A 56,310-nucleotide genomic window follows, 5' to 3' on the forward strand; every position below is an offset into this window, starting at 1 on the left:
TCATAATCGAGTCGGCGGTTCGAATTCCGGCAAGCCGAAATTGTTCCCGTTCGGGAGTCGTGCAGTAGTGGTTGTGCCGCCGGTGCGGCGCGAGGGGTTGTCGCGGTGCCTGTCGGCGCCGTGGCAACTCGGAGAACACTACACGAGGGGTCGGAGCGCTTCAAACCCGTGCGCGGGGGCGGCTCGGGGCGTAGCGTGGGCCGCATGACCTCGCATGCGCTCGTACAGCAGTGGTGGCCCGCCTGACGGCGGCCGCCCCACAGTGCATGCAGACGACGGCCGCCGCTTTCGGCGGCCGTTTCGCGTATCTCCTCGCAGCCGGCCGGCGGGTGCGGCGGTCCCGGGACCAGTAGTTCGGGAGACGAGAGATGACGCGGATCTTCAGTGGTGTGAAGCCGACGGGGCACCTGACCCTGGGCAACTACCTGGGGGCCCTGCGCCGCTGGGCGGACGAGGACCAGCACCGGGCCGAGGCCCTGTTCTGCGTCGTGGACCTGCACGCGCTGACCGTGGACCACGATCCGGCGCGGGTGCGCAGGCTCAGTCGGCAGGCCGCCACGCTGCTGCTCGCCGCGGGCCTGGATCCGCGGCTGTGCACGTTGTTCGTGCAGAGCCAGGTCGACGAGCACACGCGGCTGGCGTACCTGATGGAGTGCACGGCCTCCGACGGCGAGATGCGGCGCATGATCCAGTACAAGGAGAAGGCGGAGCGCGAGCGGGCGCGGGGCGGGAGCGTACGGCTGTCGCTGCTGACGTACCCGGCGCTGATGGCCGCCGACATCCTCGCGTACGGGACGCACGAGGTGCCGGTGGGTGAGGACCAGACGCAGCACGTGGAGCTGACGCGGGACCTGGCGGTGCGGTTCAACCAGCGGTACGGGCAGACGTTCGTCATTCCGCGGACGACGAGTCCGAAGGTGGCCGCGCGGGTGATGGATCTGCAGGACCCGACTTCGAAGATGGGGAAGTCGCACGCCCGTACCGCGGGCATCGTCTATTTGCTGGACGAGGCGGAGGTGGTGCGGAAGAAGGTGATGCGGGCCGTCACGGACGCCGGGACGGACATGGTGTACGACCGTGCGGAACGGCCGGGGGTCGCGAATCTGCTGGATGTGCTCGCGGCGTGCGTCGGGGGTGATCCGGCGGGGCTGGCCGAGGAGTACGACTCGTACGGCGCGCTGAAGAAGGACACGGCCGAGGCGGTCGTGGAATTGCTGCGTCCGGTGCGGGAGCGGCACGCCGAGCTGGTCGCGGACCCGGGATATGTGGACTCCGTCCTGCGGGACGGGGCCGAGCGGGCCCGTGCCATGGCGCGGCCGCGGGTGGACGCGGCGTACGAGGCGGTGGGGTTGCTGCCGGCGAATTGAAGGGCGGCCGAGGCCGGCCGAAGGCCGGTGGCCACCGGGGGGCGGGCGCGCCGGTGGCCACCGGGCCGGAGTGCGTGCGGCGTGGGTCAGCCGTTGCCGGAGGCCAGTTCGCGGCTGCGGTCGCGGGCCGCTTCGAGGGCGGCGATCAGGGCGGCCCGTACGCCGTGGTTCTCCAGCTCGCGGATGGCGTTGATGGTCGTGCCCGCCGGCGAGGTGACGTTCTCCCGGAGGGTGACCGGGTGCTCGCCGCTGTCGCGGAGCATGGTGGCGGCGCCGATGGCGGCCTGCACGATCAGGTCGTGGGCCTTGTCGCGCGGGAGTCCGAGCAGGATGCCGGCGTCGGTCATCGCCTCGACGAGGAAGTAGAAGTAGGCGGGTCCCGAGCCGGACAGGGCGGTGGCCGCGTCCTGCTGGGTCTCCGGGACGCGGAGGGTCTTGCCGACGGTGGCGAAGATCTCCTCGGCGCGGGTGACGTGGGCCGCGGTCGCGTGGGTGCCGGCCGAGATGACGGACATGGCCTCGTCGACGAGGGCGGGGGTGTTCGTCATGACGCGTACGACAGGGGTGGCGTCGGGCAGCCGCTCCTCGAAGAAGGCGGTGGGGATGCCGGCGGCGCCGCTGATGACGAGGCGGTCGGCGGGAGTGTGCGGGGCCAGCTCGGTCAGCAGCGCGCCCATGTCCTGCGGCTTGACGGTCAGGATGAGGGTGTCGGCGGACTTGGCCGCCTCCGGGTTGGTGACGGGGGTGACGCCGTAGCGGGTACGGAGCTGCTCGGCGCGTTCGGGGCGGCGGGCGGTGACCATCAGGTCGGAGGGGGCCCAGCCGCCTCGGATCATGCCGCTGAGGAGGGCCTCGCCGATTTTTCCGGTGCCGAGTACGGCGACCTTCTGGGTCATGTTGCGGTTCACCTCGCCGGTGGGGCTGCGGATACGGGACGGCCGGGCGGGCCGCTGGTTGCCTGGTCATCCTCGCATCGCGGGGTGGCGGAGGGCGGGGGCGTTCACGTTGTGGGCACGGCGGGCGGACGGGCCGGGGCGGGGTCCTGCGGGTGCGGCCCTACGGGGTGCGGCGGCGGAGGGTGGTGGTGCCGAGGGCGAGGACGAGGAGGGCGCAGGCGGTGACGACGAGGGGGGCGAGGTTCTGGCGGACGGTGAGGTCGTCGTGGACGGCGGGTGCCTGGGTGACGTAGCCGATGCGGGGGCGCAGGCGGGTGTGGCCTGCGGGCCGTCCGAGGACGTCGAGGGTGCCGGTGGCCCTGGCCTGGGTGCCGGCGACGGCGCGCATCAGGGTGGTCTTGCCACTGCCGGAGGGCCCGAGGAGGCCGGTGACGCAGCCGTGACGGACGTCAAAGGTGAGGCGGTTCAGGACGGTGCGGCGGCCGCGTACGACGGTGAGGGCGCGGGCCCGGACGGCGGCGTCCGGGGTGTCGGCCGGCCCCGTGGTGGCGGCCGGTTCCGCTGGTCCGGCCAGGCCGCGACCATAATTCATCACGCGTTGAAAATGGCGCCGCGCGCCTGGGCGCGTCAAGGCGTCCGGCGCGCTCCGGCGACCGCCGGGGTGACGGGAATCGACCACTCCCGTTCACTGACTCAGCGTTTACATGACGGTTACACAGAGACTCGCTCAATTCCATGCCCCTTTGGACAGAATGAAGTTGACTGCCCAACCACTGCCGGAGGGGGCCGACGTCATGCGCCGCGTGCTGCTGTTCGTCATGGCAGCGCTGCTGGCGTTCCCGGTCCGTTTCGACGGGGCCTACGGGCAGGCGGCCGGCGGCGGGGCCTCGGCACGGGCCGGCACACACACCGCGAGCGTCGTCGCGCCGTACGCGCACGACGACCGCGACTCCGCGGACACGGCGACCGAGCGCTGCCCGACCGGCCGCAGCGCGCGCTCCGCGACCGGCATACCGGCCTCCCACCCCGGCGGCGACCAGACCCGGTGCGCGACCGACCCCACCGTCCCGCCGGCCGCCGCCCCGCACCCGACGGCCCCGGTCACCGGGTGCCGCGCCGTACCTCTGACGCGTTCGGGCCAACTCCCCATAAGCCATCGCGTCTTCCGCTGCTGACCGGCACCGGCACCGGTGCCGACGCCGGCAGCCACACCGACGAGAGGTCTCCCGACGGCGCCTGACCACAGGCGCCCCCGGGCGGTCCCCCGTGCCCGCACGGCACACGGTGCACGGATCCCACGGATCGATCCAGGCATCCGCCCTTCCCGCCCGGCGCAGGTCAGCGCCGCGCGGTCCACCGCAACGCCCGGAGGCATTCCCATGCAGAAAATCACGGACATACGCGCGGATTTCACCGCGTCCCTCGTCGTCTTCCTCGTCGCCGTTCCCTTGTGCGTCGGCATCGCCGTCGCCTCCGGCGTACCGGCCGAACTCGGCCTCGTCACCGGGATCGTCGGCGGCCTGCTCACCGGGGTCCTGCCCGGGAGCAGCCTTCAGGTCAGCGGGCCCGCCGCCGGCCTGACCGTCCTCGTCTACGAGGCGGTGCAGGAGTTCGGGCTCGGCACCCTGGGCGCGCTGGTGCTCGTGGCCGGCGCGCTCCAGCTGGCCATGGGAGCGCTGCGGCTGGGGCGCTGGTTCCGCGCCATCTCGGTGGCGGTCGTCCAGGGCATGCTCTCGGGCATCGGACTCGTCCTGATCGCCGGGCAACTGTACGCCCTGGCCGACGCCAAGGCACCCGGCACCGGGCTCGCCAACCTCGCGGGGCTGCCGGAGCTGGCGGTCGACACGATCTGGTCGGACCAGGCGCTGACCGCGGCGGCCATCGGCGTCGGCACCATCGCCGTTCTGGTGCTGTGGCCCCGCTGGCGCCGCGCGGCCCGTGTACTGCCGGCTCCGCTGGCGGCCGTGGCCCTGGCGACCGCCACCGTGGCCCTCCTCGGCCTGCCGGTGGCCAGGGTCGAGGTCAAGGGGCTGGTGTCGGCCGTGCAGCCGCCGGGCGGCGCGGACTTCGCCCAGCTCCTGGGGGTCGGCGCGGTGGGCACCGTACTGGCCTTCACGCTGATCGCGTCGGCGGAGTCGCTGTTCAGCGCCGCGGCCGTGGACCGGCTGCACGCCGGGCCGCGCACGGACTACGACAAGGAGCTGATGGCGCAGGGCGCGGGCAACGCGGTGTGCGGGCTGCTGGGCGCGCTGCCGATGACCGCGGTGATCGTGCGCAGCGCGGCGAACGTCCGGGCCGGGGCCAGGACGAAGGCGTCACGGGTGCTGCACGGCGTGTGGCTGCTGCTGTTCGCGGCGGCGTTCCCCGCGGCGCTCGGCGTCGTGCCGCTGGCCGCGCTGGCGGGGGTGCTCGTGCACGCGGGTTTCAAGCTCATTCCCGTACGGGAGTTCAGGCCGCTGTGGCGCGAGCACCGGGGCGAGGCCGTGGTGCTGGCGGGGACCGCGGTGGCGATCGTGGCGACGAACATGTTCGAAGGGGTCGTCATCGGCCTGCTGATGGCGGTGGCGAAGTCGGCGTGGGAGACCTCGCACGTGCACCTGGAGGTGTCGGGGCCGCAGGACGGGCCGCTGTACGTACGCGCTCTCGGCAACGCCACCTTCCTGCGGCTGCCCCGGCTGCTGGACCAGTTGGAGGCGCTGCCGCACGACCGCGACGTCGTTCTGGACCTCTCCGGGCTGCGGCATCTCGACCGCGCGTGCGCGGCGGCGCTCGGCAGCTGGGCGGAGCGGCGGCGGCCGGCGGGCGAGCCCGGAGCCGGGGCCGCGGCAGTCCGGACGTAAGGGTGGATAAGCGTCGTTAAGCGGAAGGGGGCGGCGTTGCGGGGCCAAAGGGCCGTAGGGTCGGGGAGCTTGATCAACCCGCCCTACGACCCTAGGAGCCCCGTGATCCGCCGGCCTCTCCGCTACTGCGGTGCGACCGCCGCGCTCTCCGTCGCCCTGCTGCTGTCCTCCTGCACGAGCGCGACCCGCCTGGACGGCACGCACGGCGCGGGCAGCGTGCAGGACCCGCTCTTCCGCGCCCTCGGCAATGGCGGCTACCAGGTCGGCCACTACGGACTCGACCTCGACTACGACGTACGCGGCGGCACGCTGGACGCCACCGCCGAGATCAGCGCCACGGCCCGGGCCGACCTCGCCTCCTTCAAGCTGGACCTCCAGGGCATGAAGGTGCGCGGCGTACGGGTGGACGGCAAGGACGCCGAGTTCACCCGCAAGGGCCACAAGCTGACGGTCCGCCCGCAGGAGACCGTGCGGAAGGGCGCCACGTTCCGTACGACGGTCGAGTACGGCGGCGAGCCCGAGGAGATGACGGACCCGGACGGCGCCACCGAGGGCTGGGTGCGCACGGCGGACGGGGCGTTCGTCGCGGGCCAGCCGGCCGGGTCCATGACGTGGTTCCCCGGCAACAACCACCCGGGCGACAAGGCCGCGTACGACTTCAAGATCACCGTGCCGGACGGGTACACCGCCGTCGCCAACGGCGAGCTGCGCGGCAAGAGGAGCGAGCGGGGCCGGACCACCTTCGAGTGGCACAACGGCGAGCCGATGGCCACCTACCTCGCCACCGCGACGATCGGGAAGTTCACCGTCGAGGAGTCGCACACGAAGGGCGGGCTGCCCGTCTACACCGCGGTGGACCCGGCGGAGGCCAAGGAGAGCGCCGGGCCGCTGGGCAAGCTGGACGAGATCCTCGACTGGTCGGTGAAACGGTTCGGCCCGTATCCGTTCTCCTCCGCCGGGGCGATCGTCGACCACACTCCCGAGCGCGTCGACTGGGGCGCCCTGGAGACGCAGACCAAGCCCGTCTACGCCGGCGCGCCGGACGAGGGCACGGTCGTGCACGAGACCGCCCACCAGTGGTTCGGCGACTCGGTGACACCGAAGACCTGGAAGGACATCTGGCTCAACGAGGGTTTCGCGCAGTACGCGGAGTGGCTGTGGGAGGAGGACAAGGGCGGCCGGACGGCGCAGCAGCAGTTCGACGCGCTGTACGCCACCGACGAGGACGACGAGGAGATCTGGGGCTTCCCGCCCGCCGACCCCGGCAAGCCGGAGAACGTGACCGGCGACCCCGTCTACAAGCGCGGCGGCATGGTCCTCCAGCAGCTCCGGAAGGCCGTCGGCGACGAGGTCTTCTTCGGCATCCTCAAGGACTGGCCGAAGGAACACCGCCACGGCAGCACCGACACGCAGGAGTTCGTCGACTTCTGCCAGGACCGCACGGACACCGACCTGGAGGACCTGTTCGACGACTGGCTGTTCGGGGACGGAAAGCCGGACTGGGAGTACTGACCGGACCGGAAGAACCGGGGCGGCCGGCCGCGGGTGCCCCGGGCCGGCCGCCCCGCCCCTCACAGCGCGCCGAAGTCCAGGTGCGCCAGCTTGTCGGGGTTGACGACCGCGTCCGCCTCCGTGATCCGGCCCTCGTGGACCGTGAAGGCGATCACCGCGGTCTGCTCCCCCACCGGGTCGACGAAGACCAGGCCCGGCGCGCCGTTGACGTCCCGTACGAACAGCCGCATGGTCGCCGGGTCGAAGTTCCTGCCGACCAGCCCGCACGTGTACCGGGCGACCTTGTCGCGGCCCAGGACGGGGCGGCGGGCCGCGGTGACCCGGCCGCCGCCGTCCGTGCGCCAGATGACGTCCGGGTCCAGTACGGACATCAGCGCGTCCAGATCGCCGGCGGTGACGGCGGCGAGGAACGCCTCGACGGTACGGCGGTGCTCCGCGCGGTCCACGGTGCGGCGCGGGGCCTCGGCCCGCACCCGCCTGCGGGCGCGCGAGGCGAGCTGCCGCACGGAGTCGGGGGTACGGCCCACCACCTCGGCGATCTCCGGGAACGGGACGGCGAAGACGTCGTGCAGGATGAACGCGGTGCGCTCGGCCGGGGTGAGCCGTTCCAGGACGGTGAGCAGCGCGAGGCCCACGGACTCGTCCAGGGTGACCCGGTCGCCGACCGCGTCGTGGGCGCCGCCGGCGACGACCGGCTCCGGCAGCCACGGGCCGACGTACGTCTCGCGGCGGGCCCGCGCCGAGCCCAGCAGGTCGTAGCAGACCCGGCTGACGACGGTCGTCAGGTAGCCCGCCGGGCTGGCCACTTCCGTGGTGCCGGGCAGTGCCTGCCAGCGCAGCCACGTCTCCTGTACGGCGTCGTCGGCGTCCGTGACCGTACCCGTGATCCGGTACGCCACCGCCCACAGCCGGCCCCGCTGCTCCTCGAACCGCGCGAGCCGCTCGTCCCTCGCCGCCTGCGTCACGTCGTCACTCCTTGTCCGTACGGGCCGCCGGGTACGGGCCCCCTGAGTGAGACGGTCCCGCGGGCCGGAGTGTGACAGTCGCTTCGCGGCTCCCGGGGAAGAGCGGCTGCTAGCCGCGCTTCTTCTTCGACGCCTTCGGTGTCTTCTTGGCTGCCGGGTTGCCCGTGCGGGTGCCGCGGCGGCGCTCGTGGCGTTCGCGTTCCGCCTCGTACTCGGCGCGCCGCACGCCCTCTCCCGGTGCCTCGACGAGGCTGCGGCAGAAGTAGGCGAGCAGCGAGCCGATGAAGCCGATGAGCAGCAGGCTCTGCGCGGACCGGTCGGCCGGGCGGTCGGCGGGCGCGTCGGCGGCGGCGCGGGTCAGACGTTCCCAGGTGCGGCGGAAGGCGACCGCGCTGCACACCGCGAAACAGGCCACGACCAGGGCGTTGAGGAACGAGCCGACCTCGGCGATCTCCAGGCCCTGGAAGGCGAAGCGCAGCACCACCGCGCCGGCGGCGGCGAGCGCCAGGGAGCCGGCGGCGACCCCGGCCCGGCGCAGGCCGTAGCCGCCGTCGTGGTGCACCCAGGTCGTCCCGAAGAAGCGGATCGGGGCCGGCTCGGGTCCGGTCCGGTCCGGCGCGGGCCGTGTCTCGTCGCTCATGGCGTCGATTATCCCCGGCGGGTCCTGGCGGGTCCCGGCGGCCGTACGGCGTGGCCGCCGTGCCGTTCAGTTCGCGCAGAGCGGGGCCACGAAGCCGTCGCTGCCGGTGCGGACGTAGCTGTCCGAGACGTACTGGCCGGGGGCGATGCAGTCCCAGATGTCGTTGGTGCCGTACGGTCCGCTGACCCGCTCGCCGTGGCGCTGGCAGCGGATGGCGATCCGCGCCCCGTACGGGAGCTGCCGGACGAGGGAGGAGCGGCTGCTCGGGCCGCTGCGGACGTTGAGGCGGTAGCCGGGCGCCACGGGATAGGTCACCGCGGCCGAGGCGGCGGTGACCTCCTCCGTGCCGGCGCCTTCGACCGTGCCGACGGCGTTCTCCTGCGTGCTGGTCATGGCGTGCTCCCCCGTGGTGTCGTCCGGTGGCCCGATGCGGCCGGTGCGCGGCCGCGGCCGTGCACCGCGCACGCTAGCAAGCCTCACCTGTCTCGTACGCACCATCGACTAGGCTCCGTGCGTCGCGTCTGCGGCCCATGACACGGGGGTGGGGAGATGCCGCCGCTGCGCGGTTCCGGGGCGGATCCGGAAGCGGAACGTCCGCAGTACGCGGGCCGGTACCGCCTTGACGCGCGCCTGGGATCCGGCGGGATGGGCGTCGTCCATCTGGCGCGGTCGTCGTCCGGGCTGCGCCTGGCGGTGAAGGTCGTGCACGCCGAGTTCGCCCAGGACCCCGAGTTCCGCGGCCGGTTCCGGCAGGAGGTGGCGGCGGCGCGGCGGGTGAGCGGCGCGTTCACCGCGCCCGTGGTGGACGCCGACCCGGACGCCGCCCTCCCCTGGATGGCCACCCTCTACATCCCGGGGCCGACCCTCGGCGACCACGTGAAGCGGAACGGTCCGCTGCCGCCCGGCGAGCTGCGGCGGCTGGCCGCGGGCCTCGCCGAGGCGCTGCGCGACATCCACCGGGCCGGCGTGGTGCACCGCGACCTGAAGCCGGGCAATGTGCTGCTCGCCGCCGACGGCCCGAAGGTCATCGATTTCGGTATCTCGCGGCCCGCGGACAGCGAGATGCGCACCGAGACCGGCAAGCTGATCGGCACGCCGCCGTTCATGGCGCCCGAGCAGTTCCAGCGGCCGCGCGAGGTGGGGCCCGCGGCGGACGTCTTCGCGCTGGGGTCGGTGCTGGTGCACGCGGCGACCGGGCGGGGCCCTTTCGATTCGGAGAGCCCGTACATCGTCGCGTACCAAGTGGTGCACGACGAGGCGGATCTGACGGGCGTTCCGGAGGACCTGGCGCCGCTGATCCGCACCTGTCTGGCGAAGCGGCCGGCCGACCGGCCGACGCCGGACATGCTGATGCGGCTGCTGAGCACCGAGATGCCGGCGGAGGCCCACGAGGAGGCGTACGCCGGTCCGCCGGCGGCCGCCGAGGCCGTCGTGCCCGCGCAGGTGGCCGCGCCCGGGCAGGCCGGGGCCACGCACGTACGGGACCGGTCGCCCGAGGTGGCGGAGCCCGCGCGGCAGGATGCCGAGGAGGCCGCTCCCGCGGAGGCGAAGGCCGCGTCGGCTCCCCGCCGCCGTTGGGCGGTCTGGTCGGCCGTGGCCGCCGTGCTGGCCGGCGCGGGGACCTTCGCGGGCGTACGGACCATGGGCTCCGAGGGCACCCCGGCGCTCCAGACGCGTACGCCCGGCGCCACGGCCGCCGCCTTCCGCCCCTGGCACACCCCGCTGGTCGAGCGGCCCGCGGGGCACCCCGCCGAGATGCCCTTCTGCACGTACGGCGCGTCCGCGCTGTTCTGTGTCGAGCGGGGCCTGAAGGCCGGGCGGGTCGATCCTGAGAACGGCACCGTGTCGTGGCGGAAACCAGGCGAGCCGGTGCGCAAGGGCGACACCCCGCCGGGCGCGCCGGTGTTCTCCGGCGGGCTGCTCTACGTGCGCTCCCCCGACGGCAAGCGGCTGGAGGCGCTCGACCCGTCGGCGGGCGGGCAGGGCGCGACGCGCTGGAGCAAGGACCTGACCGGGTACGACGCCGACATCCGGTTCGTGGGCGGCACCCTTTTGCTGACCGCGCGGGACGGCACGGTCACCGCCCTGGACAGCGCCACCCACCGGGAGCTGTGGCACCACCGCTATCCGGCCCAGCCGCTGGGGCAGTTCACCGCGTACGGGGACGGCCGTACCGCGTACGCGGCCACCGTCGCGGCGGACGGCGCCACCACCGTGGTCACCGCGATCGACCCGGCGCACGGCACGCTGCGCTGGGAGCGGCGGCTGCCGGGCTCGCTCACGCCGGCCGGTACGGGCGCGTCCGGCTCGGTCTACTTCACCGCCGCCGACCCGCTCGTCGTCACCCGTACCGCGGCCGTCGTCCGCTACGACCCCGGCACGCACCGGGTGCGGCGGCTGCCGCTGGGCGCGCCGGTGGACGACGCGGCGGCCGTGGCGCGCGGCGAGACGGTCTACCTGCTCGCCGCCGGCGGCACGCTCCAGGCGGTCGGCGACCGGCGCTGGAGCGTGGAGACGTCGGTGAGCCGGGCGTCGGCGCCGGTGCTCGACCCGAAGGGCGAGCGGCTGTACTTCACGGGCGCCGACGGCCGGCTGCTGGCCGTGGAGACCCGGCGCGGCGCGCTGCTCGGCCAGACCCCGCCCCGGCTGGCGACCGGCCGTACCGGCTACCTGGAGAAGCTGCCCGCGCCGCTGCCCGATCCGCGGCACGGCCGGGTGTACGCGGCGGCGCCGGACGGCACGGTCTTCGGCGCCGACGCGGAGAACCCCGCCCGCTGGTGACGGCGGACGGGGTTCGCGGGGCCGGGGCCCGGCTCAGCCCAGCTTGGTCACGTCGCGTACCGCGCCCTTGTCGGCGCTGGTCGCCATCGCCGCGTACGCGCGAAGGGCCTGCGACACCTTGCGCTCGCGCTTCTTCGGCGCGTACACGCCGCCCAGCGCCTCCCGGCGGGCCGTCAGCTCCGCCTCGGGCACCAGGAGTTCGATCGAACGGTTCGGGATGTCGATACGGATGCGGTCGCCGTCCTCGACCAGGGCGATGGTGCCGCCGGAGGCCGCCTCAGGGGAGGCGTGGCCGATGGACAGTCCCGAGGTGCCGCCGGAGAAGCGGCCGTCGGTGACCAGCGCGCACGTCTTGCCCAGGCCGCGGCCCTTGAGGAAGGACGTCGGGTAGAGCATCTCCTGCATGCCGGGGCCGCCCTTGGGGCCCTCGTAGCGGATGACGACGACGTCGCCCTCCCTGACCCGCTTGCCGAGAATCTTCTCGACGGCCTCCTCCTGCGACTCGCAGACCACGGCCGGGCCCTCGAACGTCCAGATCGACTCGTCGACGCCCGCGGTCTTCACCACGCAGCCGTCCTCGGCGAGGTTGCCCTTGAGGACGGCCAGGCCGCCGTCGGCGGAGTAGGCGTGGGCGAGGTCGCGGATGCAGCCGTTCGCGGCGTCCGTGTCGAGGCTGTCCCAGCGCTCGGACTGGGAGAAGGCGGTGGCGGAGCGCTTGCAGCCGGGGGCCGCGTGCCACAGCTCGACGGCCTCCGGGGACGGCGAGCCGCCGCGCACGTCCCAGGTCTTCAGCCAGTCCGCCATCGAGGAACTGTGCACGGTGTGCACGTCCTCGTTGAGCATCCCGGCCCGGTACAGCTCGCCCAGGATGGCGGGGATGCCGCCGGCCCGGTGCACGTCCTCCATGTAGTACGTGCCGCCGGGGGCGACGTTCGGCGCCACCTTGGCCAGGCAGGGCACCCGGCGCGAGACGGCGTTGATGTCGTCCAGGTCGAAACCGAGACCGGCTTCCTGGGCGGCGGCCAGCAGGTGCAGGATCGTGTTCGTGGAGCCGCCCATGGCGATGTCCAGGGCCATGGCGTTCTCGAAGGCGGCGCGGGAGCCGATGCTGCGCGGCAGCACGGTCGCGTCGTCCTGGTCGTAGTACCGCTTGGTGATCTCCACGACCGTACGGCCGGCGTTCTCGTACAGGGCGCGGCGGGCGGTGTGGGTGGCCAGCACCGAGCCGTTGCCGGGCAGCGACAGGCCGATGGCCTCGGTCAGGCAGTTCATCGAGTTGGCGGTGAACATGCCGGAACAGGAGCCGCAGGTCGGGCAGGCGTTGTCCTCGATACGCAGGATGTCCTCGTCCGAGATGCTCTCGTCGACCGCGTCGGAGATCGCGTTGACCAGGTCCAGCTTGCGGACCGTGCCGTCGACGAGGGTGGCGCGGCCGGCTTCCATGGGGCCGCCGGAGACGAAGACGGTGGGGATGTTCAGGCGCAGCGCGGCCATCAGCATGCCCGGGGTGATCTTGTCGCAGTTGGAGATGCAGATCAGCGCGTCCGCGCAGTGCGCCTCGGCCATGTACTCGACGGAGTCGGCGATCAGGTCGCGGGACGGCAGGGAGTACAGCATGCCGCCGTGGCCCATGGCGATGCCGTCGTCGACCGCGATGGTGTTGAACTCGCGGGCGATGCCGCCGGCTTCCTTGATCGCCTCGCTGACGATCCGGCCGACGGGCTGGAGGTGGGTGTGCCCCGGCACGAACTCGGTGAAGCTGTTCGCCACCGCGATGACGGGCTTGCCGAAGTCCTCGCGCGCTACGCCCGACGCCTGCATGAGCGCGCGGGCGCCGGCCATGTTGCGGCCATGGGTGACGGTGCGGGACCTCAGCTCGGGCACGTGGATCCACTCCCTCGGGTGCGTGTACGTCTTTCGTACGCCCAGTGCGCGTACGTACGTGAATCAGTCGAGACTACGCCCCGGCTCCAAGATCTGGACAGTTGCTCCGGCATGTGAGACGGATGACCGCTGGGCGGACACCTGCCGCGGGCGCGACCGCCGCCGGGTCAGGGGCCGGTCAGATGCTGCTGCACCACCGGCGTCACCCGGGCGACGATCCGTTCCGGGTCGGCCGACGCCAGCGGCTCCAGCTTGATCACGTACCGCAGCATCACCGTCCCCACCAGCTGCGCCGCCGCCAGCTCGGCCCGCAGGTCGGCGTCCGGGACCGCCAGCTCGGCGGCGATCCGGCGCAGCAGCTGGCGGGCGACCAGCTTGCGGAAGACCGCGGCGGCGGCGTCGTTGTTCAGGGCGCTGCGGGCGATCGCCAGCAGCGGCTCGCGGGTGACCGGGTTCTCCCACACACCGAGGACGAAGCGGGTGAGCCGCTCCCCCACGCCCTCCAGGCCGCCTTCGAGGACGATCTCGGGCGCGCTCAGTGCGGGCGCGAAGGACATTTCCACGGCGGCTTCGAAGACCTGTTCCTTCGTGCCGTAGTAGTGGTGGACCAGGGCCGGGTCCACCTCCGCCGCCTTGGCGATGCCGCGGATCGACGCCTGCTCGTACCCGCGCGCGGCGAACTCGGCGCGGGCCGCGGCCAGGATGCGCTCGCGGGCACCGGGGCCGTCCACGGCGTCCGTACGGGCCGGGCGGCCGCGCCTGCGGGCCGGGCCCGCGGGCCCGGCACCGGTACTGCCGCTCGTCACGACCCGGGCACCCACGTCGGCGACGCGAGGTGCAACCGCGTGAAGGCCAGCGCCTCCGCGAGGTCCGCCTCCCGCTCGGCCGCCGACAGCGCGCGCCGGGTGTTGACCTCCACGACGATGTGCCCGCCGAAGCCGGTGGCGGCCAGCCGCTCCAGCAGCTCGGCGCAGGGCTGCGAGCCGCGCCCCGGCACCAGGTGCTCGTCCTTGTTGGAGCCGTTGCCGTCGGCGAGGTGGATGTGGGCGAGGCGCTCGCCCATCCGGTCGACCATGTGCAGGGCGTCGCTGCGCGAGGTGGCGGTGTGCGAGAGGTCGACGGTGAAGTGCCGGTAGTCGTCCTTGGTCGGGTCCCAGTCCGGCGCGTACGCCAGCATCTCGCGGTCCCGGTAGCGCCACGGATACATGTTCTCGACGGCGAACCGTACGTCCGTCTCGCTCTCCATCCGCCACACTCCGCGCACGAACTCGCGGGCGTAGTTGCGCTGCCACCGGAAGGGCGGATGGACGACCACCGTCGAGGCGCCGAGCTTCTCCGCGGCGTTGCGTGCGCGCTGCAGCTTCACCCAGGGGTCCGTGGACCACACCCGCTGCGTGATCAGCAGGCACGGCGCGTGCACGGCCAGGATCGGCACCCCGTGGTAGTCGGAGAGCCGGCGCAGCGCCTCGATGTCCTGGCTGACCGGGTCGGTCCACACCATGACCTCGACGCCGTCGTAGCCCAGGCGCGCGGCGATCTCGAAGGCCGTCGCCGTCGACTCCGGATACACCGAGGCCGTGGACAGGGCGACCTTCGCATCCGGGATGCGCACCACTGGCTCCGTCACGAGGGACAGGGTACGGGCCGCCGCCGGAGGGCGTCGGCCGCGCCCCCTACCCCGGAGGCAGGTGGTCCAGGCGGCGCAGGATGACGCCCTCGCGCAGCGCCCACGGGCAGATCTCCAGCGTGCGCACGCCGAACAGGTCCATCGCGGCCTCCGCCACCAGCGCCCCCGCCAGCAGCTGGGGCGCGCGCCCCTCGGAGACGCCGGGCAGCTTGGCGCGCTCGGCGCCGGTCATTCCCGCCAGCCGCGGCACCCACTCCTCCAGCGCCTTGCGGTCCAGCTCACGCTGCGCGTAGAGGCCCTCGGCGGAGCGGGCGGAGCCGGCGATACGGGCCAGCTGCTTGAAGGTCTTGGACGTGCCGACGACGTGGTCGGGCGTGCCGAAGCGCGTGAAATCGCTCACCACCCGGGCGATTTCGGCCCGTACGCGCTTGCGCAGGGCCCGTATGTCCTCCGCCTCCGGCGGGTCGCCCGGCAGGTCGCCCGCGGTGAGCCGGCCCGCGCCCAGCGGCAGCGACACCGCCGCGTCCGGCTCCTCGTCCAGCCCGTACGCGATCTCCAGCGAGCCGCCGCCGATGTCCAGCACCAGCAGCCGCCCGGCCGACCAGCCGAACCAGCGGCGGACCGCGAGAAACGTCAGCCGGGCCTCGTCCTCGCCGGACAGCACCCGCAGCTCGACGCCGGTCTCCCGGGCGACCCGGCGCAGCACGTCCTCGCCGTTGGCCGCCTCCCGGATGGCGGAGGTGGCGAACGGCAGCACGTCCTCGACGCCCTTGTCCTCGGCGACCTCGACCGCCGCCCGTACCGTCGCCACGAGCCGCTCCACGCCCGCGTCGCCGATCGCGCCGTCCTCGTCGAGGAGTTCGGCCAGCCGCAGCTCCGCCTTGTGCGAGTAGGCGGGCAGCGGGCGCGCGCCCGGGTGCGCGTCCATCACCAGCAGGTGGACCGTGTTCGAACCCACATCGAGGACTCCGAGTCTCATACGTTGAACCTACTGCGATCCGGCCGGGACCCGGCGGCGGGCCCGCCGCTCTCGGAGAACTTCGGCAGGTGCCGGTCGCCTTAGGCTGGAGTAGTGGCTAAGACGAACAAGGCGAAGCAGGAAAAAGCCCTGAAGAAGGCAGAAAAGCAGCGCGCTCGGGAGGCGCGTGCGGCGCAGGAGGCGCAAGGGGCTCGGGCCGACGAGGTCGGCGGCCTGGACTTCGCCCGCGCCTGGGTCACCTTCCCCGACCCCGCCGACGACGAGCAGGTCTTCCGGTGCGACCTGACCTGGCTCACCTCCCGCTGGACGTGCATCTTCGGCAGCGGCTGCAAGGGCATCGAGGCGGGCCGCGCGGACGACGGCTGCTGCACGCTCGGCGCGCACTTCTCCGACGAGGAGGACGAGCAGCGGGTCGCGGAGCACGTGGCGCGGCTCACGCCCGACCTGTGGCAGTTCCACGACGTCGGCACCTCCACCGGCTGGACCCAGGAGGACGAGGACGGCGACCGCCAGACCCGGCGCTGGAAGGGCTCGTGCATCTTCCAGAACCGCCCCGGCTTCCCGGCCGGCGCCGGCTGCTCGCTGCACATCCTCGCGCTGCGCGAGGGCCGCGAACCGCTGGAGACCAAGCCGGACGTCTGCTGGCAGCTCCCGGTCCGGCGCACCTACGACTGGATCGACCGCCCCGACGACACCCGCGTCCTCCAGGTCACCATCGGCGAGTACGACCGCCGCGGCTGGGGCTCCGGCGGCCACGACCTGCACTGGTGGTGCACGTCGGCGACCTCGGCACACGGCGCCGGCGAGCCGGTCTACGTGTCCTACGGGCCCGAACTCACCGAGCTGATGGGCAAGGAAGGCTACGCCCGCCTGGTGGAGCTCTGCGAGGAGCGCCTGGCGGCCACCTTGCCGATGGCCCCGCACCCGGCGGACCCGGGGGCGGCGGGAGGCGCCTGCCGGTAGCCGGGGCACCGGCGCCGCCCGGCGGCGGACGGCGGGCCGAGGACGGTCATCCCGGCGGCTCCGGCGCACTCGGCGAGGGGCTCGGGCCCACCGTCGGCTCCCCGGCCGTGGGCTCGGCCGTCGGCGAGGCCGGGGGCGTGGACGGCTGCGGCGGCCCGCTCGTCGGCGGGGCCTCGGTCGGATCGGGCCGGGGGCCCGGCCCCGTCGGTCTCCCGGGGCCGGGACCGGGGTCCTCGCCTCCCTTGCCCCAGCCCTCCAGCGTCACCACGGTCCCTCCGGGCGCCAGGAGGATCCGCGCGTTCCAGTACCCGTCCGGCTCGCGCTCGTGGTCCACGGACACCACGACCGTGGCGGTCTGCCCCGGCCGCAGCACTCCGGCGGTGGCGCTGAGCCGCAGCCACGGCGCGCCGGGCCGCGCCGTCCAGTGGACCGGTGTCCCGCCGGACGCGGTGAGCGTGACGAGCGTGGTGCCGCCGCGCGGCTGCGCCGTGACGGTCAGCCGTCCGGGCCCGGTGCTGGAACGGTCCGTCTCGCCGGGGCGCAGGGGCGCGCCGTCCGCGCCGACGACCTGGACGGAGAGGTCGTGCCAGCCGCTCGCCGCGGCGAGGTACGGGGCGGGGGGTGTCCGGGCGCTGCGCGCGTTCTCGTACGGGTCGCCGTCGAGCGGGCCGCCGCCGTCCGCTTCGCGGGCCGTCACGGCCGGGCCTCCGCGACCCTCGCCGGTGAGGGGCGCGCCCCGGTAGGCGGCCCACAGGGCGAGCACCGGCGCGGCCAGCACGGTGGCGACCACGGTGGTGGTCACGGCGCGGGTGCGCAGCCGGTGCCTGCGGGCCGCGGGGTCCTTGGGCCCGACGGGGAATCCGCGCCGGTCGTAGCGAGGAGAACCGTTTACGCCGCCCGTGCGCCCCGTACGCCCGGAGCGCAGGAAGAGGCCCGCGCCCGCCCCGCGCTCGGCACGCCCGGAGCGCGCTTCCCGCGCCTCCTCCAGGGCGGCGCACACCGCGGCGTACGGGGCGGTGACCAGCGGCAACGCGTCGTGATCGGCGGGCGCGGTACCGGGCCAGGGCCCGTGCGCGGTGGCCCGCTCGGCCGTACGGCGGCACTCGGCGCAGTCGTCCACGTGCCGCACCAGCTCCCGGCGCAGCGCGACGCCCAGCAGCATCTGGGTGTCGCCCGCGAGCTGGGCGACGTCGGGGCAGCGGCCGAACTCGACGACGGCGAGCGCGGCGCGGGTGCGTTCGACCTCGCAGGCGGCGGCGGCCAGGAGGGTACGGGTGGCGACGAGGTCGCCACCGAGGACGGCGGCGACCTCGTGGGACGCCAGGCGGTGACGTACCGACAGCTCCAGCGCCTCGCGCTGCTCGGGCGTCGTACCGGCTGCTTCGGGCCAGGCCAGCGCGGCCAGCTCACGCTGGCGGCGGGTGCTCAGGGCGGCCGAGGAGCCCGTGCCGAACGACGTCTCCGCCGACGCCTCCGCGCCGGACGGGGGCGCGCCGGACGGCGTCCCCCCGCCCGCACCGGGGTACGCGCCGCTGCGCGGCGTCTTCTCCGCCAGCCACCGCAGACAGGCCCACCGGGCGAGCGCGTACAGCCAGGGCCGGTACAGCCCGTCGTCCGGCGGCCGACGGCCGTGGTGCCGCTCGGCGACGGCGAGCACCTCGCCGAGGACGGCGGTCGCCGCGTCGTGCTCGCACAAAACGGACAGGCAATAGGTGAACAGCCCGTCGAGGTGGGGCTCGTACCGCTCGGGGAGCCGCGGCCGGCCGGGCCGCGGGACGCCGTCGAGCGCCCGGTGCGCGCCGGTGTCGTGCGTGGGGTGATCGGACCTGCTGCTCATCACCCGGCGACGGTAGGCGGATGATGCAGGCTCTATCGCGCCGCACGGACACTTTTAATCCATACGGGTGACGTTCTCCCTCAAAAGGGGACAGTAAACCCTGCTTTCGCGTTCGGCTCCCCTCACCACACCCCGTTCCGGGCGCCGGCACACCGCGTATGCCCGCGTCCCGCACCCTTGCACACGGCGGCCTCCCGCCCGCGCTGTCACACCCCGCCACTACGGTGAACCCCATGGCGACTCGTAAATCCTCGGCCAAGGAGCGGCCCTCGTACCGCTGCACCGAATGCGGCTGGACCACCGCGAAGTGGCTCGGCCGCTGCCCGGAGTGCCAGGCGTGGGGCACGGTCGAGGAGTTCGGCGGCGCGCCCGCCGTGCGCACGACCGCGCCGGGGCGGGTCACCACCGCCGCGCTGCCCATCGGCCAGGTCGACGGCCGCCAGGCCACCGCCCGCTCCACCGGCGTCGACGAACTGGACCGCGTGCTGGGCGGCGGCCTGGTCCCCGGCGCCGTGGTGCTGCTGGCCGGCGAGCCGGGCGTCGGCAAGTCCACCCTGCTGCTGGACGTCGCGGCGAAGGCGGCGAGCGCCGACCACCGCACGCTGTACGTGACGGGCGAGGAGTCCGCGAGCCAGGTCAGGCTGCGCGCCGACCGCATCCACGCCATCGACGACCACCTCTACCTCGCCGCCGAGACGGACCTGTCCGCCGTCCTGGGCCACCTGGACTCGGTCAAGCCGTCCCTGCTGATCGTGGACTCCGTGCAGACCGTCGCCTCCCCCGAGATCGACGGCGCGCCCGGCGGCATGGCGCAGGTCCGCGAGGTCGCGGGCGCCCTCATCCGGGCCTCCAAGGACCGCGGCATGGCGACGCTGCTGGTCGGCCACGTCACCAAGGACGGCGCCATCGCCGGTCCCCGCCTCCTGGAGCACCTGGTCGACGTCGTACTGAATTTCGAAGGGGACCGGCACGCCCGGCTGCGCCTGGTGCGCGGCGTGAAGAACCGCTACGGCACCACCGACGAGGTCGGCTGCTTCGAGCTGCACGACGAGGGCATCACCGGCCTCGCCGACCCGTCCGGCCTCTTCCTGACCCGCCGCGACGAGCCGGTGCCCGGTACGTGCCTGACGGTCACCCTGGAGGGCCGCCGCCCCCTGGTCGCCGAGGTGCAGGCGCTGACGGTCGACACGCAGATCCCGTCGCCGCGGCGGACCACCTCGGGGCTGGAGACCTCCCGCGTCTCGATGATGCTGGCCGTCCTGGAGCAGCGCGGCCGGATCGCCGCCCTGGGCAAGCGCGACATCTACAGCGCCACGGTCGGCGGCGTGAAGCTGACCGAGCCGGCCGCCGACCTCGCCGTGGCGCTCGCGCTGGCCAGCGCCGCCAGCGACACCCCGCTGCCGAAGAACCTGGTCGCGATCGGCGAGGTGGGGCTGGCGGGCGAGGTCAGGCGGGTGACGGGCGTACAGCGCCGGCTGGCCGAGGCGGCGCGGCTCGGCTTCACCCACGCGCTGGTCCCGAACGACCCCGGCAAGATCCCGGCGGGCATGCGGGTGCTGGAGGTGGCCGACGTCGGCGAGGCGCTGCGCGTGCTGCCCAAGCGGCCGCGCCGCGAGGCGCGCAAGGAGGCCCCCGTCGAATAGCGCGGTCGCCGGTAGACTTTGCCCCGGTCTCGCCTGTCAACGAAAGTCATGCCGTCGGCCCGCGCAGCTCACGAGCTGCGTGACCAAGGCATCTGCCGGGCGGCCTGCGGCACCGACAGACCTTGCGACTAAGGAGTGCAGTGGCAGCCAACGACCGGGCATCGTCGTCTGGTGGCAGGTCCGGTTGGGGGCCGCCCACCCGGAGGTCGGGCGAGAGCGGCACAGAGGGCCTGATGCGGGCCTCGCTGAGCGCCGTGGCGCCCGGCACGGCCCTGCGGGACGGCCTGGAGCGCATTCTGCGCGGCAATACGGGCGGTCTGATCGTCCTGGGTTTCGACAAGACCGTCGAGTCGATGTGCACCGGCGGCTTCGTGCTGGACGTGGAGTTCTCGGCGACCCGGCTGCGCGAGCTGTGCAAGCTGGACGGGGCCCTGGTCCTGGACAAGGACATCACCAAGATCCTGCGGGCCGGTGTGCAGCTGGTCCCGGACGCCTCCATCCCCACCGAGGAGACCGGCACCCGCCACCGCACCGCACAGCGCGTCTCGATACAGGCCGGGTTCCCGGTCGTCTCGGTCAGCCAGTCGATGCGGCTGATCGCGCTGTACGTGGACGGTGAGCGCCGCGTCCTGGAGGAGTCGGCGGCGATCCTCTCCCGCGCCAACCAGGCCCTGGCGACCCTGGAGCGCTACAAACTCCGGCTGGACGAGGTCGCCGGCACCCTGTCGGCGCTGGAGATCGAGGACCTGGTCACGGTCCGGGACGTCACCGCGGTCGCCCAGCGGCTGGAGATGGTGCGCCGCATCGCGACCGAGATCGCCGAGTACGTGGTCGAGCTGGGCACGGACGGCCGGCTGCTCTCCCTCCAGCTGGACGAGCTGATCGCGGGCGTCGAGCCGGAGCGCGAGCTGGTCGTGCGCGACTACGTGCCCGAGCCGACGGCCAAGCGGTCCCGTACGGTCCAGGAGGCGCTGTCCGAGCTGGACGCCCTGAGCCACGCCGAGCTGCTGGAACTGCCCATCGTGGCCCGCGCGCTGGGCTACAGCGGTTCGCCCGAGACGCTGGACTCGGCGGTCTCGCCGCGCGGCTTCCGGCTGCTGGCGAAGGTGCCGCGGCTGCCGGGCGCCGTCATCGACCGGCTCGTCGAGCACTTCGGCGGGCTGCAGAAGCTGCTCGCGGCGAGCGTGGACGACCTCCAGGCGGTGGACGGCGTCGGCGAGGCCCGCGCCCGGTCCGTGCGCGAGGGCCTGTCCCGGCTCGCGGAGTCCTCCATCCTCGAACGGTACGTGTGAGACGGGCCGCGCGAGAGCCCGTGCCGTAGCCGTACGCGGCCCGCGCGAGCGGGGCCCGTTCCCCGGTCCCCGGCACGCCTCACAGATCCCGCAGGAACGCTTCCTCACGCTCCGGTGCCAGCCCGGTCGCCTTCCGGTCGGGGCGCAGCGGCGCCTCGCCGCCGAGCTCCCGTAGCCACTCCCAGGTGGCGGCCACCGTCTCCCCCACCGGCCGGCAGCGCAGCCCCGCGCCGTGGGCCTTGGCGGCGTTGCCGCGGTGGATGGCGTCGTACAGCTCGCCCGGCGGCAGCCAGACGGGCAGTTCCGTCCAGGGTGCGAGGCCGGCCGCGAGGATCTTCTCCGGCTCCGCCCAGCGCAGTTCGGCGTCGGACCCGGTGACCTTGACGCAGGCCTCCAGCAGTTCGCCCATCGTGGCGTGGCCCGGCTCGCTGATGAGGTTGTACGGGCCTGACAGCCCGGTCTCGGCGGCGTGCAGAATCCATTCGGCGAGGTCGCGGACGTCGATGTACTGAAGCCCCAGGTCGTGCGGGCCCGGCGCGAGCACGGGGCCGCCGCGGGCGATGCGCGTCAGCCACCAGGGCAGCCGGCCGATGTTCTCCCCCGGCCCGAGGATCAGCCCGGCGCGGGCCAGCAGCGTCCGGTCCTCGCCGAAGGCCGCCAGCGCACCCAGTTCGCCGCCGCGCTTGTCCTCGGCGTACGCCACCGCGTCCGCGTCCGGCGAGCCCTCCACCAGCCGGCTGTCCTCGGTGTGCCCGGGGCCGGCCGGAGGCGCGTACACCGACCCGGTGGAGACGTACACATACCGCCCGGCCCGGTCGGCCAGCAGCCGGGCCGCGTCGCGCACCGCGGTCGGCGCTCCCTTCCAGGTGTCCACGACGACGTCCCACGTGCCGTCGGCGAGGGCCCCGAGGGTGGCCGCGTCGGTGCGGTCGCCGTGCAAAACCGTCGTTCCCGGCGGCGCCGCGTGCCGCCCGCGGTGGAACACCGTCACCTGCCAACCGCGCGCCAGCGCCGCGTCGGTGACCGCACGACCCACGAACTCCGTTCCGCCCAGCATCAGTAGCCTCATACGGCCGACTGTGCCCGATCACCGGCGGACGGAAAACGGCTGCACGCTCACAGCGCAATCGCGACCCGTGTACCCGTCAGCTTTCGGCCAGCGTGAAGGGCGTGCGCACCGAAGCCAGGCCGCCCACCTTGGCCTCGGCGAGGTACGCGCCGGGCCCGACCGGAGCGGCGTTCGGCGTCGCGCACTCGGAGTCGCTGGGCCTGCGGTCCCATTCCACGGTCCGGGTGACCGAGCCGCCCGCCGGCACCTGCACCAGCGCGGTGGTGCCCGCGCCCGGCGGGCAGTCGCCGGAGGCCCACACCCGTTCGTCACCCGATTTCGCGGTGATCGTGAGCGCCGCCGACCCGCGCCCCAGGTCCACCTTGCAGGCCGCGCCGCCGGAGTTCTCGACCGTGACCTCGAACTTCGGCCGTTCGCCGGGTCCGTAAGAGCTCTTGAGGCTGCGCAGCTTCAACTCCGTGTCGGATTCGGCGCAGTTCGGGAGGGCCGCACCGGCCGGTACGGTGACGGCGCCGCCGCCCTCGCCCAGGGCGGAGCCGCCGCCGGAGCCCGTGGAACCGCCGCTGCCGCCGGTACCGGCGCCCGAGCCGCCGGAACCGCCCGAGCCGCCGGAGCCCGTGCCGGACCCGCCGCCGCTGCCCGACTCGTCCCGGCCGCCGGGTTTTTGGTCGATCCCGGAGTCCGTCGCGTTCGGTCCCGGGGTGATGGACGTCGCGGGGCCGGGGCCGCCGGGCCCCTTGCCCTCGGCGCCGGTCTTCCCGTCGCCGCCGCTCCAGTTGAGGGCCCAGACCACCAACAGGACCAGCAGGGCGAGGACGGCCAGCGCAACGGCCCTCCGCCGCCAGTAGATGGAGGAGGGAAGCGGCCCGATCGGATTGCGCAGAGATCCCACGCGGAAACTCTACGAGAGATCACCTGTCGCAACGGCCAGTACCCGCCGCACGAAGCCGCAACTTTTCGCATCATCAGCCCGGAGCGGGGCTCCGCGGGCCCGCGCTCTGTGATCACTTCGTGATCCACGGCGATTCCCGGCCGCGCGCGGGCCCCGACTTTCGTCGGGGGTGCCCCTTGTCGTCGGTCAGGTGCGGCTTTCCCGTAACAGTCCGTACCGTATGCGTTCATGTACAGCACCGATCTCTATCGCGACGTCACCGACTTCGCGCACGACACACCCGGCTGGATTCATTCGCTGGCCGCCGGCGGTACGGAGGGCGGCATCCTGCTGCTCATGGCAGTGGCCGTCCTGGGCTGGTGGCGCTCCCGCAAGGGGGAGGAGCGGCTGGTCGCGCTCGCGATCCTGGTGCCGGTGGCCACGGCGGTCGCCTACTTGGTGAGTGAGATCGTCAAAAGCTTCGTGGACGAGGAGCGGCCCTGCCGGGCCGTGGCCGGCGCCGCCGCCTCCATAGTCCAGTGCCCCCCGCAGGGCGACTGGTCCTTCCCGAGCAACCACTCCACGATCGCGGCGGCGCTGGCCGTCGGCATCGTGTTCGCGTGGCGCGCGGCGGCCTGGCTGGCGCTGCCGGTCGCGCTGCTGACGGGCTTCTCGCGGGTCTTCGTCGGCGTGCACTACCCGCACGACGTGGTGGCGGGCCTGGCGCTGGGCACGCTGACCGCCACGCTGTGCGTCACGCTGCTCGCCCGGCCGCTGACCACCGTGGTGGAGCGCATGAGTACGGGGCGCTGGAAGATCCTGGTGCGCGCATAAACGTTTCTTCAGGGGATCTGCGGCAGCTCCGGCAAATCCCCGGCAGGCTGGGGGCGTCCCACGGGATGCCCCCGTACCGTTTCCCCCCGTATTGCTGATCCCCGCACCACTCCCCCGGTCACCGCCGCCCCTCGCACCCCTCCGGCGCGTGCCACTCCTCCTTGTGCCCGAACCCGCGGCCGTTGTCGATCAACCTGAGCCAGTCCGGGCGCACTTCCCACAGCGCGGTGCGCTCCAGCGCCGCGCCGAGCCGTTCGTCGGCCGCGACGAACGGGAAGCGCTCCAGGTACGTACGCCACCCCGCCGCGCGGTCCGCGCCCGCCAGCCGGCGGACGACACCCCGGCCCTGCACCCCGGTCAGCCCGGTCCACTCCTGCCCGTCGCGCTGCGCCGTGAAGGCGACGCGGGCGCCGGGGCCCGTCTCCGCCGCGCGGGCGAACGCCCGGCCGTGCCGGGTCGACTCCGCGGTGACCAGGGCGAGCGCGGGCACCGGCCCGTCCGCTGTGGCGTAGAGCACGGCGCACGCCTGCGGCCCTTCGGCGTCGGTGTACGCGAGCGTCAGCGTCGTGTGCGCCACCAGGGCCCGGCGGATCGTGTCAGGACAGTCGCTCGCCGTGGTCATCGCCGCTCTCCCGCAGGTCCCGTCGTCATCCACACCATGGGGACATCCTCGCCCCCGCCGCCGAGCGGGACGCGGACGCCCCCTTCCGCGCCCCTGGTCCCCACGCCGGAACATTCCCGCGAGCGGGTGGGCGCATCGTGGCGCGGGCCCGGCGCGTTTCACGGCGGAGCGCCGCCGTGCCAGGATCGGCCATGCCATGACTTCCACTCCTGCCGCCTCCGCCGCTGCCACCACCGCCGCCGCCAACGAAGCCACCGAAGGGGCCCGGTTGCACGGCCCCGTCACCGACTGGTTCGACGAGCACGCCCGCGACCTGCCCTGGCGCCGCCCCGAGGCGGGCGCCTGGGGCGTGATGGTGAGCGAGTTCATGCTGCAGCAGACACCGGTCAGCAGAGTGCTGCCGGTGTACGAACAGTGGCTTCAGCGCTGGCCGCGCCCCGCGGACCTGGCCGCCGAGCCGCCGGGAGAGGCGGTGCGCGCCTGGGGCCGCCTCGGCTACCCGCGGCGCGCACTGCGCCTGCACGCCGCCGCCTCCGCCATACAAGAGCGCCACGGCGGTGACGTGCCGCGCGAGCACGGCCAGCTCCTCGCGCTGCCCGGTGTCGGCGAGTACACGGCCGCGGCCGTCGCGTCCTTCGCGTACGGGCAGCGGCACGCGGTTCTGGACACCAATGTGCGCCGGGTGTTCGCGCGCGCTGTCGAAGGCCGGCAGTACCCGCCGAACGCCACCACGGCCGCCGAACGCAAGCTGGCCCGCGCGCTGCTGCCGCAGGACGAGGAGACCGCGGCGAAGTGGGCCGCCGCCACGATGGAGCTGGGCGCGCTGGTGTGCACCGCCCGCGGCCCCGAGTGTGTGCGCTGCCCGATCTCCGCGCAGTGCGCCTGGCGGCTGGCGGGCTCGCCCGCGCACGACGGCCCGCCGCGCCGCGGCCAGACGTACGCCGGCACGGACCGCCAGGTGCGCGGCAAGCTGCTCGCCGTGCTGCGGGAGGCCGTCGGTGCCGTGCCGCAGGCCGTGCTGGACGCGGTCTGGGACGAGCCGGTGCAGCGGGCGCGGGCGCTGGACGGCCTGGTCGCGGACGGCCTGGTGGAGCCGCTGCCGGGCGGCTCGTACCGCCTGCCGCTCGGCCGGAGCACGTCCTGATGACGGCACCGTGACGGCGGGGCCGGCGCCGAACGTCCTGCACAGGGGCCCTAGCCCTTCCGGCCGCCCCCCGCTGTCCCCCGGGAGGATGACCCCCGTACGGCCCCTGTCCGTCCGAGGTATGACCCCCGGCGGGCTGTTACACAACCGACGGTTTTCCGTGCACTCCCTGTGGGGCCCACGCACACTACGCCGCAACACCCCCTCCGTAGCGTCTTCCCCGTGCTGGAGATGACTGCCAGCGCGGTCAACGTGGGGAACGCAAGCGGATCGGAGGCGTCGGGATGGCGACCAGCGGCGGCAAGGTACTGGACTTCGAAGAGTACGTGCGGACGCGGCAGGAGGCCCTGCTGCGCAGCGCCCGGCGCCTGGTACCCGACCCGGTCGACGCCCAGGACCTCCTCCAGACGGCCCTGGTCCGCACCTACGGGCGCTGGGACGGCATCGCGGACAAGTCCCTCGCCGACGCCTACCTCCGCCGCGTCATGATCAACACCCGTACGGAGTGGTGGCGCGCCCGCAAGCTGGAGGAGGTGCCCACCGAGCAGCTCCCGGACGCGAGCGTCGACGACGGCACCGAGCAGCGCGCCGACCGCGCCCTGCTGATGGACATCCTCGGCGTGCTCGCGCCCAAGCAGCGCAGCGTCGTCGTGCTGCGACACTGGGAGCAGATGAGCACGGAGGAGACCGCGGCGGCGCTCGGCATGTCCACCGGTACGGTCAAGAGCACGCTGCACCGGGCCCTGGCCCGGCTGCGCCAGGAACTGGAGAATCGCGACGTCGACGCGCGCATGCTGGAGCGCGGCGAGCAGGAGCGGGAGCGGTGCGCGGCCTGACCGGCTGCGGTACCGGCGGCTTAGCCAGAGGGACTGTGAGCGGGAGCGGTTTGACCAGGAACAGGTTGGCCGGGGACAGCACGGCACGGTTCCGGTCCGCACGGGCCGGAACCGGACACGTGAAGAGCGGAGCGGCCATCGCCGGGGTGGCCGCCGTCTCGCTGTTGCTGGCCGGCTGCAACCCGGGCGGCGAGGGCGTACGGACCGAGGGCACGGCGAGCAGCGCCCCCGCGCCCACGGGCCGGTCGGCCCACGCGCCGTCCCCGTCGCCCTCGGCGTCGGTCGCGTACGAGAAGGTCGACGCGGTCGAGCTGATGAAGCACGACCCGAAGGTCGGCGCGGACGTCAAGAAGTCCCTGGCGAAGCCGTGCGCCGCGGAGGAGTACCCGGTCGAGGTCACGTACGCGCCGCTCACCCACGGCAAGGACCCCGACGTCGTCGTCAACGTGATGACCTGCGCGGATTCCGTCGGCATCGGCTCGTACGTCTACCGCAAGAACGGCTCTTCGTACGACAATGTCTTCACCAACGAACAGCCTTCGGTGTACGCGGGCGTCAACAAGGGCGAACTGGAGGTCTCCAAGCAGACCTACGACTCCGGCGACAAGGTGTGCTGCGCTTCCGGCGAGGATGTGATGACCTACCGCTGGACGGGTAGCCGCTTCGTGGAGTACGCCCGGTACCACACCGACTACAGCAAGACCGGGGCCACCGAGTCCGCGACCCCCGACAGCACGGCACCGGAGGATTGAGAACACCGCATGGCCGATACCCATGTGCTCTTCGTCGAGGACGACGACGTCATCCGCGAGGCCACGCAGCTCGCCCTGGAGCGGGACGGCTTCGTGGTCACCGCCATGCCCGACGGGCTGGCGGGCCTGGAGGCGTTCCGGGCCGACCGTCCCGACATCGCCCTGCTCGACGTGATGGTGCCGGGCCTGGACGGCGTCAGCCTGTGCCGCCGCATCCGTGACGAGTCGACCGTGCCGGTGATCATGCTGTCGGCGCGCGCCGACTCCATCGACGTGGTGCTGGGCCTGGAGGCGGGCGCCGACGACTACGTGACCAAGCCCTTCGACGGCGCCGTGCTGGTGGCCCGGATCCGCGCGGTGCTGCGCCGCTTCGGGCACGCCTCGGGCCCCGACGGCGCGGGCGCCGCGGCCTCGGACGCCCCGGAGCCGGCCGAGGCCGTGCTGCGCTTCGGCGACCTGGAGGTCGACACCGAGGGCATGGAGGTGCGCAAAGGCGGTCAGCCGGTCGCGCTGACACCGACCGAGATGCGCCTGCTGCTGGAGTTCTCCAACTCGCCCGGCACGGTCCTCTCCCGCGACCGGCTGCTGGAGCGGGTCTGGGACTACGGCTGGGGCGGTGACACCAGGGTCGTGGACGTCCACGTCCAGCGGCTGCGCGGCAAGATCGGCCAGGACCGGATCGAGACCGTCCGCGGCTTCGGTTACAAGCTGAGAGGCTGACTCCTGCGGTGGTCAGGCTCGCCCTGCGTACCGGGCTGCGGTGGAAGCTCAGCGCCGCGATCGCGCTCGTCGGAGCGCTGGTCGCGATCGCGCTGAGCCTCGTCGTGCACAACGCGGCCCGCGGCTCGATGCTGGACAACAGCCGCGACGTGCAGACCGAACGGCTCAACTTCACGCAGAAGATCTACGAGTCCACGCACCAGCTGCGCTTCGGCGCGAAGCTGGACGACCCGGCGCTGCCCAAGGAGTTGCGGGACGAGGTCACCAAGGGCAAGCGGGCGACCTACCTGGAGGACACCGGCCAGACCACGCCCAAGGTGTGGGCCGCCGCGCCGGTCGCGGGCGGCCGGGTGCTGTCCATCCAGGGCTACTTCCCCGACCGGTTCGCCGTCCTGGACGACCTCGACCAGGCGCTGCTGATCGGCTCCACGGCGGTCGTGGTCGGCGGCTGCGCGCTCGGCGTGCTGATCGGCGGGCGGCTGTCCCAGCGGCTGCGCAAGGCGGCGGCCGCGGCCGGCAAGCTGGCCGACGGCGACACCTCCGTACGCATCCGCGACGAGGTCGGCGGCCGGATCCGGGACGAGACGGACGACCTGGCCTGGGCGGTGGACGCGATGTCCGACGCGCTCCAGAAGCGCATCGAGGCGGAGCGCCGGGTGACCGCCGACATCGCCCACGAGCTGCGCACCCCGGTCACCGGGCTGCTCACCGCGGCCGAACTGCTGCCGCCCGGACGTCCGTCGGAGCTGGTGCGGGACCGGGCGCAGGCGATGCGCACGCTCGTCGAGGACGTCCTGGAAGTGGCCCGGCTGGACGGCTACGCGGAGCGTGCCGAGCTGCAGGACGTGGCGCTCGGCGAGTTCGTCACCCGGCGGGTGCGGGCCCTGAACCCCGACATCAAGATCGAGATCCTGCGGGACGCCGAGGTCTCCACCGATCCGCGGCGCCTGGAACGCATCCTGGGCAACCTCATCGCGAACGCGGCCCGGCACGGCAAGCCGCCGATCGAGGTGACCGTGGAGGGGCGGGTCGTGCGCGTGCGCGACCACGGCACGGGCTTCCCCGAGGCCCTGCTGCGCGAGGGCCCCAGCCGCTTCCGTACGGGCAGCAGCGACCGGGCAGGGCGTGGGCACGGGCTCGGGCTGACCATCGCGGCCGGCCAGGCCCGGGTCCTGGGCGCCCGGCTCACCTTCCGCAACGCCGACGAGCTGACGGACGGGTCCACGGGCGCGGTGTCCGTGCTGTGGCTGCCGGAGAACGCCCCCACGAACACGGGCAGCTTCCCGGTCATCCAGCTGCCGGACCGGTGACGGGCGGCGGCCGCCCGGCCGCCCCGGCCCGCCGTCCTCGGTGCGGCGGCTACTCCACGCACTCCCCCCAGTCCTTGCCCAGGTCGAGCTGCTCGTTCCGCTGGGTCAGCGAGAACCAGTTGCCGGAGTCGTCACGGAAAATCGCCTCGGTGCCGTACGGGCGCTCCTGCGGCTCCTGGAGGAACTCCACGCCCTTGGCTTTCAGCGCGGCGTAGTCGGCCATGACGTCGTCCGTGGCCAGCACGCCGGCGCCCATCAGCCCCTTGCCGACCAGCTGTCTGAGCGCCGCGCCGGACTCCGGGTCCATGCCGGGCGGGCCGGGGACCATCAGGGTCAGCTGCACGTCCGGCTGGTCCTTGGCGCCGACGGTCAGCCAGCGCATCCCGTCCTCGCCGCCCATCCGCATGTCCGTGCGGACCTCCAGCCCGAGCTTTTGCGTGTAGAACTCCTTCGCCCGGTCCTGGTCGAGGACCCAGACGGTGGTGATGGCGAGTCCCTTGATCATGACGTGCCTTTCGTTGTCGTGCGCGGTCCTCTTCACCGTAGGCAGGCCGCCCGCTACCCGCCTTCTTGAGAATTGCGGTCCTCCCGGCCCGCCTCGCCCCGGTCCTCGAAGGACTTGAAGCCGCCGGACCACAGCAGGGCGTAGCAGCCCGGTATCAGCCCGGCGCCCTGTCCCACATGCCGCCGGCGGTACTCGCTCGGCGTCAGCCCCGTCCGCTCCTTGAAGCGGGCCGAGAAGGTGCCCAGGCTGCCGAAGCCGACCAGCCAGCAGATCTCCGTGACGGAGAGATCGGCCGTACGCAGCAGCTCCTCGGCCCGCTCGATCCGGCGCCGGCTCAGGTACTGGCCGGGGGTCAGGCCGTACACCTGCTTGAAGGCCCGGATGAAGTGGAAGCGCGAATACCCGGCGTGGGCCGCCACCGCGCCCAGGTCCAGCGGCGAGGCCCAGTCGCGGTCCATGGCGTCCTTCGCCAGCCGCAGCTGCCGCAGCCGCGCGGGCGGCACCGGGGCCGTGGCGCCGCCCGCGCGCCCGCCCTCCCACTCGTCCCCCGCCCCGTCACCGTTCACATTCCGATGCTGGCACGCACCACTGACAACGGCCCGGCGGCAGCCTGCCCCCGGACGCGGCAGCGGCCCCCAGCGCGTACGCCGGGGGCCGCTGACCAGGGAATTCAGTACCGGATCAGACCGTCTCCGCCACGGGAGCCTTGTTCGCCGGGGCCCCGCCGTCGTCCTGCGGCCCATCGGCCGGCTTGGCCGGGCCGCCGCGCAGCGGCACCTCCTTGAGGAACCAGGCCGCGGCGAAGCCGATGACGCTGATCACCGCGCCCCACACGAAGACCTGGTGGGTACCGCCGGAGACCGCGTGCATGTACGCGTCCTTGACCGCGGCCGGCAGCTTCTCCAGGGCCTTCAGGTCCATCTGGCCGCCACCGGCGGTCGCGCCCGCACCCGCGGCGCCGAGCCGCTCGGTCATCACGTCCGTCACCCGGTTGTTGAAGATCGCTCCGAAGATCGCGACACCGAAGGAGCCGCCGATCGTACGGAACAGGGTGGCGGACGAGGAGCCGACGCCCATGTCCTTCATCTCGACGCTGTTCTGCGCGATCAGCATCGTGGTCTGCATCAGGAAGCCCATGCCGGCACCGAGCACCGCCATGTACACGCCCGAGGTGAACCGGGTGGTCCCGGTGTCCATCAGGGACAGCAGCGCGAGCCCGGCGGTGATCAGCGCGCCGCCGCCCACCACGAAGATCTTGTACTTGCCGGTGTTGGTGGTGACCCGGCCCGCGACCAGCGAGACGGCCATCATCGCGAGCAGCATCGGCAGGAGCAGCAGGCCCGAGTTGGTGGCCGAGGCGCCCTGCACGGTCTGCTGGAACAGCGGCAGGAAGGTCATCGACCCGAACATCACGAAGCCGACCAGGAAGCCGATGACCGTGACGAGGCTGAAGTTGCCGTTGCGGAAGATGTGCAGCGGCAGCACCGGCTCGCGGACCTTGGTCTCGGTGAAGACGAAGGCCAGCAGGGCGACGACGCCGACCGCGCCGAGCCCGATGATCTGGGCCGACAGCCAGGCGTACTCGGTACCGCCCCAGGTGGTGATCAGGACCAGCGAGGTGATGCCGATGGTGAGCAGGATGGCGCCGACGTAGTCGATGCGGGCCTGCGCCCGCTTCTTGGGCAGGTGCAGCACCGCGGTCACCATGACCAGGGCGATCGCGCCCAGCGGCAGGTTGATGTAGAAGCTCCAGCGCCAGCCGAGGTGGTCGGTGATGGTGCCGCCGACCAGCGGCCCGCCGATCATCGCGACGGCCATGACACCGGCCATCATGCCCTGGTACTTGCCGCGCTCCCGCGGCGGGATCAGGTCGCCGATGATCGCCATGACGCCGACCATCAGACCGCCGGCGCCCAGGCCCTGTACGGCGCGGAAGCCGATCAGCTGGCCCATGTCCTGGGCCATGCCGGACAGCGCGGAGCCGATCAGGAAGATCACGATGGACGTCAGGAAGACGCCCTTACGGCCGTACAGGTCGCCCAGTTTGCCCCAGATCGGGGTGGAGGCGGCGGTCGCGAGCGTATACGCGGTCACCACCCAGGACAGGTGGCTCAGCCCGCCCAGTTCGCCGACGATCGTCGGCATCGCGGTGCCCACGATCATGTTGTCCAGCATCGCGAGCAACATCGCGATCATCAGCGCGAACAGCACCACGCGGACGCTGGCCGGCTGCTTCCCCCCGGCGTTCACCGGTTCGGTTATGTCCCCCGCTGGGGTCGCTTTCTGTTGCGACATCCCCATCTCTGCTTCTCCCACTTACTTGCCGCCCGGCTAGTTGAGTACAGTGAAGAAGGTAAGCAACCAACTAGCCGGGCGTCAAGTAAGTTATTGGCGTCCGCCGGCCGGGACGACCGACGCAGGAGAACAGCAGCATGGGCACACCGCACGCGCGCAGGGGCAACACCCGCCAGCGCATCCAGGACGTCGCCCTGGAGCTGTTCGCCGAGCAGGGGTACGAGAAGACCTCGCTCCGCGAGATCGCCGAGCGGCTGGACGTCACCAAGGCGGCGCTCTACTACCACTTCAAGACCAAGGAAGACATCGTCATCAGCCTGTTCCAGGACCTGGCGCGGCCGATCGACGAGCTGACCGAGTGGGCCGAGCGGCAGCCGCGCACCCTGGAGACCAAGCGCGAGATCCTGCGCCGCTACAGCGAGGCCCTGCGCACCGCCGAGCCCCTCTTCCGCTTCATGCAGGAGAACCAGGCGACCGTGCGGGACCTGAGCATCGGGGAGACCTTCAAGCAGCGCATGGTCCGGCTCACCGGGCTGCTCAGGGAGCCGGAAGCACAGCTGACGGACCAGGTGCGCTGCATCACCGCGATCTTCTCGTTGCACGCGGGCATGTTCGCCATGCAGACACTCGAAGGCGACCCCGAGGACAAGCGCAAGGCCATCCTGGAGGTCGCCACCGAACTGGTCACCGCGGCCCAGCCGGGCCACGGCTGACGGCACCGACGGCGGGGATCACACGCCGTCGCCGCGCGCCTTCAGGAAGCCGGTCGGCTCGACGCCGGAGCCGTAGTCCGGGCCGGTACGGACCTCGAAGTGCAGGTGCGGGCCGGTCGAGTTGCCGGTGCTGCCGGACTTGGCGATCTCCTGGCCGGTCTCCACCCGCTGGCCCGGTTTCACCTCGGCGCTCGTCAGGTGCGCGTACTGGGTGTACGTACCGCTGTCGTGCTTGATCACGACCGCGTTGCCGTACGCGGGACCGTCACCGCCGCCGTTCGGGCCCGCCTTGATCACGGTGCCCCCGTGCACGGCGTGCACGGCGGTGCCGCTCGGCACCACGAAGTCCTGACCGCTGTGGTTGTGCGACCAGTGCTTGCCCGCCAGGCCGAACGTCATGCCCAGCTTGTAGTCGTCCACCGGCTTGACCCAGGAGCGGGCCTTCTCCTCGGCCGCCTTCTTGGCCTTCTCGGCCTCCTGCCGCTCCGCCTCGGCGGCCTTCTTCTGCGCGTCGGCCTGCGCGCTCACCGAGGCGCCCAGGTCCGCCGTCAGCCCGTCCAGGGCGATCGACCGGTCGTCGCCGCCCGCCGCCAGCGCCACTCCGGCACCCATGGCCGCGGAGACGCCCAGGCCCGCCGCGAGCACGGAGGCGCGGGTACGGAGAACGGACTTCTTCGACAGGCGGTGCAGGGGGTGGTGCTTCGTCATGCGGGAACTACCTCCGGGAAAGAGTGAGTCCCGGCCGTCGACCGGGATCGCCCCACCTTGGTAACCCGAATCCGACATGCTGCCAATAGCCGCTTCTACTACCCCATCCCGTACCAAAAGCCGGGGAAATAAACCGCCTCGACTACCCTCGGCCCCAGGTCTCAAACCTCGCGCCCGCCCTCCCCTCCCGACCCCCAGGCGACTCCCTCACCCGGCCGCTGACCTGCGGCTTTCCCCTGTCCTGGCAGGTGCTCCCGTACACCGGCACCCCACCCGCCCCCGGCCCGTGGCCATCGCGCCCGCAATGGCCCGCCGCTTCCCGGAAAGCGCCCACTATTCCGCGTAGTGGGCACGGATCGCCCTGTGCGGCATGTCACCGCGCCCCGGGTTCCCGCCGCTTCCGTGCGGGTCTTAAGGATGTCCTTATCGGGACCAATGGCCCTCCGAACGCAAGAAAGCGAAAGGAAGCCGACACCGCCCTCACAGGACGGCGGTTCCCCCGGCGGCCCAGGCCCCCGGAAGCCCTGTCTCCTCTAGGCTTGAAGCCCACAACGCGCGGCCCGGCCGGCGTTGCCCTGGTGATGGGGGATCACCGATGGACCCGATGATCGTCACTGCCCGCCTCGCGCCCAAAGTCGTCGCCCCGCTGGTCAAGAAGCTGTTCGTCCGCGAAGGGCCCGGCGCCGCACTCGTGGACAAGCCCGTACGGATCTCCGGCCTGCTCTCCTTCAAGGGCGAGAAGCGCACCCTCGGCGAACGGGACGTGCGGCGGCTCGCCGCCAAGCTGGTCGAGCGGGCCGTGACACCGCCGGACGACGGCGCCGCGAACGGGCACGAGCGGCCCGTCGCGGCCGACGAGGAGCGGGCGGTGACGGACGCGCTCGCCCGTACGCTCTGGGCGCTCGGCGAGATCGACATGGACGTCGCGCAGGCCGCCCGCCTGGAAGCGGCCGACTTCGCCCGGCAGCTGTGCCGGGCGGCCCCCGGCGCCACCCGCGAGCTGACCCGCGACGGCACCGAACTGCACGCGATCCTCGTGGGCACCGCCTCGCTGCACATCCTGCACTTCTTCACCCAGCGGGCCGCCTTCGTCCCCCGCACCCTGGTCGAGCAGAGCCGGCAGCTCGCGGACATCGGGGACACCCTCGGTGCGCTGAGCGACCGGCTGCCGTCCAGGTCCGCCGAGGACGCCGCCTTCGAGGCCCGCTACGCCCACGACACCGCCGTCCTCCACAACCACCTCACCATCTTCGGCATCGACCTCGCGCACTCCCCCGACAGCTGGCCGCTGGACGCCACCTACCTGGGCCTGCGCTGCGAGGCCGAGCCGCGGAGCGCGGACGGCGGCGCCGCCCCCGAACCGGCCGTCCCCGCGGAGCAGGCGCTCTGCGGCCTGTCCCGGATCCTCATCCGGGGCGTCGCCGGCTCCGGCAAGACCACACTCCTCCAGTGGCTGGCCGTCGCCACCGCCCGCGACGAGCTGCCCGCTTCGCTGCGCCGCGCCCTGCACGGCCGCATCCCCTTCCTGCTGCCGGTGCGCCGCTTCGCCCGCGACGGCTTCCCCAGCCCCGGCACCTTCCTGGCCGCCGTCGGCTACCCGGGCGCCGAGGCCCAGCCGCCGGGCTGGGCCGACCGCGTCCTGCGGGCCGGGCGCGCCCTGCTGCTGGTCGACGGCGTGGACGAGGCGCCGGAGGACGAGCGCGAGGCGCTGCGCCGCCTGCTGCGCGACTGGACCGCCCTGTATCCGGGCAACGTCTGGATCGTCACCTCCCGCCCCTCCGCCGTCCGCGCCGACTGGCTGACGGACGACGGCTTCGCCGAACTGTCGCTGGCCCCGATGAGCCGCGAGGACATCGCCGCGTTCATCCAGCGCTGGCACCGCGCCGCGGCCCAGCAGGAGCCGGAGGACCTGGACTGCCTCGCGGGCTACGAACACACCCTGCTCAACGCCGTACGCATCACCCGGGACCTGGGCAGGCTCGCCACCAACCCGCTGATGTGCGGCATGCTCTGCGCGCTGCACCGCGACCGCCGCGGCTATCTGCCCAACGGCCGCAAGGAGTTGTACGACGCGGCCCTGTCGATGCTGCTGGAACGGCGGGACCGGGAGCGGGCCATGGGCACCACGGACGGCATCGACCTGCCGCGCCAGCCCAAGATCCAGCTGCTGCAGAAGCTGGCCCACTGGATGCTCGTCAACGGGCGCTCCGAGATGGACCGCGCGATCGCCGTGGACACGCTCGCGCAGCACCTGCCCGCCATCCCGGACGCCGCGCGCCAAGGCGGCCCCGAGGAGATATACCGCCACCTGCTGAACCGGACCGGGCTGCTGCGCGAACCGACCCCGGACACCGTCGACTTCGTGCACCGCACGTTCCAGGACTTCCTGGCCGCCCGCGCCACCGTCCAGCGCCACGACTTCGGGCTGCTCCTGAACCACGCCCATCTCTCCGAGTGGGAGGACGTCATCCGGATGGCCGTCGCCCTGGCCCGTCCCGACGAGTGCGCCGCGCTCCTCAACGGCCTGCTGGCTCCGCGGCCCGGCATCCGGGCCGCGGAGGCCCGGCACCGCAAGCTGCTCGCCGCCGCCTGCGTGGAGCACGCCACCGAACTCGATCCCGAGGTACGCCACCGGGTGCGGCGCTTCACCCGCGACATGGTCCGCCCCAGCACCGCGGCCGGTGCCCGCGCGCTGGGCTGGATCGGCCCGATCGTCCTGGAGATGCTGCCGGACCCGGCCGAGGTCTCCGAAGGCGAGGCGTACCTGCTCGCCGTCACGGCCACCTCCATCGCCGACGACATGGCCATCGACTACCTGACCGGGCTGCGCAAGCGGACGGACCTCGGCCTGCGGACGCAGCTGGCGGGCGCCTGGCGGCGGTACGACACCGCCCGCTACGCCCGGGAGATCATCGCCCACCTCGACCCGGACGAGCTGTACTTCCCGGTGGCGGACACGGAGGAGCTGCGCGCCCTGCGCCGGCTCGGCGGCCGGCCCTACGTGCAGATCGCCGGGCGGTTCACCGCGGCCGAGCTGACCGGCGGCATCGCGCCGGCGGACGGCCTCAAGCGGCTCTGGCTGGCCTACGACCTCGGGATCTCCATGGAGTGGCTGGCCGCGTTCCCCCGCCTGGAACTGCTGATGGTCGGCAGCCGGCTGCCGCGCGTCACCGGCGTACCGGACGGTGTTCACGTCGTAGAACTGTGATGTCACGGCCTAATGGGCGGTACGGGCTCGCATTGCCGGGCCCGTAAAGCCTCGGTGCCTTGGAGTTCCGGGGTCACCGGAAGTCCCGGGCGCACCGGAATATGCCCGTCCGCATTTCCCGTCCCGGTACGCCGGCCACCGCGGAAAGGTCTTTTCCCTTTACCGCCGGGTTTCCCGCCGCGATTCATGCCCGTGGCAATATCGCGGCCCGCTGCCGCATCCGGCTGCGCCCGCACGCGACAACGCCGCGGCCCGGAACCTGAAGCAGGTTCCGGGCCGCGGCGTAGCCGTACCGGTCAGGCGCCGGGCGCCCGGTCCGTCACGCGTCCTTCGACAGGTCCGGGCCGCCGGCCGCGGACTCCACGGGCGGGGCGTCGGGCAGCGCCGACTTCTCCTCGCCGCGGAAGGTGAACTTGGCGTTCTCGCCCTCACCCTCGATGTCGACGACCACGATGTGGCCGGAGCGCAGCTCGCTGAAGAGGATCTTCTCCGAGAGAGCGTCCTCGATCTCGCGCTGGATGGTCCGGCGCAGCGGGCGGGCGCCCAGCACCGGGTCGTAGCCGCGCTTGGCGAGCAGCTTCTTGGCCTCACCGCTGAGCTCGATGCCCATGTCGCGGTCCTTGAGGCGCTCGTCCACCTTGGCGATCATGAGGTCGACGATCTGGATGATGTCTTCCTCGGTGAGCTGGTGGAAGACCACCGTGTCGTCGACACGGTTGAGGAACTCGGGCCGGAAGTGCTGCTTGAGCTCTTCGTTGACCTTGTTCTTCATCCGCTCGTAGCTGCTCTTGGTGTCGCCCTGGGCCGCGAAGCCCAGGTTGAAGCCCTTGGAGATGTCCCGGGTCCCGAGGTTGGTCGTCATGATGATGACCGTGTTCTTGAAGTCCACCACCCGGCCCTGGGAGTCGGTCAGGCGACCGTCCTCCAGGATCTGCAGCAGGGAGTTGAAGATGTCGGGGTGGGCCTTCTCCACCTCGTCGAACAGCACGACGGAGAACGGCTTGCGGCGCACCTTCTCGGTGAGCTGGCCGCCCTCTTCGTAGCCGACATAGCCGGGAGGCGAGCCGAAGAGCCGGGAAACCGTGTGCTTCTCGCTGAACTCCGACATGTCGAGGGAGATCATCGCGTCCTCGTCGCCGAAGAGGAACTCGGCGAGCGTCTTGGACAGCTCGGTCTTACCGACACCGGACGGACCGGCGAAGATGAACGAGCCACCGGGGCGCTTGGGGTCCTTCAGACCGGCCCGCGTACGGCGGATGGCCTGCGAGAGCGCCTTGATGGCGTCCTTCTGGCCGATGACGCGCTTGTGGAGCTCGTCCTCCATCCGCAGCAGCCGCGAGGACTCCTCCTCGGTCAGCTTGAAGACCGGGATGCCGGTCGCCGTGGCCAGGACCTCGGCGATCAGCTCGCCGTCGACCTCGGCGACGACGTCCATGTCGCCGGCCTTCCACTCCTTCTCCCGCTTCGCCTTCGCGGCCAGGAGCTGCTTCTCCTTGTCGCGCAGGCCCGCGGCCATCTCGAAGTCCTGCGAGTCGATCGCGGACTCCTTCTCCCGGCGCACGTCGGCGATCTTCTCGTCGAACTCGCGGAGGTCCGGCGGCGCGGTCATCCGGCGGATGCGCATCCGGGAGCCGGCCTCGTCGATCAGGTCGATCGCCTTGTCCGGCAGGAAGCGGTCGGAGATGTAGCGGTCGGCCAGCTGGGCTGCCTGGACCAGGGCCTCGTCCGTGATGGAGACGCGGTGGTGCGCCTCGTAACGGTCGCGCAGGCCCTTGAGGATCTCGATGGTGTGCGGCAGCGACGGCTCCGCGACCTGGATGGGCTGGAAGCGGCGCTCCAGGGCCGCGTCCTTCTCCAGGTACTTGCGGTACTCGTCGAGCGTGGTCGCACCGATGGTCTGCAGCTCGCCTCGCGCCAGCATGGGCTTGAGGATGCTCGCGGCGTCGATCGCGCCCTCGGCGGCGCCCGCACCCACCAGGGTGTGGAGCTCGTCGATGAACAGGATGATGTCGCCGCGGGTGCGGATCTCCTTGAGCACCTTCTTCAGGCGCTCCTCGAAGTCACCGCGGTAGCGGGAGCCGGCGACCAGGGCGCCCAGGTCCAGGGTGTAGAGGTGCTTGTCCTTGAGGGTCTCGGGCACCTCGCCCTTGACGATGGCCTGGGCCAGGCCCTCGACGACCGCCGTCTTGCCGACGCCGGGCTCGCCGATGAGGACCGGGTTGTTCTTGGTACGGCGGGACAGCACCTGCATGACCCGCTCGATTTCCTTCTCGCGCCCGATGACCGGGTCGAGCTTGGTCTCGCGGGCGGCCTGCGTCAGGTTGCGGCCGAACTGGTCCAGGACGAGCGAGGTCGAGGGGGTGCCCTCGGCCGGGCCGCCTGCGGTGGCGGCCTCCTTGCCCTGGTAGCCGGAGAGCAGCTGGATGACCTGCTGCCGCACCCGGTTCAGATCGGCGCCCAGCTTCACCAGGACCTGGGCGGCGACGCCCTCGCCCTCGCGGATCAGGCCGAGCAGGATGTGCTCCGTACCGATGTAATTGTGGCCGAGCTGAAGGGCCTCGCGGAGCGACAGCTCCAGGACCTTCTTCGCACGGGGGGTGAAGGGGATGTGGCCGGACGGGGCCTGCTGCCCCTGGCCGATGATCTCCTCCACCTGCTGGCGGACCGCCTCGAGCGAAATCCCGAGGCTCTCCAGGGCCTTAGCGGCGACACCCTCACCCTCGTGGATCAGGCCCAGGAGGATGTGCTCGGTGCCGATGTAGTTGTGGTTGAGCATCCGGGCTTCTTCCTGAGCCAGGACGACAACCCGCCGCGCACGGTCGGTGAACCTCTCGAACATCGTTAATCGCTCCTCAGAGCGGTCAGGCAGTTAGGGGTCGGTCCCCTCCCTGTCCTTCCGCATGCTAGTCCCGTGGGACGGGACAGCTCATTCCAACTGCCGACATCCGTCCGGATCACCCCCGCTTCGGTGGGGAAATCTGCTGCCGAACAGCCGACATCTGCTCCAACCCGATGGTGCGAGACGATGTTCCCGCAGGCCAGGCATATACGCCCTGGGGCAGTACGCCCGTGGCGAACGCGACCTCCGCCGACACGCCCGCCCGGAGTCCGCCGCCACCCCGGAAAAGGCGCTGCGTACGCCGCTGCACCGTCTCTTCCCACTGGGAATGTCCTACCCGCTGCCACTGACACTCCATGCGGCGCGGGCCCGTTCCATCCGCTACGGGCGAACACCCGAGCGCCTTCGAACGCGCCGTCACGCGCCACCCCGCCCCCTTCCGCGACGACGCCACGTGTCCACGTGTCAACCCAGCGTAACTTCTCGGAGTTTCGCGAGTTGCACGGGTATGGCCGTCGCGCTGCCGCGCTCCCGTTCCCCTCTCACTGCCGTACGGCAGTGGTACGAGGACGAGCTGCGCTGGCCGACCGCCGGCGGGGAACCGGTCCAGCTGCTGACCGGAGTGCGCTTCGACGCCCTCGACCTGCCCGCCGACGCGGGCCGGGCCGTGCTGGCACGGGTGGGCCCCACGGGGCCCGTGGCGATCGACCGCAGCGGCTCCGCCGGTCCCAGAATGCTCGTGCTCGTGTCCGCGGGGGCCGCGGAGGAACTGCCGGAGTTTCTGGAATGGCTGGAATGGGGCTCGCTCGGGCTGGATCTGACCGCCCGCGGCGCCGGGGACCGGATGCCCGCACCGTCACCTCCCCCGCCACACTCCCGGTGGCCGTACGGAACCGGCCCGCGGGAGGCCGCGGGATGGGTGCGGCCTCCCGAGCCGGGTTGCGAGGTCGAGGCGACTCTGCCCACCACGGGGACAGGGGCAGGGCGCGGGGGCCGCGGTGCTCCCCTCGCGGGTCGCCAGGGGCGCGCCCCCGACCTCGTACGACTCGTGAGCGCGGCGGCGACGGAATGCCACCGGGCCCGTTTGCTGCGTCAAACTCGAAGACAAACGGATCGCGGGTACGGCGATCAGCCGTTGGCCTTCTCGAACGCCTCACGGATCTCCGCGGGCACACGGCCGCGGTCATTGACGTTGTAGCCGTTCTCCTTGGCCCACGCACGGATCTTCGCGGTGTCCGGGCTGCCACCGGAGGTCGCCCGCGCCTTACCGCGGCCGGCGGAACGGCCACCGGTCTTGCGGCCCGCCTTCACGAACTCGGCAAGCGACTCGCGCAGCTTCTGCGCGTTGTCGTCGGACAGGTCGATCTCATAGGACTTGCCGTCGAGGGCGAACGTGACGGTCTCGTGGGCCTCGCCGCCGTTGAGGTCGTCGACAAGAAGAACCTGAACCTTCTGTGCCACCGGTTTCCCTTTCATCGAATGCGGATTACGACGGAAAGCAAACCGCTTTTCCGGGAAAAACACAAACCCTTGGGTGGGGTTCAGTTGCGCGGCAGCCGGGGAACGCTGGCTTCCACAGCCATGAGATAGGGGCGCGATTCGGACATAGAACGCTGATCACAGGTGCAGAAGCATGCGGCTGTTGCCCAGGGTGTTGGGCTTCACTCGTTCGAGACCGAGGAACTCGGCAACGCCCTCGTCATAGGAACGCAGCAGCTCGCTGTAGACATCGCCGTCGACGGGCGTCTCACCGATCTCCACGAACCCGTGCTTCGCGAAGAAGTCCACTTCGAAGGTGAGGCAGAAAATGCGCCGCACTCCGAGCCAGCCGGCGGTGCGCACCAGCTTGTCGAGGACGAGATGGCCGACACCGGTGCCCTTGAGCTGCGGGTCCACCGCCAATGTGCGCACTTCGGCCAGGTCTTCCCACATGACGTGCAGGGCCCCGCAGCCGACGACCTCGGCGTCCTGGTCCCGCTCGGCCACCCAGAACTCCTGGATGTCCTCGTAAAGTGTCACGGTGGCTTTGTCCAGCAGGATGCCGTCCGGTGAGTAGGAGTCGATGAGCCGGCGTACGGCCGGTACATCGCTGGTCCTGGCACGGCGGACGGTGAGCCCATTTGATAGCGACGGCATGCGGCGACGCTATCGCCCCGAGTCGCCGGATCCCGCCCGGGGTACTTCCCGCGCATCCGCTTCGCGCGCTTCGGCGCCATCCGGGAGCCCGGCGGGTTCCCGCGGGTGTTCACCGGGGCCTTCGTCGGCGCGTTCCGCTCGGTCCGGCCGTTCCGCCGGTCCTGGGGGTTCGCGTTCGGTACGCCCCTCTTGCGGCGGCGCCGGCGCGGGTTCCGCCGGTTCGTCGGCCTGCACCATGCGTACGGCATCCCGCAGGGCGTACCTCTGTTCCGGCGACATCATGCCGAAGAAGGCCACGAGAGCGGCCGCGGGGTTGTCACTCGCGGACCACGCCTCGTTCATCAGTGCGGCCGAGTAGGCGGCACGAGTGGAGACCGCCTCATATCGATAGGCGCGCCCTTCGGCTTCCCGCCGCACCCAGCCCTTCTGATGGAGGTTGTCCAATACGGTCATCACCGTCGTGTAGGCGATCGACCGTTCCTTCTGCAGATCTTCCAGGACTTCCCGAACGGTGACCGGGCGGTTCCACTCCCACACCCGCGTCATGACCGCGTCTTCCAGATCACCCAAGCGTCGTGGCACACCAGCACAATAGTGGGAGATGTCACGAATGCCGGTTATAACCGGTTGATTTACGCCGGAAAAAGCAGGTAAGGCCCGAGACGCGCAATCTCGGGCCGTACCAGACGTTCACGGGACGCAAGGCCGGTCAAGCGATCGAAACAAACGATCGGGCCCGCGCGGCGGCAGCGGTCAGGCGCCGTGGGCCTTGGGCTCCTGGCGGGCACCCTCGGCGCGGGCCAGCGCGGCGTCGACGGCCGCGTCCTCCTTGGACTTGTTCTCGCCGCCCTGGCTCTTCACGATCGTCACGATGAGCGCGACGAACGCCACGGCCATCACCACGGGCGGTACCAGCGCTGCGACGTAATCCATGACCAGGGGCCTCCTTCTGGCGTGAGGCTTCCAGAGTACGCAGCGCTCACGCGGAACGGGCCGCGGGGGGCGGCGTCGGCCTGCGGCGCGGCGGGAACACATCGCCCGGCGTGGGCACGGGCCTGCCCGGCCGCGGCGCCTTCGGCTGCGGGTGCGGCGCGGGCCTGGGCGCCGGGTCGGGCTCGCCGGCGGTCCGGCCGCCCGGGAGGGCGCGCAGCCGGGCCCGTACGGAAAGCTCGGCCAGGTTTTCGCAGCGGCGCAGCAGGGCGGCGCGGCGCGCGCTCTCGGCCGGGCTCTGCCCCTGGGCGCACAGGGAGCGCAGGGCGGCGAGGTCGGCGGCCCCGGGGTCGTAGCCGACCGCCAGCGCCTCCTGTAGCTGCTCCAGGTACCCGCTGGCGGAGCCGGGCAGGGCCTCCCGGTAGCGGGCGAGGTCGGCGAGGAGAAAGGCGCGCAGACGGCCGCCCTCGCGCGCCGCCTCGTCCACGGCCTCGGCCAGCCGCAGATACTCCTGGACCTCCTGGGCGCCGTCGGCGTCGTAGCCCGCCGGGGCGTCGGTGGCACCGGTGGTGTGGCGCGTCGGCTGGAGGGCGGCGGCGAGGGCGCGGCGGAGTACGCGCAACTCGTCGGCGCTGAAGGCCATACCGCCGCGGGATCCGTATGGCATAGGCATGAGGTGACCTTACGTCCCTAGCGGACAAAATCCGCTTAACACCATTAGAAAGGTGCAAGTGTCGCGCAACCAGCCTTAGTGAACAAAAGCCCCGTGAGGCCGATTGGCGGACCAAAGCCCGCCAAAACTGGCCAAACGGGCCATTCGCCCCAGCAGTTCGCCGGCACCCGCCCCCGGGCCCGTGCCTCCCGTACGGCTCACCCCCGGGTGACGTTGCGCTCGTACACCAGGCGCAGCCCGATCAGCGTGAGCCACGGCTCGTGCTCGTCGATGACGGAGGACTCGCCGAGCACCATGGGCGCCAGCCCGCCGGTGGCGATCACCGTCACGTCGTCCGGGTCCTTGGCCAGTTCCCGCGCCATGCGCTGCACGACGCCGTCGACCTGGCCGGCGAAGCCGTACAGGATGCCGGACTGCATGGCCTCGACGGTGTTCTTGCCGATCACGCTGCGCGGCCGGGCCAGCTCGATCTTGCGGAGCTGGGCGCCCTTCACGCCGAGGGCCTCCACGGAGATCTCGATGCCCGGCGCGATCACGCCGCCGACGTACTCGCCGCGCGCGCTGACCGCGTCGAACGTCGTGGCCGTACCGAAGTCGACCACCACGGCCGGGCCGCCGTACAGCTCCACCGCCGCCAGCGCGTTGATGATCCGGTCGGCGCCGACCTCCTTGGGGTTGTCCATGAGGATCGGCACGCCCGTCTTGACGCCCGGCTCGACCAGGACCGCCGGCACGTCCCCGTAGTAGCGCCGGGTGACCTCGCGCAGCTCGTGGAGGACGGAGGGCACGGTCGAGCAGATGGCGATGCCCTCGATGCCGTCGCCCAGTTCCTCGCCCAGCAGCGGGTGCGTGCCCATCAGGCCCTGGAGGAGCACGGCGAGTTCGTCGGCGGTGCGGCGGGCGTCGGTGGAGATGCGCCAGTGCTCGACGATCTCCTCGCCGTCGAACAGGCCGAGGACGGTGTGGGTGTTGCCTACGTCGATGGTGAGCAGCATGTCCGTCAGCGCTCCTCGCGCAGGTCGAGGCCGATGTCCAGGATCCGGGAGGAGTGCGTGAGCGCGCCCACGGCCAGGAAGTCCACCCCGGTTTCGGCGTACGCACGGGCGTTGTCCAGGGTGAGCCGCCCGGAGGACTCCAGGATCGCCTTCCCGGCCACCAGCGTCACCGCCTCGCGGGTCCGCTCCGGGGTGAAGTTGTCCAGCAGGATCAGGTCGGCGCCCTCGGCGAGGATCGGCGGGATCTGGTCCAGCCGGTCGACCTCCACCTCGATGGGCACGCCGGGGAAGCGGTCCCGTACGGCCTTGAACGCCTCGGCGATGCCGCCCGCCGCGACGACGTGGTTGTCCTTGATCAGGGCCGCGTCGGACAGCGACATACGGTGGTTCACGCCGCCGCCGCAGCGCACCGCGAACTTCTCCAGGGCGCGCAGTCCGGGCGTCGTCTTACGGGTGTCGCGGACCTTGGCGCCGGTGCCCTCCAGGGTGTCGGCCCAGGCGCGGGTGGCGGTGGCGATGCCGGACAGCCGGCACAGCAGGTTCAGGGCGCTGCGCTCGGCGGTGAGCAGGTCGCGGGCCCGGGTGGTGACGCTCAGCAGCTTCTGCCCGGCCTCGACGCGGTCGCCGTCCTCCACGTGCCGCTCGACCTCGAACTCGGCGGTGCACACGATGGACAGCACGGCCTCGGCGACGCGCAGGCCGGCCACCGTACCCGCCTCGCGCGCCGTGAAGTCGCCGGTGGCGACGGCGTCTTCGGGGACGGTCGCGACGGTGGTGACGTCCACGCCCCGGTCGAGGTCCTCCTCCACGGCCATGTGGGCGACGTCCTCGACCTGTACGGGGTCCAGGCCGCCGTTGACCAGGAGCGCCGCGAGGTCGGGGTCGAGGCCGCAGGCGAGCGGGTCGAGTTCGTAGGCGTCGCCGGCGCCGCAGCCGCAGGAGTCGCCGCAGCCGCCGCCCTCCGGGGCCTCGGCTTCCGGACGGCCGATCTGGTGCAGGGGGAGGTCGTCGGGGGTGCTCACTGGTTCGGCTCCGTTTCGGGCGCGGGTGCGGCGGTCGTCGCGGGGAAATCGGCGGTGTCGGTCGTACGGAAGTTCAGGGTGTGCGGCGGGCGGTGGGTGACCAGGAAGTGGCACCGCCACGTGGCGTCGTCCCGGTCGGCGTGGTCCTCGCGCCAGTGGCAGCCGCGGGTCTCCTCGCGGTTGCGGGCGCTGCTGACCAGAACCCGGGCGACCATCAGGAGGTTGGTGGCCTCCCACGCCTCGACGCCGGGCTCGGCGGGCTTGGGCCCGTCGGCGGGGGCCGGGTCGGCGGCGGCACGCTGCATCCGGACCAGCGCGGAGAAGGCCTCGGTGAGGCTCGCGGCGGAGCGCAGCACCCCTGCCCCGGCGGTCATGGTCCGCTGGATCGCGGGCCGCGCCTCGGGGGCGAGCAGCGGTACGGGGTCTGCGGTGGGCGCGACGGCGGGGCCGGGCCGCCGGACGGGCGCGGCCGTGATGTCGTCCGCGATGCGCTCGGCGAAGACCAGCCCCTCCAGGAGGGAGTTGGAGGCGAGCCGGTTGGCGCCGTGCACGCCGGTGCACGCGACCTCGCCGCACGCGTACAGGCCCGGCACGGTCGTCCGGCCGTACAGGTCGGTCCGTACGCCCCCGGAGGCGTAGTGCGCGGCGGGCGCGACCGGGATCGGCTCGGTGACCGGGTCGATGCCGTGGGCGCGGCAGGCGGCGAGGATGGTCGGGAAGCGCCGCTCCCACATGGCGGCGCCGAAGTGCCGGGCGTCCAGGTACATGTGGTCGGTGCCCTGTTCCCGGGCGCGGCGCATGATGGCCTTGGCGACGATGTCGCGCGGGGCCAGTTCGGCGAGTTCGTGCTGCCCGAGCATGAAGCGGGTGCCGCCGGCGTCCACCAGCTGGGCGCCCTCGCCGCGTACCGCCTCCGAGATCAGCGGCTGCTGGCCCTCCGCGTCCGGGCCGAGGTAGAGCACCGTCGGGTGGAACTGGACGAATTCGAGGTCGGAGACCTCGGCGCCGGCGCGCAGCGCGAGGGCGACGCCGTCGCCGGTGGAGACCGCCGGGTTGGTGGTCGCGGAGAAGACCTGGCCCATGCCGCCGGTGGCCAGGACGACCGCGGGGGCGTGCACGGCGCCCACGCCGTCGTGCTGGCCCTCGCCCATCACGTGCAGCGTGACGCCGGCCGTGCGGCCCTCGGCGTCCGTGAGCAGGTCGAGGACGAGGGCGTTCTCGATCGTGCGCAGGCCCTGGGAGCGGACGGCGTCCACCAGGGCGCGGGAGATCTCGGCGCCGGTCGCGTCGCCGCCCGCGTGCGCTATGCGGCTGCGGTGGTGCCCGCCCTCGCGGGTGAGGGCTATCTCGTCGGTGCCGGGCGCGGTGTCGAAGCGGGCGCCGGTGGCGATGAGGCGGCGTACGGCGTCCGGGCCCTCGGTGACCAGGGTCCGTACGGCGTTCTCGTCGCACAGCCCGGCGCCCGCGACGAGGGTGTCCTCCAGGTGCTGTGCGGGGGTGTCGCCCTCGCCGAGCGCGGCGGCGATGCCGCCCTGGGCCCAGCGGGTGGAGCCGTCGTCCAGGCGGGCCTTGGTGACCACGACGGTGCGGCGGCCGGCGGCGGCGCAGCGCAGCGCGGCGGTCAGCCCCGCGACCCCGGAGCCGACCACGACGACGTCGGCCTCGATGGACCAGCCGGGGGCGGGTGCCTGGAGGCGGAGGGCGGGGGCGGGGGTGCCGGTGCCGTTCATCGGGGCGCTCCGAACGTGAGGCGGATGTTGTCGATGAGGCGGGTGGTGCCGACCTTGGCGGCGACCGCGAGGACGGCCTCCCCCTCGTACGTCTCGGGGACCTCGGTGAAATCGGCCGGGTCGACGAGCGCCACGTAGTCCAGCACGAGCGGCGGTTCGAGGCGGGCGGCTTCCCGGAGCACGGTGCGGGCCGCGGCGCGCGCCACCGAAGGGCCCCACAGCGGGGTCGCGACGGCGTGCGCGAGGGCGTGCGCGTCGGCCGCCGCGCGGTCCTCGCCGAGGGCGGCGAGCGCCGCCGAACGGTCGTGCACTCGACGGGCCGTGCGGGCCCCGTACGAGGCGCGGTCGCGCAGTGCCTCCTCGGCGGCGAGCCGGTCGCGGGCCGCGAACAGCGCCCGGGACAGTGCGAGCGCGGTACGGCGCTCGGCGGCCGAGAGGTAGCGGTTACGGCTGGAGAGCGCCAGCCCGTCCTCCTCGCGGACGGTGGGGACGCCGACGATCCGTACGCCGAAGTCCAGGTCGGCCACCATGCGCTCGATGACGGCCAGTTGCTGCGCGTCCTTCTGCCCGAACAGCGCCACGTCGGGCCGCGTGAGGTGCAGGAGCTTGCCGACGACGGTCAGCACGCCGTCGAAGTGCCCCGGTCTGCTGGCGCCCTCCAGGAGGCCGCCCATGGGGCCGGCGGTTATCCGGACCTGCGGGGCGCCTCCCGGGTAGACCTCGTCGGCGGACGGCGCGAACACCGCGTCGGCGCCGGCCTCCACGGCCAGCGCGAGGTCCGCTTCCAGGGTGCGGGGATAGCGGTCGAGGTCCTCGCCGGCGCCGAACTGGAGCGGGTTGACGAAGACCGTGACGACGACTTGGCCGTCCGGCCCGACGCGGTCGCGGGCGGCCCTGACCAGCGTCGCGTGCCCCTCGTGCAGGGCTCCCATGGTCATCACGACGGCCCGCTCGCCAGGACGGCGCGGAAGGCCGCGCAGCTCGGCGGCGGTGTGCACGAGGCGGGTGCGCGGGGCGTTCATCGGTCGCCTTCTTCGGGGTCGCCGCCGGGAGGGTCTTCGCGGTGGTCGTCGGCGGGCCGGGCGCTCCCGGCGCCGTCGCCGGCGTTCGACAGGACGCCCAGCAGGTCCTCGGCCAGCTCCGGCTTCAGGAGGCCGTGCGCCAGGGCGCGGTCCGCGGTCGTACGGGCCATGGCCAGGTACCCCGCGACGCTCTGCGGCGCGTGCTTGCGCAGCTCCGCGACGTGGGCGGCGACGGTGCCCGCGTCCCCGCGCGCCACCGGCCCGGTCAGGGCGGCGTCACCGGAGCGCAGCGCGTTGTCCAGCGCCGCGCCCAGCAGCGGGCCGAGCATCCGGTCCGGCGCGCCGACCCCGGCGTCCCGCAGCAGTTCCATTGCCTGGGCCACCAGCGTGACCAGGTGGTTCGCGCCGATGGCGAGGGCCGCGTGGTAGAGCGGCCGGGCGGCCTCCGCGATCCATTCCGGCTCCCCGCCCATCTCGATGACCAGCGCCTCGGCGGCCATCCGCAGGGGGTCGGGCGCCGTGACGCCGAAGGAGCAGCCGGCCAGCCGCTGCACGTCGACCCGCGTGCCGGTGAAGGTCATGGCGGGGTGCAGGGCCAGCGGCAGCGCGCCGGCGCGGGTGGCCGGGTCCAGGACGGCCGTGCCGAACCGGCCGGAGGTGTGGACGAGGAGCTGGCCCGGCCGTACGGCACCGGTCTCCGCCAGGCCGGCGACGAGCCCGGGGAGGGCGTCGTCGGGCACGGTCAGCAGCACCAGCTCGGCGCGCCGGAGCACCTCGGACGGCGGGACGACCGGCACGTCGGGGAGCAGGGCGGCCGCACGCCGTACGGACGCGTCGGAGACGCCGGAAACGGCGACCGGCCGGTGCCCGGCGAGTTGCAGCGACGCGGCGAGGGCAGGCCCGACGCGGCCTGCGCCGACGACTCCGACGGTCAGCCGGGCGGGGCGGTCCTGGGCCTCGGTGGGTGGGGTTGTGTTCACGCGGCGATGGCCTTCCGTTCCAGTCCGCGGGGGGTACCGGACGATTCGTTCGCCATGCTACGCGAGTGTTTACGGCGGTCTTCAGGGCCGTACGCAGGGTGAGACGGGCGTCTCGTCGGGCGGCCGCGGCCGTGCCGCGCGGGGCCTGTGCGCCTGCCCGCCGGAGTTATCCACAGGGGTCGCCGAGGCGGGCGAGATCCGTCATGGTGGGGGTGGAAGCGGCGGAGGAAGCGAGGGGAGGGTGGGGCAGCGGCCGGGACGGACCGGGGTGCGCGGACCGGGTGAGGCGTACGGGACGCCAGGCCAGAGCGTGGCGTGCGGCGCGCCGGGCGCGGGCCAGCGGGCGGTCTTCCGGCGGGGTGACGACGGCCTGGAACCGCAGCCACAGACGGATTTCGCGCAGTGCCCGGACGTCGCCGGTTCCGGGGTGGGCAGGCGCGGGCTCGCCGTGCTGGGCGGCCCGGTAGGCGTCGAGCATGTACTGCTGGGATGCGTTCATGGGCACCACAGTGAGGCTGCCCCGCGGTCGGCGGCCCATCGATTGACGGGAGCCGTCAATCGATGGCGTCGCAGGTCACGGGCGCGCGCATGATGGGGAGGAAGCCGGGCGGGGGTCCGATCGGCGCAAGTTGACGACGGGTCCGGGCCGTGTGGTCCGGACGGCGGAAGCGGCATCCGGACGGGAGGGGACGGACACATGAGTGTCTGGATCGATGTGGCGGGGCTGCCCGCCGAGCGCATGGTGTTCAGCCCTTCGCCGCTCGCCGAGCTGGGCACCGCACTGCACGCGCTCGCCGAGCCCGCACACCACCCCAACCTGCACGGCTGGACGACCGCGACGACCAGCGCACTCAAACCCGACCTGGCCGACCGGCTGCACGAGGCGGACTTCCTGTGGGGCCCGACCTTCTCGGACATCTCGATGCCGTTCGCCGCGCTGGCGGACGCCGCCGGGCAGCCCGGCGCGACGCTCGCCGAGGACCTGGACCTGCTCGACCGGCTCGACGACGAGCTGTATGTGGACGCCGCGCTGGAGATCTCCTGCACCAGTACGTTCAGGTTGGGCGGCCCCTCGCCGCTCGTGGACGCCGAGTCCCGCCGGATGGCGCTGGAGCGGGCCACCGCGCGGGGCCCCCGGCAGGCCGAGTTCGCCCGGCGGCTGCTCGCCGACCCGCCGGGCGTGCGGACCTGGATCCGCCGCCTGTTCGAGGACTGCGACCAGGCGTTCTTCGCGGACGTCTGGAAGCGGGTGCGGGTCCAGCTCGCCGCCGACGCGCGGCACAAGGCCGAGGTCCTGCGCCACAAGGGGCTTGCCGAGGCGCTGGCCGAGGTGTCGCCCGCGGTGACCCTCGACGAGGACCGCTCGCGCATCGTCGTCGACAAGCTGATCCACGGCCGCACCACGGCCCTGGACCCGGCCGTCGGTCCGGGGGTCACCTTCATCCCCACCTCGTTCGGCTGGCCGCACCTGATGGTGCTGCACGCGACGGGCTGGCGCCCGGTGATCCACTACCCCGTCGCGGCACCGGAGCTGACCGGTCCCGCCTCGACCGCCCTGCTCGAATCCCGGCTCGAAGCGCTCGCCCACCCGATGCGCCTGCGGATGTGCCGCAACCTGGCCCGCACCGCCTACACCACCGGCGAGCTGGCCACCGCGCACGGCATATCCGCGCCCGAGGTCTCCCGGCACCTGGCCATCCTGAAGAAGGCCGGGCTGCTCCAGACGCGCCGCCGCGGCCGGTACGTCCTGCACCAGCTGGACGTCCAGGTGGTGGCGCGCCTGGGCAGCGACTTCCTGGAGGGCGTCCTGCGCTGAGGCGTTGCCGCACCGGCCGGGACACGCGTCCGTACGGGGCCCTTCGTCCCGTCAGTTCTCCTGGAGGAACTTCTTGGCGAGGGCGTCGCCGCGGGACACCGCGTCGCTGTGGCTCTCGATGGGGGACGCCTGGGAGTTCTTGAACAGGATGTAGGTGACGCCGGATTCGGCACCGCCGGTGGCCGGGTCGGGGTCGATGCCGAGGCCCTTGGCGGCCGCGTACGACGCCTCACCGATGATCTTCTCGGGCCCGCTGTCGCCGACGACCGCGTACTCGACCTTGTTCTTGTAGACGATCGCGACGATGCCGCCGCCCTTGATGCCCGCCGACTCGTAGTTCCAGATGCCGCTGACGGAGGGGACGACGACGTAGGGCAGCTTCTCGGCGTTCAGCGGCTTGCCGTTGGACTGGTGGTACCGGGTGTCCGGCTGGAACCAGGGGTCGGTGTCCTTGTTGCACTTGGCCGTGACCTGGCCGTCGCAGTCGATGTCCATGTCCGCCTTCCAGAACACGGCGCCTTTCTTGCCGCAGACCGGGACGGTCGCCGAAGACTCCTCGTCGGTGCGGTACTTGCCGTTGGAGATCTGTGAACAGCTGGTGACCTTGGCGAGCAGGTCGGCGGCGCTGACCGAGCCCTCCGTGACGCCCGGCCGCGCCGCGGCGGCCTGGGCGGGGGGCTGGGCGGTGGCGGGCAGCGCCGCGGCGGAGAGCAGCGCGGTCGCGGCGGCGGTGGCAAGGGCGAAGGTACGTCTGCGCACAGCGAGACCCCTCTGTTAGGAAAGTTTCCTTACCGAGCGCGCCCAATCTGCTCCCCCGGGCCCCTCCCGTCAACCCCGCCCCTCGCCCAACTCGCCACCTGGCAGCCCCTTTTACGCCAGGCGCCGCAGCCACCTACGCCGGCGCCACCGCTCCTTACCCCGGGTCCCGCCGCTACGCGCTCGCGCCGCCACCGGCCCGTACGAGACCCGTCTCGTACGCGAGCACCACCGCCTGCACCCGGTCCCGCAGCTCCAGCTTCGTGAGGATGCGGCCCACGTGTGTCTTGACCGTGGCCTCCGACAGCACCAGCTGCGCGGCGATCTCCCCATTGGAGAGGCCCTGCGCGACCAGCAGCAGCACCTCCCGCTCGCGCTCCGTCAGCCGCCCGATCTCCGGGCGGACGGGCTCGGCCCCGGTCGCCGGCAGCATCGGCGTGAACCGGTCCAGCAACCGGCGGGTGGTCGAGGGCGCGACCACCGCGTCCCCGCTCTGGACCGCGCGGATGGCGGCCAGCAGTTCGCTCGGCGGCACGTCCTTCAGCATGAAGCCGCTGGCCCCGGCCTTGAGCGCGGAGAAGGCGTACTCGTCCAGGTCGAAGGTGGTCAGGATCAGCACCTTCGGCGCGCCCTCCTGCTGCCCGCCCCCGCAGATCCGGCGAGTGGTCTCCACGCCGTCCAGGTGCGGCATGCGGACGTCCATCAGGATGACGTCGACCTTGGTGGACCGGAGCACCTCCAGGGCCTCCACCCCGTCACCCGCCTCGGCGACGACCTCCATGTCGGGCTGCGCGGCCAGCACCATGCGGAAGCCGGTGCGCAAGAGCATCTGGTCGTCTACGAGCATTACGCGGACAGTCATGGCAGGAGGTCCCTTTCAACGGCGGTGCGGGGAGGCGGAGCGGTGGTACCGGCGCCGGGAGGGCCGGCCGTCGGCGGCGCGGCAACAGGGTACGTACGGAAGCGGAGCGGTCGCAGCGGGCGGGGTGCGGGGGCCGCGTCCCGCCTCACCGGCCCGACTTGAGCGGCAGCACCGCGCTGATCCGGAAGCCTCCTCCCGGCCGCGGGCCCGCGTCCAGGCTGCCGCCGACCATCCCGACCCGCTCGCGCATGCCGATGAGCCCGTGGCCGAGGCCGTCCGCCCCGCCGCCCGAGTACAGCTCGTGCTGGGCGCCCCGCCCGTCGTCCTCGACCAGCAGGTCGAGCTCGGCGTCCTGGTAGGAGAGACGGACTGTGGCGCCGACGTCCGGGCCGCCGTGCTTGCGGGTGTTGGTCAGCGCTTCCTGCACGATGCGGTACGCCGTCAGTTCGACGCTGCTGGGCAGCGGGCGCGGTTCGCCCGCCACCCGGAAGTCGACGGGCAGTCCGGCTCCCCGCACCTGGTCGATGAGGTCCGCCAGCTGTTCGACGCCGGGCTGCGGAACGTACTCGCCGCCTTCGGGCTGCTCGCCCGTGCGCAGCACGCCCAGCAGGCGGCGCATCTCGGCGAGCGCCTGCCGTCCGGTGCCGGAGATCGTCTCCAGCGCCTGCTTGGCCTGCTCGGGCGCGCTCTGCAGGACGTACGCGGCGCCGTCGGCCTGGACCACCATCACGGACACGTTGTGCGCGACGACGTCGTGCAGCTCGCGGGCGATCCGGGCGCGCTCGGCGGCCACCGCGATCCGCGACTGGGTCTCGCGCTCCTTCTCCAGCCGGGCGGCCTTCTCCTCCAGCTGGGCCCAGTACGCGCGGCGGGTTCGGACCGAGTCGCCGAGCACCCACGCCAGCACGAAAGGGACCGTGAGGAGACCCGTGATGAACAGGGCCTCCATGAGGTTTCGGGGCGTGGGCCCGTTGCCGTACCTGACGGCCGCGAGCACCGGGCCGAGCAGGGCCCCGGCGAGGGCGACACGGGAGGCCCAGCGCTTCGTACCAGAGGCGACCGTATAAATGATCACCATCATCGCGAAGTTGGACAGGTTGGGCGGAATGTCGAACACGAGCTGGGCGACCCCGGTCGCGACCGCCAGCAGCAGCATCTTGTCCGGCGCCTTGCGCCGCAGGGCGACGACCACGCACATCGCGATGGCGAGGCACAGCTTGACCGCCGTGTTCAGGCCGCCGTGCAGGGTCGCGGACGACACCAGCTCCAGACTGTTGAAGCCGAACAGGAGGACGGCCCAGAAGGTGTCCACTCCTGTCGGATGCCTGCGGAAGAAGTCGTAGAGACGCTGCACGTAACCCAGCGTAGGCAGGGCGTATAGGTGTACGGGTCAACCGGACGGGCGATCCTGCGCGTCGGGAGTACTCCGCAAGGTGGAGACCGGGTGCCACCGGGGTCCCGGTGCCCTCGGGACGTGCCGTTCCCCTCCAGGCCAACAGGGGTGGCGGACCGCGTACCGTGGTGCGGTGACACACGACTGGTGCGGCTGGCGGGACGCCGCGGAGCGGGCACTGTACGGCCCCGGCGGCTTCTACACCAAGGCCGGCGGCCCCGGCCCCGCCGGCCATTTCCGTACCTCGGTGCACGTCTCTCCCCTGTATGCCCAGGCGCTGGCCACGCTCCTGAAACGCGTCGACGCGTCTCTGGGGCGCCCCGAAGAGCTGGCGCTGGTGGACGTGGGCGCCGGGCGCGGCGAACTGCTGACCGGCGTACTCGGGGCGCTGCCGGAATCCGTACGCGCCCGCGTGCGCCCGTACGCCGTCGAACGCGCCCCCCGGCCCGCCGGCCTCGACGAGCGCGTCACCTGGCTCGCCGAGCTGCCCGCCCCCGGCTCCCTGACCGGCCTGCTCTTCGCCAACGAGTGGCTCGACAACGTCCCGGTCGACGTCGCCGAGACCGACGAGGCCGGCGTCCCCCGCCGCGTCCTGGTGCGCGCGGACGGCACGGAACGGCTCGGCGACCCCGTGACCGGCGCGGACGCCGCGTGGCTCGCCCGGTGGTGGCCCGCACCGGACGACGGCCCCGGGCTGCGCGCCGAAATCGGCCACCCACGCGACACGGCCTGGTCCCGCGCGGTCCGCACCCTGCGCGCCGGCCTCGCCGCCACCGCCGACTACGCGCACACCCGCGACACCCGCCCGCCCTACGGCACCCTCACCGGCTTCCGCGAGGGCCGCGAGGTACGCCCCGTACCCGACGGCAGCTGCGACATCACCTCCCACGTCGCCCTGGACGCCTGCGCCGGCCCCGGCGCCGAACGCCTCACCCAACGGCAGGCGCTGCGCGCCCTCGGCGTCGACGGCAGCCGCCCGCCCCTCGCCCTCGCCTCCAGCGACCCGGCCGCCTACGTACGGGCCCTCGGCTCGGCGGGCGCGGCGGCCGAGCTGACCGACCCGGCGGGCCTGGGCGCCTTCGGCTGGCTGCTGCAACCGGTCGGCGGCGCCTGCGCGGGCCTGCTCGCCCCGTAAGAGCCCGCCCGCCCCGCCAAGAGCCCGCTCCCGTACACCCCGGCCGCCGGCCCCGCACCGAACTGCGAGACTGTCCCCATGACGGAGACCACGGTCGGCATCGGCGGCGCGGCGGAGAGCACCGACATGGTGCTGAACATCGGCCCGCAGCACCCCTCCACGCACGGCGTGCTGCGGCTGCGCCTCGTCCTGGACGGCGAGCGCATCCAGCACGCCGAACCCGTGATCGGCTACATGCACCGCGGCGCCGAGAAGCTCTTCGAGGCGCGCGACTACCGGCAGATCATCATGCTCGCCAACCGCCACGACTGGCTGTCGGCCTTCTCCAACGAGCTGGGCGTGGTCCTCGGCGTGGAGCGGATGCTCGGCATGGAGGTCCCCGAGCGCGCCGTGTGGACCCGTACGCTCCTCGCCGAGCTGAACCGGGTCCTCAACCACCTGATGTTCCTCGGCTCCTACCCCCTGGAGCTGGGCGGCATCACGCCCGTCTTCCACGCCTTCCGCGAGCGCGAAGAACTCCAGAACGTGATGGAGGAGATCTCCGGCGGCCGGATGCACTACATGTTCAACCGCGTCGGCGGCCTCAAGGAGGACCTGCCGGCCGGCTGGCTCGGCCGCGCCCGGCACGCCGTCTCCGAGGTCCGCTCCCGGATGGACGTCTTCGACCGGCTGGTCCTCGGCAACGAGATCTTCCGCGGCCGTACCCGCGGCATCGGCGTGCTGAGCCGCGAGGCGGTGCACGCGTACGGCGTCTCCGGGCCGATCGCCCGCGCCTCCGGCGTCGACTTCGACCTGCGCCGCGACGAGCCGTACCTCGCGTACGCGGACCTCCAGGACACGCTGGAGGTGGTGACCCGCGAGGAAGGCGACTGCCTGGCCCGCTTCGAATGCCTCCTGGAGCAGACCCACAACTCCCTGGACCTGGCCGACGCCTGCCTGGACCGGATCGCGGACCTGCCGCCGGGACCGATCAACCAGCGCCTCCCGAAGGTCCTCAAGGCGCCCGAGGGCACGACCTACGCCTGGACCGAGAACCCGCTCGGCATCAACGGCTACTACCTGGTCTCCAAGGGCGAGAAGACCCCGTACCGCCTCAAGCTGCGCTCGGCCTCGTACAACAACATCCAGGCGCTCGCCGAGCTGCTGCCGGGCACCTTGGTCGCCGACATGGTCGCCATCCTCGGCTCGCTCTTCTTCGTGGTCGGCGA

General features: G+C 72.7%; 51 protein-coding genes and 1 pseudogene (1 of these 52 only partly in view). 20 read left to right on the top strand and 32 right to left on the bottom strand.

The features are described 5' to 3' along the window. Positions 1-368: 368 nt before the first annotated feature. Positions 369-1,367 carry a tryptophan--tRNA ligase gene (gene trpS / locus ACH4K4_RS03555; protein ID WP_398164530.1) on the top strand — a complete coding sequence of 333 codons (999 nt, stop codon included), beginning with the start codon at positions 369-371 and terminating at the stop codon, positions 1,365-1,367. Positions 1,368-1,453: 86 nt separating this feature from the next. On the opposite strand, the gene proC is transcribed toward trpS, so the two are convergent. Further along, positions 1,454-2,263 (bottom strand): pyrroline-5-carboxylate reductase, encoded by an 810-nt coding sequence (gene proC, locus ACH4K4_RS03560; protein WP_398164532.1) that lies wholly within the window; start codon positions 2,261-2,263, stop codon positions 1,454-1,456. A 238-nt stretch (positions 2,264-2,501) separates the two neighbouring features. Then, positions 2,502-2,855, bottom strand: a pseudogene (locus ACH4K4_RS03565) (ATP-binding cassette domain-containing protein); the annotation flags it as partial. A 166-nt stretch (positions 2,856-3,021) separates the two neighbouring features. Here ACH4K4_RS03565 and ACH4K4_RS03570 point away from each other — a divergent pair. The 3 genes from ACH4K4_RS03570 to ACH4K4_RS03580 all read left to right on the top strand — a co-directional run bounded on the left by ACH4K4_RS03570 (position 3,022) and on the right by ACH4K4_RS03580 (position 6,615). Beyond that, positions 3,022-3,438 carry a hypothetical protein gene (locus ACH4K4_RS03570; RefSeq protein WP_398164533.1) on the top strand — a complete coding sequence of 139 codons (417 nt, stop codon included), beginning with the start codon at positions 3,022-3,024 and terminating at the stop codon, positions 3,436-3,438. A gap of 204 nt (positions 3,439-3,642) precedes the next feature. After that, entirely contained in the window at positions 3,643-5,103 is a 1,461-nt protein-coding gene (locus ACH4K4_RS03575) for a SulP family inorganic anion transporter (RefSeq protein ID WP_398164534.1), read from the top strand. 102 nt (positions 5,104-5,205) lie between these two features. Then, positions 5,206-6,615 carry a M1 family metallopeptidase gene (locus ACH4K4_RS03580; RefSeq protein WP_398164535.1) on the top strand — a complete coding sequence of 470 codons (1,410 nt, stop codon included), beginning with the start codon at positions 5,206-5,208 and terminating at the stop codon, positions 6,613-6,615. Between the two features lie 59 nt (positions 6,616-6,674). On the opposite strand, the gene sigJ is transcribed toward ACH4K4_RS03580, so the two are convergent. The 3 genes from sigJ to ACH4K4_RS03595 form a co-directional block, all read right to left on the bottom strand. Further along, positions 6,675-7,580: an RNA polymerase sigma factor SigJ gene (sigJ, locus tag ACH4K4_RS03585; RefSeq protein ID WP_398164537.1), complete on the bottom strand. Its 906-nt coding sequence runs from the start codon at positions 7,578-7,580 to the stop codon at positions 6,675-6,677. Between the two features lie 109 nt (positions 7,581-7,689). Beyond that, positions 7,690-8,220 carry a hypothetical protein gene (locus tag ACH4K4_RS03590; protein WP_398164538.1) on the bottom strand — a complete coding sequence of 177 codons (531 nt, stop codon included), beginning with the start codon at positions 8,218-8,220 and terminating at the stop codon, positions 7,690-7,692. Between the two features lie 66 nt (positions 8,221-8,286). Next, positions 8,287-8,613, bottom strand: coding sequence for an SH3 domain-containing protein (locus tag ACH4K4_RS03595; RefSeq protein WP_398164539.1), 327 nt, complete (start codon positions 8,611-8,613; stop codon positions 8,287-8,289). 156 nt (positions 8,614-8,769) lie between these two features. Here ACH4K4_RS03595 and ACH4K4_RS03600 point away from each other — a divergent pair, with 156 nt between their 5' ends. Beyond that, on the top strand, positions 8,770-11,001 hold the full coding sequence (locus tag ACH4K4_RS03600; RefSeq protein ID WP_398164540.1) for a PQQ-binding-like beta-propeller repeat protein: 2,232 nt from the start codon (positions 8,770-8,772) through the stop codon (positions 10,999-11,001). Between the two features lie 33 nt (positions 11,002-11,034). Here the strand turns inward: ACH4K4_RS03600 and ilvD are convergent, their stop codons facing one another. The 4 genes from ilvD to ACH4K4_RS03620 all read right to left on the bottom strand — a co-directional run bounded on the left by ilvD (position 11,035) and on the right by ACH4K4_RS03620 (position 15,491). After that, on the bottom strand, positions 11,035-12,885 hold the full coding sequence (gene ilvD, locus ACH4K4_RS03605; RefSeq protein WP_398164542.1) for a dihydroxy-acid dehydratase: 1,851 nt from the start codon (positions 12,883-12,885) through the stop codon (positions 11,035-11,037). A gap of 167 nt (positions 12,886-13,052) precedes the next feature. Further along, on the bottom strand, positions 13,053-13,691 hold the full coding sequence (locus ACH4K4_RS03610; protein ID WP_398164544.1) for a TetR family transcriptional regulator: 639 nt from the start codon (positions 13,689-13,691) through the stop codon (positions 13,053-13,055). Then, a complete protein-coding gene (locus ACH4K4_RS03615) occupies positions 13,688-14,500 on the bottom strand; it encodes a sugar phosphate isomerase/epimerase family protein (protein WP_398165392.1) in 813 nt (270 codons plus the stop codon). Before ACH4K4_RS03615 ends, ACH4K4_RS03610 begins: the two co-directional genes overlap by 4 nt. Before the next feature lie 58 nt (positions 14,501-14,558). Further along, a complete protein-coding gene (locus ACH4K4_RS03620) occupies positions 14,559-15,491 on the bottom strand; it encodes a Ppx/GppA family phosphatase (RefSeq protein ID WP_398164545.1) in 933 nt (310 codons plus the stop codon). A gap of 93 nt (positions 15,492-15,584) precedes the next feature. On the opposite strand from ACH4K4_RS03620, the gene ACH4K4_RS03625 reads away from it, so the two are divergent. Continuing rightward, a complete protein-coding gene (locus tag ACH4K4_RS03625) occupies positions 15,585-16,454 on the top strand; it encodes a hypothetical protein (protein WP_398164546.1) in 870 nt (289 codons plus the stop codon). A gap of 46 nt (positions 16,455-16,500) precedes the next feature. Here the strand turns inward: ACH4K4_RS03625 and ACH4K4_RS03630 are convergent, their stop codons facing one another. Further along, a complete protein-coding gene (locus ACH4K4_RS03630) occupies positions 16,501-18,291 on the bottom strand; it encodes a sigma-70 family RNA polymerase sigma factor (protein WP_398164548.1) in 1,791 nt (596 codons plus the stop codon). Between the two features lie 233 nt (positions 18,292-18,524). On the opposite strand from ACH4K4_RS03630, the gene radA reads away from it, so the two are divergent. Continuing rightward, positions 18,525-19,934, top strand: a complete 1,410-nt coding sequence (gene radA, locus ACH4K4_RS03635) for a DNA repair protein RadA (protein ID WP_398164549.1) — start codon at positions 18,525-18,527, stop codon at positions 19,932-19,934. Between the two features lie 140 nt (positions 19,935-20,074). Continuing rightward, the gene (gene disA, locus ACH4K4_RS03640; protein ID WP_398029915.1) at positions 20,075-21,226 is read left to right on the top strand and encodes a DNA integrity scanning diadenylate cyclase DisA; all 1,152 of its coding nucleotides are present in this window, start codon (positions 20,075-20,077) and stop codon (positions 21,224-21,226) included. Between the two features lie 79 nt (positions 21,227-21,305). Here the strand turns inward: disA and ACH4K4_RS03645 are convergent, their stop codons facing one another. Together ACH4K4_RS03645 and ACH4K4_RS03650 are read right to left on the bottom strand one after the other, a co-directional pair. Then, positions 21,306-22,295 (bottom strand): NAD-dependent epimerase/dehydratase family protein, encoded by a 990-nt coding sequence (locus ACH4K4_RS03645; RefSeq protein WP_398164551.1) that lies wholly within the window; start codon positions 22,293-22,295, stop codon positions 21,306-21,308. A gap of 76 nt (positions 22,296-22,371) precedes the next feature. Then, positions 22,372-23,187: a hypothetical protein gene (locus tag ACH4K4_RS03650; protein ID WP_398164553.1), complete on the bottom strand. Its 816-nt coding sequence runs from the start codon at positions 23,185-23,187 to the stop codon at positions 22,372-22,374. A gap of 228 nt (positions 23,188-23,415) precedes the next feature. On the opposite strand from ACH4K4_RS03650, the gene ACH4K4_RS03655 reads away from it, so the two are divergent. Then, entirely contained in the window at positions 23,416-24,000 is a 585-nt protein-coding gene (locus ACH4K4_RS03655; protein ID WP_398164555.1) for a phosphatase PAP2 family protein, read from the top strand. 118 nt (positions 24,001-24,118) lie between these two features. Here ACH4K4_RS03655 and ACH4K4_RS03660 read toward each other — a convergent pair whose 3' ends face one another. Then, a complete protein-coding gene (locus ACH4K4_RS03660) occupies positions 24,119-24,622 on the bottom strand; it encodes a pyridoxamine 5'-phosphate oxidase (RefSeq protein ID WP_398164556.1) in 504 nt (167 codons plus the stop codon). Positions 24,623-24,818: 196 nt separating this feature from the next. Here ACH4K4_RS03660 and ACH4K4_RS03665 point away from each other — a divergent pair, with 196 nt between their 5' ends. The 5 genes from ACH4K4_RS03665 to cseC all read left to right on the top strand — a co-directional run bounded on the left by ACH4K4_RS03665 (position 24,819) and on the right by cseC (position 29,384). Beyond that, positions 24,819-25,766, top strand: coding sequence for an A/G-specific adenine glycosylase (locus tag ACH4K4_RS03665; protein ID WP_398164558.1), 948 nt, complete (start codon positions 24,819-24,821; stop codon positions 25,764-25,766). Between the two features lie 284 nt (positions 25,767-26,050). Continuing rightward, positions 26,051-26,602, top strand: coding sequence for a SigE family RNA polymerase sigma factor (locus ACH4K4_RS03670; RefSeq protein ID WP_398164559.1), 552 nt, complete (start codon positions 26,051-26,053; stop codon positions 26,600-26,602). 119 nt (positions 26,603-26,721) lie between these two features. After that, positions 26,722-27,354 carry a hypothetical protein gene (locus ACH4K4_RS03675; RefSeq protein ID WP_398164561.1) on the top strand — a complete coding sequence of 211 codons (633 nt, stop codon included), beginning with the start codon at positions 26,722-26,724 and terminating at the stop codon, positions 27,352-27,354. 9 nt (positions 27,355-27,363) lie between these two features. Continuing rightward, positions 27,364-28,074 carry a two-component system response regulator CseB gene (gene cseB / locus ACH4K4_RS03680; RefSeq protein ID WP_360136772.1) on the top strand — a complete coding sequence of 237 codons (711 nt, stop codon included), beginning with the start codon at positions 27,364-27,366 and terminating at the stop codon, positions 28,072-28,074. Between the two features lie 8 nt (positions 28,075-28,082). Beyond that, a complete protein-coding gene (gene cseC, locus ACH4K4_RS03685; RefSeq protein WP_398164563.1) occupies positions 28,083-29,384 on the top strand; it encodes a two-component system sensor histidine kinase CseC in 1,302 nt (433 codons plus the stop codon). A gap of 49 nt (positions 29,385-29,433) precedes the next feature. Here cseC and ACH4K4_RS03690 read toward each other — a convergent pair whose 3' ends face one another. The 3 genes from ACH4K4_RS03690 to ACH4K4_RS03700 form a co-directional block, all read right to left on the bottom strand. Beyond that, complete coding sequence (locus ACH4K4_RS03690; RefSeq protein ID WP_398164564.1) at positions 29,434-29,889, bottom strand: VOC family protein; 456 nt, start codon at positions 29,887-29,889, stop codon at positions 29,434-29,436. Between the two features lie 53 nt (positions 29,890-29,942). Further along, positions 29,943-30,347, bottom strand: coding sequence for a helix-turn-helix transcriptional regulator (locus tag ACH4K4_RS03695; protein WP_398165393.1), 405 nt, complete (start codon positions 30,345-30,347; stop codon positions 29,943-29,945). Positions 30,348-30,570: 223 nt separating this feature from the next. Beyond that, positions 30,571-32,190, bottom strand: a complete 1,620-nt coding sequence (locus ACH4K4_RS03700; RefSeq protein ID WP_398164566.1) for an MDR family MFS transporter — start codon at positions 32,188-32,190, stop codon at positions 30,571-30,573. Between the two features lie 131 nt (positions 32,191-32,321). On the opposite strand from ACH4K4_RS03700, the gene ACH4K4_RS03705 reads away from it, so the two are divergent. Continuing rightward, positions 32,322-32,897, top strand: a complete 576-nt coding sequence (locus tag ACH4K4_RS03705; protein WP_398164567.1) for a TetR/AcrR family transcriptional regulator — start codon at positions 32,322-32,324, stop codon at positions 32,895-32,897. Positions 32,898-32,915: 18 nt separating this feature from the next. On the opposite strand, the gene ACH4K4_RS03710 is transcribed toward ACH4K4_RS03705, so the two are convergent. Further along, positions 32,916-33,605, bottom strand: a complete 690-nt coding sequence (locus ACH4K4_RS03710; RefSeq protein WP_398164568.1) for a M23 family metallopeptidase — start codon at positions 33,603-33,605, stop codon at positions 32,916-32,918. A gap of 595 nt (positions 33,606-34,200) precedes the next feature. On the opposite strand from ACH4K4_RS03710, the gene ACH4K4_RS03715 reads away from it, so the two are divergent. Next, a complete protein-coding gene (locus ACH4K4_RS03715; RefSeq protein WP_398164570.1) occupies positions 34,201-36,813 on the top strand; it encodes an NACHT domain-containing protein in 2,613 nt (870 codons plus the stop codon). A gap of 319 nt (positions 36,814-37,132) precedes the next feature. On the opposite strand, the gene ACH4K4_RS03720 is transcribed toward ACH4K4_RS03715, so the two are convergent. Continuing rightward, a complete protein-coding gene (locus tag ACH4K4_RS03720; protein ID WP_073760604.1) occupies positions 37,133-39,652 on the bottom strand; it encodes an ATP-dependent Clp protease ATP-binding subunit in 2,520 nt (839 codons plus the stop codon). 508 nt (positions 39,653-40,160) lie between these two features. Here ACH4K4_RS03720 and ACH4K4_RS03725 point away from each other — a divergent pair. Continuing rightward, positions 40,161-40,850 (top strand): SCO3374 family protein, encoded by a 690-nt coding sequence (locus ACH4K4_RS03725; RefSeq protein WP_398164571.1) that lies wholly within the window; start codon positions 40,161-40,163, stop codon positions 40,848-40,850. Here the strand turns inward: ACH4K4_RS03725 and ACH4K4_RS03730 are convergent. The 11 genes from ACH4K4_RS03730 to ACH4K4_RS03780 all read right to left on the bottom strand — a co-directional run bounded on the left by ACH4K4_RS03730 (position 40,781) and on the right by ACH4K4_RS03780 (position 49,639). Next, a complete protein-coding gene (locus ACH4K4_RS03730; protein ID WP_360136798.1) occupies positions 40,781-41,113 on the bottom strand; it encodes an Lsr2 family protein in 333 nt (110 codons plus the stop codon). The two genes, ACH4K4_RS03725 and ACH4K4_RS03730, sit on opposite strands and share 70 nt — an antisense overlap. A 156-nt stretch (positions 41,114-41,269) precedes the next feature. Further along, positions 41,270-41,788 carry an amino-acid N-acetyltransferase gene (locus tag ACH4K4_RS03735; protein ID WP_360136765.1) on the bottom strand — a complete coding sequence of 173 codons (519 nt, stop codon included), beginning with the start codon at positions 41,786-41,788 and terminating at the stop codon, positions 41,270-41,272. A 9-nt stretch (positions 41,789-41,797) separates the two neighbouring features. Then, the gene (locus tag ACH4K4_RS03740; RefSeq protein WP_398165394.1) at positions 41,798-42,334 is read right to left on the bottom strand and encodes a BlaI/MecI/CopY family transcriptional regulator; all 537 of its coding nucleotides are present in this window, start codon (positions 42,332-42,334) and stop codon (positions 41,798-41,800) included. A gap of 207 nt (positions 42,335-42,541) precedes the next feature. Next, positions 42,542-42,721 (bottom strand): hypothetical protein, encoded by a 180-nt coding sequence (locus ACH4K4_RS03745; protein ID WP_003982975.1) that lies wholly within the window; start codon positions 42,719-42,721, stop codon positions 42,542-42,544. A gap of 46 nt (positions 42,722-42,767) precedes the next feature. Continuing rightward, positions 42,768-43,391 (bottom strand): hypothetical protein, encoded by a 624-nt coding sequence (locus tag ACH4K4_RS03750; RefSeq protein WP_398164572.1) that lies wholly within the window; start codon positions 43,389-43,391, stop codon positions 42,768-42,770. 197 nt (positions 43,392-43,588) lie between these two features. After that, positions 43,589-44,386 carry a type III pantothenate kinase gene (locus tag ACH4K4_RS03755; RefSeq protein WP_398164573.1) on the bottom strand — a complete coding sequence of 266 codons (798 nt, stop codon included), beginning with the start codon at positions 44,384-44,386 and terminating at the stop codon, positions 43,589-43,591. A gap of 5 nt (positions 44,387-44,391) precedes the next feature. After that, the gene (gene nadC / locus ACH4K4_RS03760) at positions 44,392-45,408 is read right to left on the bottom strand and encodes a carboxylating nicotinate-nucleotide diphosphorylase (protein ID WP_398164575.1); all 1,017 of its coding nucleotides are present in this window, start codon (positions 45,406-45,408) and stop codon (positions 44,392-44,394) included. Further along, a complete protein-coding gene (locus tag ACH4K4_RS03765) occupies positions 45,405-47,138 on the bottom strand; it encodes an L-aspartate oxidase (RefSeq protein WP_398164577.1) in 1,734 nt (577 codons plus the stop codon). The genes nadC and ACH4K4_RS03765 overlap by 4 nt, the downstream gene beginning before the upstream one ends. Continuing rightward, entirely contained in the window at positions 47,135-48,160 is a 1,026-nt protein-coding gene (gene panC / locus ACH4K4_RS03770; protein WP_398164578.1) for a pantoate--beta-alanine ligase, read from the bottom strand. The genes ACH4K4_RS03765 and panC overlap by 4 nt, the downstream gene beginning before the upstream one ends. Then, a complete protein-coding gene (locus ACH4K4_RS03775; RefSeq protein WP_398164579.1) occupies positions 48,157-49,140 on the bottom strand; it encodes a Rossmann-like and DUF2520 domain-containing protein in 984 nt (327 codons plus the stop codon). Before ACH4K4_RS03775 ends, panC begins: the two co-directional genes overlap by 4 nt. Positions 49,141-49,306: 166 nt before the next feature. Continuing rightward, entirely contained in the window at positions 49,307-49,639 is a 333-nt protein-coding gene (locus tag ACH4K4_RS03780; protein WP_398164581.1) for a hypothetical protein, read from the bottom strand. 198 nt (positions 49,640-49,837) lie between these two features. On the opposite strand from ACH4K4_RS03780, the gene ACH4K4_RS03785 reads away from it, so the two are divergent. Further along, a complete protein-coding gene (locus ACH4K4_RS03785) occupies positions 49,838-50,956 on the top strand; it encodes a DUF5937 family protein (RefSeq protein WP_398164583.1) in 1,119 nt (372 codons plus the stop codon). Between the two features lie 51 nt (positions 50,957-51,007). Here the strand turns inward: ACH4K4_RS03785 and ACH4K4_RS03790 are convergent, their stop codons facing one another. The 3 genes from ACH4K4_RS03790 to ACH4K4_RS03800 form a co-directional block, all read right to left on the bottom strand. After that, a complete protein-coding gene (locus tag ACH4K4_RS03790; protein ID WP_398164584.1) occupies positions 51,008-51,715 on the bottom strand; it encodes a glycoside hydrolase family 75 protein in 708 nt (235 codons plus the stop codon). A gap of 172 nt (positions 51,716-51,887) precedes the next feature. Next, positions 51,888-52,574 (bottom strand): response regulator, encoded by a 687-nt coding sequence (locus ACH4K4_RS03795; protein ID WP_398164586.1) that lies wholly within the window; start codon positions 52,572-52,574, stop codon positions 51,888-51,890. 145 nt (positions 52,575-52,719) lie between these two features. Beyond that, entirely contained in the window at positions 52,720-53,928 is a 1,209-nt protein-coding gene (locus ACH4K4_RS03800; RefSeq protein ID WP_398164588.1) for a sensor histidine kinase, read from the bottom strand. Between the two features lie 172 nt (positions 53,929-54,100). Here ACH4K4_RS03800 and ACH4K4_RS03805 point away from each other — a divergent pair, with 172 nt between their 5' ends. Both ACH4K4_RS03805 and ACH4K4_RS03810 read left to right on the top strand, forming a co-directional pair. After that, on the top strand, positions 54,101-55,102 hold the full coding sequence (locus tag ACH4K4_RS03805; protein WP_398164589.1) for an SAM-dependent methyltransferase: 1,002 nt from the start codon (positions 54,101-54,103) through the stop codon (positions 55,100-55,102). Positions 55,103-55,180: 78 nt separating this feature from the next. Continuing rightward, positions 55,181-56,310: the 5' portion of an NADH-quinone oxidoreductase subunit D gene (locus ACH4K4_RS03810; RefSeq protein WP_398164590.1), read on the top strand. 13 nt of this gene lie beyond the right edge of the window; only the first 1,130 of its 1,143 coding nucleotides appear in the window; the start codon lies at positions 55,181-55,183; the stop codon falls past the right edge of the window.

It is taken from the genome of Streptomyces sp. NPDC017529 (assembly GCF_044329785.1).
In the GTDB taxonomy this organism is placed as follows: domain Bacteria; phylum Actinomycetota; class Actinomycetes; order Streptomycetales; family Streptomycetaceae; genus Streptomyces.

Coding starts and splice junctions, on each gene's coding strand:
- trpS (WP_398164530.1), top strand. CDS start 369: ATGACGCGGATCTTCAGTGGTGTGAAGCCGACGGGGCACCTGACCCTG.
- proC (WP_398164532.1), bottom strand. CDS start 2,263: ATGACCCAGAAGGTCGCCGTACTCGGCACCGGAAAAATCGGCGAGGCC.
- ACH4K4_RS03575 (WP_398164534.1), top strand. CDS start 3,643: ATGCAGAAAATCACGGACATACGCGCGGATTTCACCGCGTCCCTCGTC.
- ACH4K4_RS03590 (WP_398164538.1), bottom strand. CDS start 8,220: ATGAGCGACGAGACACGGCCCGCGCCGGACCGGACCGGACCCGAGCCG.
- ACH4K4_RS03595 (WP_398164539.1), bottom strand. CDS start 8,613: ATGACCAGCACGCAGGAGAACGCCGTCGGCACGGTCGAAGGCGCCGGC.
- ACH4K4_RS03600 (WP_398164540.1), top strand. CDS start 8,770: ATGCCGCCGCTGCGCGGTTCCGGGGCGGATCCGGAAGCGGAACGTCCG.
- ACH4K4_RS03620 (WP_398164545.1), bottom strand. CDS start 15,491: ATGAGACTCGGAGTCCTCGATGTGGGTTCGAACACGGTCCACCTGCTG.
- ACH4K4_RS03630 (WP_398164548.1), bottom strand. CDS start 18,291: ATGAGCAGCAGGTCCGATCACCCCACGCACGACACCGGCGCGCACCGG.
- radA (WP_398164549.1), top strand. CDS start 18,525: ATGGCGACTCGTAAATCCTCGGCCAAGGAGCGGCCCTCGTACCGCTGC.
- ACH4K4_RS03645 (WP_398164551.1), bottom strand. CDS start 22,295: ATGAGGCTACTGATGCTGGGCGGAACGGAGTTCGTGGGTCGTGCGGTC.
- ACH4K4_RS03655 (WP_398164555.1), top strand. CDS start 23,416: ATGTACAGCACCGATCTCTATCGCGACGTCACCGACTTCGCGCACGAC.
- ACH4K4_RS03660 (WP_398164556.1), bottom strand. CDS start 24,622: ATGACCACGGCGAGCGACTGTCCTGACACGATCCGCCGGGCCCTGGTG.
- ACH4K4_RS03665 (WP_398164558.1), top strand. CDS start 24,819: ATGACTTCCACTCCTGCCGCCTCCGCCGCTGCCACCACCGCCGCCGCC.
- ACH4K4_RS03670 (WP_398164559.1), top strand. CDS start 26,051: ATGGCGACCAGCGGCGGCAAGGTACTGGACTTCGAAGAGTACGTGCGG.
- cseB (WP_360136772.1), top strand. CDS start 27,364: ATGGCCGATACCCATGTGCTCTTCGTCGAGGACGACGACGTCATCCGC.
- ACH4K4_RS03690 (WP_398164564.1), bottom strand. CDS start 29,889: ATGATCAAGGGACTCGCCATCACCACCGTCTGGGTCCTCGACCAGGAC.
- ACH4K4_RS03695 (WP_398165393.1), bottom strand. CDS start 30,347: ATGGACCGCGACTGGGCCTCGCCGCTGGACCTGGGCGCGGTGGCGGCC.
- ACH4K4_RS03700 (WP_398164566.1), bottom strand. CDS start 32,190: ATGGGGATGTCGCAACAGAAAGCGACCCCAGCGGGGGACATAACCGAA.
- ACH4K4_RS03705 (WP_398164567.1), top strand. CDS start 32,322: ATGGGCACACCGCACGCGCGCAGGGGCAACACCCGCCAGCGCATCCAG.
- ACH4K4_RS03710 (WP_398164568.1), bottom strand. CDS start 33,605: ATGACGAAGCACCACCCCCTGCACCGCCTGTCGAAGAAGTCCGTTCTC.
- ACH4K4_RS03715 (WP_398164570.1), top strand. CDS start 34,201: ATGGACCCGATGATCGTCACTGCCCGCCTCGCGCCCAAAGTCGTCGCC.
- ACH4K4_RS03720 (WP_073760604.1), bottom strand. CDS start 39,652: ATGTTCGAGAGGTTCACCGACCGTGCGCGGCGGGTTGTCGTCCTGGCT.
- ACH4K4_RS03725 (WP_398164571.1), top strand. CDS start 40,161: ATGGCCGTCGCGCTGCCGCGCTCCCGTTCCCCTCTCACTGCCGTACGG.
- ACH4K4_RS03735 (WP_360136765.1), bottom strand. CDS start 41,788: ATGCCGTCGCTATCAAATGGGCTCACCGTCCGCCGTGCCAGGACCAGC.
- ACH4K4_RS03740 (WP_398165394.1), bottom strand. CDS start 42,334: ATGACGCGGGTGTGGGAGTGGAACCGCCCGGTCACCGTTCGGGAAGTC.
- ACH4K4_RS03745 (WP_003982975.1), bottom strand. CDS start 42,721: ATGGATTACGTCGCAGCGCTGGTACCGCCCGTGGTGATGGCCGTGGCG.
- ACH4K4_RS03750 (WP_398164572.1), bottom strand. CDS start 43,391: ATGCCTATGCCATACGGATCCCGCGGCGGTATGGCCTTCAGCGCCGAC.
- ACH4K4_RS03755 (WP_398164573.1), bottom strand. CDS start 44,386: ATGCTGCTCACCATCGACGTAGGCAACACCCACACCGTCCTCGGCCTG.
- ACH4K4_RS03765 (WP_398164577.1), bottom strand. CDS start 47,138: ATGAACGGCACCGGCACCCCCGCCCCCGCCCTCCGCCTCCAGGCACCC.
- panC (WP_398164578.1), bottom strand. CDS start 48,160: ATGAACGCCCCGCGCACCCGCCTCGTGCACACCGCCGCCGAGCTGCGC.
- ACH4K4_RS03780 (WP_398164581.1), bottom strand. CDS start 49,639: ATGAACGCATCCCAGCAGTACATGCTCGACGCCTACCGGGCCGCCCAG.
- ACH4K4_RS03785 (WP_398164583.1), top strand. CDS start 49,838: ATGAGTGTCTGGATCGATGTGGCGGGGCTGCCCGCCGAGCGCATGGTG.
- ACH4K4_RS03795 (WP_398164586.1), bottom strand. CDS start 52,574: ATGACTGTCCGCGTAATGCTCGTAGACGACCAGATGCTCTTGCGCACC.